51 protein-coding genes, 2 tRNA genes and 1 pseudogene (2 of these 54 running past the window's edge) are annotated in these 57671 nt (G+C 33.8%); 27 read left to right on the forward strand and 27 right to left on the reverse strand.

Going from position 1 to position 57671, the window contains the following annotated elements; genetic code table 11:
• Both scpA and BUR17_RS10930 read right to left on the reverse strand, forming a co-directional pair.
• Positions 1–314: the 5' end (the start) of a methylmalonyl-CoA mutase gene (gene scpA / locus BUR17_RS10925; RefSeq protein WP_074230423.1), read on the reverse strand. It extends 1804 nt beyond the left edge of the window; 314 of the gene's 2118 nt are visible here — the first part of the coding sequence; its start codon is at positions 312–314; its stop codon lies beyond the left edge, outside the window.
• Between the two features lie 365 nt (positions 315–679).
• On the reverse strand, positions 680–2791 hold the full coding sequence (locus BUR17_RS10930; protein ID WP_074230424.1) for a prolyl oligopeptidase family serine peptidase: 2112 nt from the start codon (positions 2789–2791) through the stop codon (positions 680–682).
• 205 nt (positions 2792–2996) lie between these two features.
• Here BUR17_RS10930 and BUR17_RS20655 point away from each other — a divergent pair, with 205 nt between their 5' ends.
• Complete coding sequence (locus tag BUR17_RS20655) at positions 2997–3176, forward strand: bacteriocin-like protein (protein ID WP_143747571.1); 180 nt, start codon at positions 2997–2999, stop codon at positions 3174–3176.
• Positions 3177–3261: 85 nt separating this feature from the next.
• On the opposite strand, the gene BUR17_RS10935 is transcribed toward BUR17_RS20655, so the two are convergent.
• On the reverse strand, positions 3262–4212 hold the full coding sequence (locus tag BUR17_RS10935; protein WP_074230425.1) for an isopenicillin N synthase family dioxygenase: 951 nt from the start codon (positions 4210–4212) through the stop codon (positions 3262–3264).
• Positions 4213–4387: 175 nt separating this feature from the next.
• Between BUR17_RS10935 and menD the strand changes: the two genes are divergently transcribed.
• Entirely contained in the window at positions 4388–6064 is a 1677-nt protein-coding gene (gene menD, locus BUR17_RS10940) for a 2-succinyl-5-enolpyruvyl-6-hydroxy-3-cyclohexene-1-carboxylic-acid synthase (RefSeq protein WP_074230426.1), read from the forward strand.
• Between the two features lie 206 nt (positions 6065–6270).
• Here the strand turns inward: menD and BUR17_RS10945 are convergent, their stop codons facing one another.
• Positions 6271–6897 (reverse strand): aminotransferase class IV, encoded by a 627-nt coding sequence (locus BUR17_RS10945; RefSeq protein WP_074230427.1) that lies wholly within the window; start codon positions 6895–6897, stop codon positions 6271–6273.
• Positions 6881–7858: an aminodeoxychorismate synthase component I gene (locus BUR17_RS10950; RefSeq protein WP_074231173.1), complete on the reverse strand. Its 978-nt coding sequence runs from the start codon at positions 7856–7858 to the stop codon at positions 6881–6883. Before BUR17_RS10950 ends, BUR17_RS10945 begins: the two co-directional genes overlap by 17 nt.
• Positions 7859–7905: 47 nt before the next feature.
• Here BUR17_RS10950 and BUR17_RS10955 point away from each other — a divergent pair, with 47 nt between their 5' ends.
• From BUR17_RS10955 to BUR17_RS10970, 4 genes are all read left to right on the forward strand, one after another.
• Entirely contained in the window at positions 7906–8640 is a 735-nt protein-coding gene (locus tag BUR17_RS10955; protein WP_074230428.1) for a hypothetical protein, read from the forward strand.
• 69 nt (positions 8641–8709) lie between these two features.
• Positions 8710–9444 (forward strand): beta-carotene 15,15'-monooxygenase, encoded by a 735-nt coding sequence (locus BUR17_RS10960; protein ID WP_074230429.1) that lies wholly within the window; start codon positions 8710–8712, stop codon positions 9442–9444.
• Positions 9445–10545, forward strand: a complete 1101-nt coding sequence (locus BUR17_RS10965; RefSeq protein ID WP_074230430.1) for an AI-2E family transporter — start codon at positions 9445–9447, stop codon at positions 10543–10545.
• Between the two features lie 14 nt (positions 10546–10559).
• Positions 10560–10814: a DUF3820 family protein gene (locus BUR17_RS10970; protein WP_074231175.1), complete on the forward strand. Its 255-nt coding sequence runs from the start codon at positions 10560–10562 to the stop codon at positions 10812–10814.
• Between the two features lie 53 nt (positions 10815–10867).
• Here the strand turns inward: BUR17_RS10970 and BUR17_RS10975 are convergent, their stop codons facing one another.
• The 4 genes from BUR17_RS10975 to BUR17_RS10990 all read right to left on the reverse strand — a co-directional run bounded on the left by BUR17_RS10975 (position 10868) and on the right by BUR17_RS10990 (position 15602).
• Positions 10868–11242 carry a VOC family protein gene (locus BUR17_RS10975; protein ID WP_074230431.1) on the reverse strand — a complete coding sequence of 125 codons (375 nt, stop codon included), beginning with the start codon at positions 11240–11242 and terminating at the stop codon, positions 10868–10870.
• Between the two features lie 26 nt (positions 11243–11268).
• Positions 11269–13260, reverse strand: coding sequence for an excinuclease ABC subunit UvrB (gene uvrB / locus BUR17_RS10980; RefSeq protein WP_074230432.1), 1992 nt, complete (start codon positions 13258–13260; stop codon positions 11269–11271).
• Positions 13261–13431: 171 nt separating this feature from the next.
• A complete protein-coding gene (locus BUR17_RS10985; RefSeq protein ID WP_074230433.1) occupies positions 13432–15228 on the reverse strand; it encodes a M56 family metallopeptidase in 1797 nt (598 codons plus the stop codon).
• 2 nt (positions 15229–15230) lie between these two features.
• On the reverse strand, positions 15231–15602 hold the full coding sequence (locus tag BUR17_RS10990; protein ID WP_074230434.1) for a BlaI/MecI/CopY family transcriptional regulator: 372 nt from the start codon (positions 15600–15602) through the stop codon (positions 15231–15233).
• A 111-nt stretch (positions 15603–15713) separates the two neighbouring features.
• On the opposite strand from BUR17_RS10990, the gene BUR17_RS10995 reads away from it, so the two are divergent.
• Positions 15714–16913, forward strand: a complete 1200-nt coding sequence (locus BUR17_RS10995; protein WP_074230435.1) for a PQQ-dependent sugar dehydrogenase — start codon at positions 15714–15716, stop codon at positions 16911–16913.
• Positions 16914–17048: 135 nt separating this feature from the next.
• On the opposite strand, the gene BUR17_RS11000 is transcribed toward BUR17_RS10995, so the two are convergent.
• The 5 genes from BUR17_RS11000 to BUR17_RS11020 form a co-directional block, all read right to left on the reverse strand.
• Positions 17049–18425 (reverse strand): tryptophanase, encoded by a 1377-nt coding sequence (locus BUR17_RS11000; protein WP_074230436.1) that lies wholly within the window; start codon positions 18423–18425, stop codon positions 17049–17051.
• A gap of 209 nt (positions 18426–18634) precedes the next feature.
• Positions 18635–19252 carry a DUF502 domain-containing protein gene (locus BUR17_RS11005; RefSeq protein ID WP_066675318.1) on the reverse strand — a complete coding sequence of 206 codons (618 nt, stop codon included), beginning with the start codon at positions 19250–19252 and terminating at the stop codon, positions 18635–18637.
• Between the two features lie 7 nt (positions 19253–19259).
• On the reverse strand, positions 19260–19841 hold the full coding sequence (gene miaE, locus BUR17_RS11010) for a tRNA-(ms[2]io[6]A)-hydroxylase (protein ID WP_074230437.1): 582 nt from the start codon (positions 19839–19841) through the stop codon (positions 19260–19262).
• A gap of 74 nt (positions 19842–19915) precedes the next feature.
• Entirely contained in the window at positions 19916–21010 is a 1095-nt protein-coding gene (locus BUR17_RS11015) for an acyltransferase family protein (protein WP_074230438.1), read from the reverse strand.
• Between the two features lie 112 nt (positions 21011–21122).
• Positions 21123–22007 carry a neutral zinc metallopeptidase gene (locus BUR17_RS11020; RefSeq protein ID WP_074230439.1) on the reverse strand — a complete coding sequence of 295 codons (885 nt, stop codon included), beginning with the start codon at positions 22005–22007 and terminating at the stop codon, positions 21123–21125.
• A gap of 191 nt (positions 22008–22198) precedes the next feature.
• Here BUR17_RS11020 and BUR17_RS11025 point away from each other — a divergent pair, with 191 nt between their 5' ends.
• From BUR17_RS11025 to rpmA, 3 genes and pseudogenes are all read left to right on the forward strand, one after another.
• Positions 22199–23092: a GLPGLI family protein gene (locus tag BUR17_RS11025; RefSeq protein WP_074230440.1), complete on the forward strand. Its 894-nt coding sequence runs from the start codon at positions 22199–22201 to the stop codon at positions 23090–23092.
• 79 nt (positions 23093–23171) lie between these two features.
• Positions 23172–23549: pseudogene (rplU, locus tag BUR17_RS11030) on the forward strand (50S ribosomal protein L21); the annotation flags it as partial.
• Positions 23550–23580: 31 nt separating this feature from the next.
• Entirely contained in the window at positions 23581–23838 is a 258-nt protein-coding gene (gene rpmA / locus BUR17_RS11035; protein WP_034677604.1) for a 50S ribosomal protein L27, read from the forward strand.
• A 421-nt stretch (positions 23839–24259) separates the two neighbouring features.
• On the opposite strand, the gene BUR17_RS11040 is transcribed toward rpmA, so the two are convergent.
• The 5 genes from BUR17_RS11040 to BUR17_RS11060 all read right to left on the reverse strand — a co-directional run bounded on the left by BUR17_RS11040 (position 24260) and on the right by BUR17_RS11060 (position 29323).
• Positions 24260–26785 carry a DUF5686 family protein gene (locus BUR17_RS11040; protein ID WP_084550573.1) on the reverse strand — a complete coding sequence of 842 codons (2526 nt, stop codon included), beginning with the start codon at positions 26783–26785 and terminating at the stop codon, positions 24260–24262.
• 233 nt (positions 26786–27018) lie between these two features.
• Positions 27019–27092: transfer RNA gene (locus BUR17_RS11045), tRNA-Asn, on the reverse strand.
• A gap of 181 nt (positions 27093–27273) precedes the next feature.
• Positions 27274–27347 (reverse strand) — tRNA-Asn (locus BUR17_RS11050).
• Positions 27348–27427: 80 nt separating this feature from the next.
• Positions 27428–28780, reverse strand: a complete 1353-nt coding sequence (rseP, locus tag BUR17_RS11055) for an RIP metalloprotease RseP (RefSeq protein ID WP_074230441.1) — start codon at positions 28778–28780, stop codon at positions 27428–27430.
• 105 nt (positions 28781–28885) lie between these two features.
• Entirely contained in the window at positions 28886–29323 is a 438-nt protein-coding gene (locus BUR17_RS11060) for a DUF6646 family protein (RefSeq protein ID WP_066675442.1), read from the reverse strand.
• A 99-nt stretch (positions 29324–29422) separates the two neighbouring features.
• Between BUR17_RS11060 and BUR17_RS11065 the strand changes: the two genes are divergently transcribed.
• Positions 29423–30172, forward strand: coding sequence for a nitrilase-related carbon-nitrogen hydrolase (locus tag BUR17_RS11065; protein WP_074230442.1), 750 nt, complete (start codon positions 29423–29425; stop codon positions 30170–30172).
• Between the two features lie 15 nt (positions 30173–30187).
• Here BUR17_RS11065 and BUR17_RS11070 read toward each other — a convergent pair whose 3' ends face one another.
• The 4 genes from BUR17_RS11070 to BUR17_RS11085 form a co-directional block, all read right to left on the reverse strand.
• The gene (locus BUR17_RS11070) at positions 30188–30793 is read right to left on the reverse strand and encodes a DUF4126 domain-containing protein (RefSeq protein ID WP_074230443.1); all 606 of its coding nucleotides are present in this window, start codon (positions 30791–30793) and stop codon (positions 30188–30190) included.
• Between the two features lie 193 nt (positions 30794–30986).
• Positions 30987–31361, reverse strand: coding sequence for a ribonuclease P protein component (gene rnpA / locus BUR17_RS11075; protein ID WP_074230444.1), 375 nt, complete (start codon positions 31359–31361; stop codon positions 30987–30989).
• Entirely contained in the window at positions 31361–32086 is a 726-nt protein-coding gene (locus tag BUR17_RS11080) for a tRNA threonylcarbamoyladenosine dehydratase (RefSeq protein ID WP_074230445.1), read from the reverse strand. The genes rnpA and BUR17_RS11080 overlap by 1 nt, the downstream gene beginning before the upstream one ends.
• Positions 32079–32705: a TatD family hydrolase gene (locus BUR17_RS11085; RefSeq protein ID WP_074231179.1), complete on the reverse strand. Its 627-nt coding sequence runs from the start codon at positions 32703–32705 to the stop codon at positions 32079–32081. The genes BUR17_RS11080 and BUR17_RS11085 overlap by 8 nt, the downstream gene beginning before the upstream one ends.
• Positions 32706–32799: 94 nt before the next feature.
• Here BUR17_RS11085 and BUR17_RS11090 point away from each other — a divergent pair, with 94 nt between their 5' ends.
• The 6 genes from BUR17_RS11090 to BUR17_RS11115 all read left to right on the forward strand — a co-directional run bounded on the left by BUR17_RS11090 (position 32800) and on the right by BUR17_RS11115 (position 38921).
• Entirely contained in the window at positions 32800–33429 is a 630-nt protein-coding gene (locus tag BUR17_RS11090; protein ID WP_074230446.1) for a TetR/AcrR family transcriptional regulator, read from the forward strand.
• Between the two features lie 97 nt (positions 33430–33526).
• Positions 33527–34522 carry an outer membrane protein assembly factor BamD gene (locus BUR17_RS11095; RefSeq protein WP_074231181.1) on the forward strand — a complete coding sequence of 332 codons (996 nt, stop codon included), beginning with the start codon at positions 33527–33529 and terminating at the stop codon, positions 34520–34522.
• Positions 34523–34564: 42 nt separating this feature from the next.
• Positions 34565–34888: a DNA-directed RNA polymerase subunit omega gene (locus tag BUR17_RS11100; protein WP_074230447.1), complete on the forward strand. Its 324-nt coding sequence runs from the start codon at positions 34565–34567 to the stop codon at positions 34886–34888.
• Positions 34889–35059: 171 nt separating this feature from the next.
• The gene (gene coaBC, locus BUR17_RS11105) at positions 35060–36262 is read left to right on the forward strand and encodes a bifunctional phosphopantothenoylcysteine decarboxylase/phosphopantothenate--cysteine ligase CoaBC (protein WP_074230448.1); all 1203 of its coding nucleotides are present in this window, start codon (positions 35060–35062) and stop codon (positions 36260–36262) included.
• A 38-nt stretch (positions 36263–36300) separates the two neighbouring features.
• Complete coding sequence (gene porD, locus BUR17_RS11110; protein WP_074230449.1) at positions 36301–37200, forward strand: type IX secretion system protein PorD; 900 nt, start codon at positions 36301–36303, stop codon at positions 37198–37200.
• Positions 37201–37271: 71 nt separating this feature from the next.
• Complete coding sequence (locus tag BUR17_RS11115) at positions 37272–38921, forward strand: DNA repair protein RecN (RefSeq protein WP_074230450.1); 1650 nt, start codon at positions 37272–37274, stop codon at positions 38919–38921.
• Between the two features lie 97 nt (positions 38922–39018).
• Here the strand turns inward: BUR17_RS11115 and BUR17_RS11120 are convergent, their stop codons facing one another.
• Positions 39019–40062 (reverse strand): PA0069 family radical SAM protein, encoded by a 1044-nt coding sequence (locus BUR17_RS11120; protein ID WP_074230451.1) that lies wholly within the window; start codon positions 40060–40062, stop codon positions 39019–39021.
• Between the two features lie 133 nt (positions 40063–40195).
• On the reverse strand, positions 40196–40387 hold the full coding sequence (locus tag BUR17_RS11125) for a hypothetical protein (RefSeq protein WP_074230452.1): 192 nt from the start codon (positions 40385–40387) through the stop codon (positions 40196–40198).
• A 161-nt stretch (positions 40388–40548) separates the two neighbouring features.
• Between BUR17_RS11125 and BUR17_RS11130 the strand changes: the two genes are divergently transcribed.
• On the forward strand, positions 40549–40893 hold the full coding sequence (locus tag BUR17_RS11130; protein WP_074230453.1) for a hypothetical protein: 345 nt from the start codon (positions 40549–40551) through the stop codon (positions 40891–40893).
• Positions 40894–40926: 33 nt separating this feature from the next.
• Here the strand turns inward: BUR17_RS11130 and BUR17_RS11135 are convergent, their stop codons facing one another.
• The gene (locus tag BUR17_RS11135) at positions 40927–43626 is read right to left on the reverse strand and encodes an AsmA family protein (RefSeq protein ID WP_074230454.1); all 2700 of its coding nucleotides are present in this window, start codon (positions 43624–43626) and stop codon (positions 40927–40929) included.
• 24 nt (positions 43627–43650) lie between these two features.
• Positions 43651–44448 (reverse strand): DUF2797 domain-containing protein, encoded by a 798-nt coding sequence (locus BUR17_RS11140; protein ID WP_074230455.1) that lies wholly within the window; start codon positions 44446–44448, stop codon positions 43651–43653.
• A gap of 169 nt (positions 44449–44617) precedes the next feature.
• Here BUR17_RS11140 and BUR17_RS11145 point away from each other — a divergent pair, with 169 nt between their 5' ends.
• The 9 genes from BUR17_RS11145 to msrA form a co-directional block, all read left to right on the forward strand.
• Entirely contained in the window at positions 44618–45640 is a 1023-nt protein-coding gene (locus tag BUR17_RS11145; RefSeq protein WP_074230456.1) for a GDP-mannose 4,6-dehydratase, read from the forward strand.
• Positions 45641–45779: 139 nt separating this feature from the next.
• Complete coding sequence (locus BUR17_RS11150) at positions 45780–46001, forward strand: DUF2795 domain-containing protein (RefSeq protein ID WP_027382805.1); 222 nt, start codon at positions 45780–45782, stop codon at positions 45999–46001.
• 118 nt (positions 46002–46119) lie between these two features.
• Complete coding sequence (gene secA / locus BUR17_RS11155; protein WP_074231183.1) at positions 46120–49194, forward strand: preprotein translocase subunit SecA; 3075 nt, start codon at positions 46120–46122, stop codon at positions 49192–49194.
• Between the two features lie 158 nt (positions 49195–49352).
• Positions 49353–51506: a TonB-dependent siderophore receptor gene (locus BUR17_RS11160; RefSeq protein WP_074230457.1), complete on the forward strand. Its 2154-nt coding sequence runs from the start codon at positions 49353–49355 to the stop codon at positions 51504–51506.
• A gap of 117 nt (positions 51507–51623) precedes the next feature.
• Entirely contained in the window at positions 51624–52829 is a 1206-nt protein-coding gene (locus BUR17_RS11165; protein WP_074230458.1) for a PepSY-associated TM helix domain-containing protein, read from the forward strand.
• Complete coding sequence (locus BUR17_RS11170; protein WP_074230459.1) at positions 52826–54943, forward strand: TonB-dependent receptor; 2118 nt, start codon at positions 52826–52828, stop codon at positions 54941–54943. The genes BUR17_RS11165 and BUR17_RS11170 overlap by 4 nt, the downstream gene beginning before the upstream one ends.
• A 45-nt stretch (positions 54944–54988) precedes the next feature.
• Positions 54989–56197, forward strand: a complete 1209-nt coding sequence (locus BUR17_RS11175; protein ID WP_074230460.1) for a PepSY-associated TM helix domain-containing protein — start codon at positions 54989–54991, stop codon at positions 56195–56197.
• Between the two features lie 80 nt (positions 56198–56277).
• Positions 56278–57243, forward strand: a complete 966-nt coding sequence (locus tag BUR17_RS11180; protein ID WP_074230461.1) for an ROK family protein — start codon at positions 56278–56280, stop codon at positions 57241–57243.
• A gap of 354 nt (positions 57244–57597) precedes the next feature.
• Positions 57598–57671, forward strand: the start of a protein-coding gene (gene msrA, locus BUR17_RS11185) for a peptide-methionine (S)-S-oxide reductase MsrA (RefSeq protein ID WP_074230462.1). The gene runs 487 nt beyond the window's last position; only the first 74 of its 561 coding nucleotides appear in the window; its start codon is at positions 57598–57600; its stop codon lies off the right edge, out of view.

The raw sequence follows: 57671 nt of genomic DNA on the forward strand, positions 1-57671 counted from the left end.
GCCAAATCGAAAGCTACGGAAAGTCCTTTTTGACCTGCTGCCAAGTTTCTTCTGTAAAAAGCATTAGATTCTTCGGCTGTAGAAAAACCTGCATATTGACGGATCGTCCAAGGTTTTTGAACATACATTGTAGAATAAGGACCTCTTAAGTAAGGGGCAATTCCCGGAGAAGCATCGCTGATGTCTTTATTTTTTACATCTTCTGCAGTGTATTTTGATTTCAGCTCAAGTCCATCCTTTTCAAATTGATAGATTTCCTGCTGATTTTCAGATATATTAAATTGAGGAATTTTGTTCTTTATTTCCCTTCTCATTTCTTCAGATTTAAGATTTTAAAAATAAGCATTTTTACGGGAATGTTTTGCGATTGATTTTCAGTAACATTGAATGTTTAAAAATAAAGGATCTTAACACATTAGCCACAGAGAGTTTTAATTATTATTCTGCTTAAAAGAGCACATTAGTTTTTTGAAGATCTTTGATTTTCTTTAATGTGATTTAAATGTTTTTAAATTCAACTGAAAAATATGTTATTGCTAATATGTATGAATTAATAGGATTCCATCCTATTCTTCGTTAAATCATTCCTTCAGGACTTCTTAACAACATAAAATACAAAAGCGAGACTGTAATATTACAATCTCGCTTTTTATTTTAAACTCTTTAATGGTGTTTAAAATTATTTTCCAAGTTTTTTTATTCCCATTTCATACAAAGCAAAAGAAATTAAATCTGCATTTTCGCTGATTACCTGATCTGTTGCTCTTCCTGCTCCATGACCTGCATTTTTCTCAATTCTTAACAAAATCGGATTTGCACATTTTTGTTTTTCCTGCAATTCTGCACCAAATTTGAATGAATGCGCCGGAACTACTCTATCGTCGTGATCACTTGTAATAATCATTGTTGAAGGATAACAAGTTCCTGCTTTTACGTTATGAACCGGTGAATATGATTTCAAATAATCAAACATTTCTTTATTGTCTTCGGCAGTTCCGTAATCATAAGACCAACCTGCTCCAGCGGTAAATTTGTTGTATCTCAGCATATCTAAAACTCCAACTCCCGGGAAGGCAACTTTAGCCAAATCAGGGCGCATCGTCATTGTTGCTCCAACTAACAAACCTCCGTTTGATCTTCCAGAAAGCGCCATATATTCTTTTGAAGTATAACCTTTCGATTGTAAATATTCTCCAGCTGCGATGAAGTCTTCAAACACATTTTTCTTCTGCATTTTTGTTCCTGCATCATGCCATTTTTTACCGTATTCACCACCACCACGAATGTTTGGAACGGCGTAAATTCCACCATTTTCCATCCAGATTGCATTAACTACGGAAAAAGAAGGCTGCAAACTAACGTTGAAACCACCGTAAGAATAAAGAATTGTAGGGTTTTTACCATTCAGCTTTATTCCTTTTTTATAATTAATCATCATCGGAACTTTGGTTCCATCTTTTGATGTATAAAATACCTGCTCAGAAACATAATCTTCAGGATTAAATTTCACTTTCGGCTTTTGATAAACTTCAGATTTTCCGGTATCTGCATTGAATTTATATGTTGTTCCCGGAGTAATATAATTGCTGAAAGAATAATACAACTCTTTTTCAGTTTCTTTACCACCAAAACCACCTACATTTCCTTTTCCTGGCAACGAAATTTCTCTAATTAGTTTTCCGGTTTTGTCAAACTGCTTTACCTGATCAATTGCGTCAATCATGTATGTCGCAAAGAAATAACCGCCACCTCCGGAAATTCCTAACACATTTTCTGTTTCTGGGATAACATCTTTCCAGGTTTCAGGAGACGGATTTTGAATGGTTGTTTTTACCAAACGCATATTTGGCGCATCTTTATCAGTAAAAATGAAAAGATTATCACCTTCTGTGTCAACAATATTTACATTGATATCAAAACCTTTGTTTATCTGAACGAAATCACCGCCTTTTTTTAGGTCTTTCACGTACAATTCGTTTCCGTTGGTTGCATTTGCAGCAGAAATAATCAGATATCTCTGATCTTCAGAAACTCCTGCTCCCAAATATCTTCTTGGGGTTTTATCTCCACCAAAAATCAATTGATCAGCAGATTGCTTTGTTCCTAATTTATGAAAATAAACTTTGTGTTTATCGGTCATTCCGGAAAGTACAGTTCCTTCTTTAGGCTTGTCGTAGCTTGAATAATAGAAACCTTCATCACCCTGCCAAGAAATTCCACTGAACTTTACATCAACAATTGTTTCGTCAATTTGCTTTTTGGTAAGGGCATCGATGATGATAATTTTATTCCAGTCGCTACCTCCTTCAGAAATAGAGTACGCTGCCAAATTCCCTTTTTTGTTGAAAGACAAGCTCGAAAGCGAAGTCGTTCCTTTATCTGAAAATTTATTAGGATCTAAAAATACCTCTGTGGTTTTTGTCTTATTATTGGTTCTGTACAAAACAGCTTGTGCCTGTAAACCATCGTTTTTATAATAATACGTAAAATCTCCCTCTTTGAAAGGTGCACCTATTTTTTCGTAGTTCCAAATATCTGTTAACTGCTTTTTAATCTGCTCTCTAAATGGAATCTGTGATAAATATTTTTGACTGTAAGCAACTTCTTCATCTACCCATTTTTTGGTAGGTTCTGAATCATTTTCCAGATCTCTGTAAGGATCTGCAACGGCTGTTCCGAAATAAGTATCAGTTTGATTTCCTTTGATCGCTTTAGGATAAGTCATTTTTTGAGCATAAACTGTAGCCGAGAATAATACTCCGGCTGTTAATAACATAGGTTTAAAATTCATTGTGAAGGATTTTCTCAAAAATACGCAAAGTTGTGGGAATACAAAAGCCTACATTGTGTGACTTTTTTCGTGTCTTTTTGAATATAAATTTTAATTACACTCTGTGTGAAATAAATTGTAATTATAGGTAAAAATTTTATATTTTTACGAAAATAGAGCGGAATCCGAAAAGCTAATTAGAGTAGGAAAATCAAATTAAAACAATATGAAAAATTTAAAAAAAATCGACAGAAAAGAGTTGAAAAACATTCAAGGAGGAGATAGGAAATGTTACGACTTGAGAGATTCTCCAACAGATCCTTGTGAGGAACTCAATAATCAAGGAACAGGATGTTATAGATTTAATAACTGTTCAATGATTTGTACATTGGGACCATGCAGGTAAATTTAGTACATTAAATAAAAGTCAATAATTAAATATCTTAAAGTTATAAATAACAGCAAGAATTTAATTATTGACTTCTTTAATTTTATTTCTTGATTAATCCCAATTCAATTAATCTTTCGTGTAAAAATTCTCCGGCAGTTGTATCATCATATAACTTTGGGTTGTTTTCGTCAACACAGTTTTCTAAAGCATTCAGCGACATTTCGCTTACCGGATGCATAAAGAAAGGGATAGAATATCTTGAAGTTCCCCACAACTCTCTCGGCGGGTTTACCACTCTGTGAATCGTAGATTTCAACTTGTTGTTGGTGTGTCTCGAAAGCATATCTCCAACATTAATCATCAATTCGTCTGGTTGTGCGATCGCATCGATCCATTCTCCTTTGTGATTTTGTACCTGAAGACCTTTTCCCTGAGAACCCATCAAAAGGGTAATCAAGTTGATGTCTCCGTGAGCTGCAGCTCTTACTGCATCATCCGGTTCCTGAGTAATTGGAGGATAGTGAATTGGTCTCAAAATAGAGTTTCCTTCTGCAATTTTATCGTCAAAATAAAATTCATCAAGACCAAGATACAATGCTAAAGCTCTCAAAACATATTTTCCTGTTTTTTCAAGCATCTGGTAAGTTTCTTTACCTACCTCATTAAATTGTGGAAGCTCGTCTACGATTACATTGTCGGGATATTCGCTTTTGTATTTTGAGTCATCCGAAACATATTGTCCGAAATGCCAAAATTCTTTCAAATCACCTTTTTTAAAACCTTTAGCCGTTTCTTTACCAAAGCCAACATAACCTCTTTGTCCTCCAATTCCTGGGATCTCATACTTTTGCTTGGTTTCTGTTGGGAGTTCAAAGAAGTTTTTCACTTCTCCATAAAGATTGTCTACGAGTTTGTCATCAAGGAAATGTCCTTTTAAGGCTACAAAACCAATTTCTTCGTAAGCTTTTCCGATTTCATTTACAAATTTCTGTTTGCGTTCCGGGTTGTCCGAAAGGAAATCACGCAGGTCTACACTAGGTATTTTATCCATTTTATAGAAATTTTACGTGGGGCTAATTTACAGATTTTTTGAATTAAATGATTTTAGAATTCATTATTTATAAACTAAATTTGCTTTATGAAATTGCAAAAGGCTCAATTAGTAAATAAATACGAGAAAATTAAAGCGATTACATTTGACTTAAAAAAACAATAGAAATTTTCAAATGAAAAAATATTCTTCTAAGAGAAGTATTCAGGTACTTGCTAATATTCTTCACCAATACGGAATTTTAGACGTTGTAATATCTCCGGGATCCAGAAATGCTCCTTTGGCGATTCATTTTTCAGAGATGGATGATTTCAACTGTTTCAGCATTGTTGATGAAAGAAGTGCAGCTTTTGTTGCTCTCGGAATGGCAATGAGCGAGAAAAAACCTGTTGCAATTACCTGCACAAGTGGTTCTGCAGCGGCAAATTATTATCCTGCAGTTACCGAAGCTTTTTATCAGAATATTCCATTGTTGATTTTAACGGCAGACCGACCGACTGATTATGTTGATCTTTTTGACGGACAGACAATCAGACAAAATAATCTTTTTCATCAGCATTCTTACGGAGATTTTCAGCTAGTTGAAGACAGCAAAGACGATGCAGAAAGCATTAATTCAGACCTTATAAAAAAGGCAGTCGAACTTTGTTTTGAAAAACAAGGTCCGGTTCATATCAATATTCCTTTAGAAGAACCTTTGTATGATTTGGTTTCAGAACTTCCAACTTTTCCGGAAGTTGAGAAAACGATTAAAAAGAAAGAGTACGAAATCCCTTCCAATTTAGTAGCAGACTGGAATACTTCACAGAGAATTATGATTCTGGTTGGAACAAAAGGTTACAGTCCTGAATTGGAAAACCAGCTTACCCAATTAGTTAAAAATCATTCAGTTGTTGTTTTAAGCGAAGCAAATTCAAATTTATATCATGAGAAGTTTTTTAGACACATCGACCGATATATTTTTGCATTTACAGAAGATGATTTTAAAACTTACGCTCCAGATTTATTGATTACCGTTGGACAAAATGTGGTTTCAAAAAAAGTAAAACAGTTTTTAAGAAATGCACATCCGAAGCAACATTGGCATTTGGATGAAGTTTGGCAACCCGACACTTATTTTTCTCTCACTCAAAAAATAGAAATAAAGCCAGAGGTTTTCTTTTCTAAATTATTAAATTTCATCAACTTAGAACCTAGACCTTATTACAATCTTTGGGATGTTTTAAGAGATAAAAAAGATAAAAAACATAACGATTTCTTAAACTTAGCAGAGTTTTCAGATTTCTATTTCTTTAATAAAGCTTCACAGAGCATTCCTGAGAATTACAATATACATTTCAGCAATTCATCAGCAATTCGTTATGCACAGTTATTTGATTTTGGAAAGAGAAAAATGTACTGCAACCGCGGAACAAGCGGAATCGACGGTTCTACTTCCACCGCAATGGGTTTTGCCATCAAAAACAAAAACCCTACCCTATTGATTACAGGAGATTTAAGCTTTTTCTATGACATCAATGGTTTGTGGAATCAATATATCCCACCGTTTACAAGAATTATCATTTTTAATAATGGTGAAGGAAATATTTTTAAAATAATTCCGGGTCCTGGAAATGCCAACTCAAATACGGTTGATGAATTTATTTCTACAAAGCATCATAAAAATGCAGAGTTTATGGCTAAACATTTTGGCTTTTCTTATGTAAAAGTTGAAGATGACGGAACTTTAGACCGCGTTTTTGAGAATTTCTTCAAACCAGATTCGCTTCCTAAAATAATGGAAGTCAATACACAAGGTAAAAATAATGCAGATACGCAGAAAGCCTATTTTAATTTTTTAAAGGAAAGCTAAGAAATACTAAACCATTAAGGAAAGTTAAGCAGTTAAGATAGGTTAAGAAATCTATAGATTTTTTAAGCATGAATTCTTACAGCGAAGCCAAATCTTAATGTTCTAAACTTCTTAAAAAATCTTAATGGTAAAAAAAGCAGATTTATTTAATTATAAATCTGCTTTTCTATTTAATCTGCGAGAGAAAAATATTTTAAAGAAATTATTTAAATATCCAAATAATCATCATTCCCCGGAAGATTGGTGATTTTATGAATCGGATAAATAAACATATCATCAAAATCATTCATTGCATTAATCAATTGAAAATGTGAGAATTCCTTGATATTCTGCAAAGTAATTTCGGCTTCTTTTATTTTCTTTTTCTTCAAAAGATATTGTCTTTGCACCCCGTTTAAAAGATAAGTGGATGGCGTAAACCAATCTTTTCCTTTTTGGAATAATATATTTGAAAATGAAGTATCTGTGATGTGATTATTTTTTACGATAATAATTTCCTCAGCTTTAGACTTCATCTTCATTTTTTCAAGCTCTTTGCGATCTTCAAACTTAAAAGAATAGTCATAACTGTTATTTTCAACCAACTGAAAATCCTGAATTTCAGGAATCGCATAAGGCATCATCATCGTTCTGAATTTTTTATCAAGGTCATAAACAAGTCGCAGTTTGTATAAACCGTCTTCGTCGTGTTGAAGATCTTTAAAAATCTTCTCCAAATCAATAGAACCTTCTTTCCCAAAATGGGCGAAAGTCTCGTTCACGCGTTTCTGGTGAAACTCCAACAGGAACAATTCCTGATCTTCTACTTTAATACTTTCAATGAATTGGGACATAAATTTTGTTTTTCATTTCCTGATACTCGTCTTCTAACTTGCTCATGTGCGTAATTCCGCCACCGCTTTTGAAATACAGCTGATCGCCTTCTTTTTCGATAAAACGAATCATTACACAACTGTCTAGATCTTTTCCATCAAACCAACCGCAAACTCCGGTATAAAAACCTCTGTCGAAACCTTCCGCTTCAAGGATAATTTCTAAAGTTTTAGGTTTTGGCGCTCCTAAAATAGAACCTGCAGGTAAAAGTTTTTTCATGATACTTCCTACTTTTCCTTTAAACTCAGGTTTTAAATTTCCTGAAATTTCAGAACTCATCGCATACAGATCTTTCTGTTTTGTTTTCAGAAAATCAATATACTGGAATTTATCAACTTTCACATCATCTGCAACCATACTTAAATCATTTCTAAGCAAATCGACCACAGTATAATGTTCTGCCTTTTCTTTTTTATCATTTTTCAAAATTTCTGCAGCATTCTCTAAAGAAGCATCAATCGTACCTTTCATCGGATAGGTCTGAATTTTATCATCAACAATCTTTACGAAAGTTTCAGGAGAAAAAAATACGAAAAAATCTTTATATAAAACCTTGTATTTTGCAGAAGAATGATGAAAAATTTCTCCCAGGTTGAGATTTGTTTCAATTCTGGTTTTCCGGGTGTAGTTGGTAAGATAAGAATTTCCCTGACGAATATTTTTCTGAACGTGATCGAAACCTTTTTTAAAGCTTTCCAGTGATTCGGGAAATGATTTTAATTCTATTTTCTTATCTAAATTTTCCTGCTTTTCCACATTCGAAAAACTTTGAAAATCAATCAATAAACCTTCTTTTTCAATTTCATTCTCTGTGAAGATTTCTACCTGATCAACCAGGAAGTCTATAATAAAGAAAAAGGGAACTTTCTGATGTGAAAGTTCGTCCATTTCAATAAATTTTTGATGATTCGCTGAAAACATTCCGCAAAAGTAGTTATTGATGTTTACTTTTGCATAAAATTTTTTCAATGCAGGAGCAATATCCACAAAAACCGGGAATCGATTTTATTTTAAAACAAGCATTTTTTTACTGGAACAAAACGTTGGTTTACCAAATGATTTTTTCGGTTATTTATTTGGCTTTGTTTTCTACGGTTTTCTTATACTTTTCAGGTCGATACGGAATCATGGATCAGCTTTTGGGCGCCATGTCTGATTATATGAAAATAGGACCTGCAGGATTAGAAGCGTACAAAAATGATGTTTCTGCAATCATGATCAGTAAAGGATTCCAAAACTTTTATCTTGGTTTGGTAGGAACTCTGATTTTTCTTTATCCCTTAAATTTAGGATTTTTTCAAATCTTTAGAAAAATTGATCTTAAAGAAAATGTTGAGTTAAGAGATTTGTTTGCCGGATATAACGGTCTGAATTTCTTCAGATATGCAAGTTATTTTATATTCTGGTATTTCTTATACAGCTTTATTGCTCAAACCCTTATTCTTCCTGTTGTTTGGGTAATGATAACATTGTTTGTGGCGCCATTAATGTTTTTTCAGAACAAAACTATTTTTGAAGGAATTGCATTAAACTGGAAAGCTTTAAAAATGTATTTTATCGAAATATTAGTTTGTACAATGGTCGCTGTTTTATTTAAATACATCGGTTTCGGGATCTTTTTGATCGGTGGATTATTCACTTTCCCATTTTGGAATGCGATGATTTATTCTTTGTATACAACTATTTTCATCGAGAAAGTCTGATTTTGAAAGATGTGTGATGTTTTTGTTCTCAAAAAAAATTAAATTTGAGAAACATTAAAAACAAACACCATGTCCGAATTTAACGAATTTGATCAGCAAGGCTCTGCACCTGAAAGAAATACCGGATCTATTATTTCTCATGCTTTCGAAATGTATAAAGGCGTTTTTCTTTATGGTCTCATTATAATTGTTATTTATTTCATTGCAAATTTTGTAATTCAGAATATTAGCGGTTATAATCTACTGAACAATCTAAGAAGCTTTAGAGATTTAGATGGAGATTATTCAGATTACGCCTATTGGAATCGATCAGGGACATCATTGTATTATTCCGGATATAGTTTTTTAGGAATTCTAATGTCCCCACTTTATGTTGGGCTCATTTATATAACAAATAAATTCAATACTAAAGAACAGATAGAGTTTTCAGATCTTTTCATAGGCTATCGTCAAAATTTAGGAAATATTTTATTGTATAGTTTGATTATTACAATTATACTTTGGATCTCATTTTTAATGTGCTTTTTGCCTTTTTTCTTTGTATATCCTTTATTTTTTCTTGGTTATCCTATCTTATTGTTTGAGAATGCAAATGCAATGGATGCACTTAATAAAACTTATAATATTGTTAAAGAAAATTACAGTACTTTTTTAGGAACAGCACTTTTAGGTGGCATTATTAGTCTGTCAGGAATTATTTTATGTGGTGTTGGTATAATTTTTACTGCTTGCTTCATGGAGATAGCTATGTACTCAGCTTACTGCGCTTACCTTGGCAAACCCTTACAAATGAAAAAACAATAAATGATACCACAAAATAAAGACAAACAAATCAGCAGCACAGCGATAAAACAAGTTTCTTTGCTTGCAATTATTTTGGTTTTAGCAGGTTTAATCTGTTTTAATCTTGCGCTTTTTATCCCTTCAGTTTTGGGAGCCATAACGATTTATGTCGTCTGCAGAAAATATAATTTTTACCTGCAGGAAGAACGAAAATGGAAACCGTGGGCTTCTGCTTTAGTTCTCATGCTGGCAAGTTTAATTATTATTATTCTTCCGGTGTATTTTATTGCCGATTTATTGATTGAAAAGCTTGGAAATGCACAAGCTTATATGGATAAGTTTAACGTGTTTGTCGAAAAAATCCACTCTTTTATTTATAAAAAAACCAGCTTTGACATCATGAGTAAAGAGAACATGGTTAAGCTGAAAGAGTTTGCCGGAAAATATTCTACATCAGCATTAAGCGGAACATTTAATACTTTGACGGTAGTAATGTCGATGTATTTTATTCTTTACTTCATGTTTGAAAAGCCAAGATTCTTCGAAAGAATTTTAGCTTCAGCAGCTCCCTTGAAAAGATCTAATGTCTCTTTGATCGGTGAAAAAATGCGTAAACTTATTATGGCAAATGCAATCGGTCTTCCTGTTGTTGCTTTGGGACAGGGAATAATCGCACTAATTGGTTACTTTATCTTTGGTGCACCAAGTCCTATTTTGTTATTTGCATTAACCGCAGCGGCATCGATGATTCCCGTGGTGGGAGCGGCAATTATTTATGTTCCGATTTGTATTTTTATGATTGCAGAAGGTCAAACCGGGCCGGGAATCGGTCTTGCCCTTTATTGTGTAATTGTGGTTGGATTAACAGATAACGTACTTCGTTTTACTTTGCTAAAAAAACTGGAAGATATTCACCCTTTAAATACCGTTTTTGGAATTATTATGGGAATGAATCTTTTTGGATTTATGGGATTGATTTTCGGCCCTATTTTAGTGTCATTCACACTACTTCTTATTCAAGTGTACAGAAATGAATTTTCTGATGATGAAACGCCCGAGCTTCAACTTTCTGATAAAGACAAAAACGAAGATCTAGAAAATAAAATTGATTTAATAGTTTAAAAATGGAGCAAGGAATAAATCCTGAAATTTTACAGGAAATATGCGTGGTTAAAATGCCTTTCGGAAAATATAAAGACACTGTTTTAGCTGATCTTCCGATAAGTTATCTGGAATGGTTTCAGCGCCAAGGAATGCCCCCCGGAAAACTGGGAATGCAGCTTTCTACGATTTATGAAATAAAATTAAATGGTTTGATGGATCTGCTTACGCCTCTTCGTGGTGGAAAAGTGAGTTATGAAAAACCTAAAACTAAGATTTATAACTTATAAATCTTCGGCGGCACCAAAGGTGCCGCCGAAATTTTAATTTATATAACGCTAAACTATTTAGGCTCCCACAATTCAACTTTATTTCCTTCTAAATCGAGAATGTGAACGAATTTCCCAAAATCGTAAACTTCAACTTCATCAAGAATCGTTACACCCTCTTTTTTTAATTCTTCAACCAAAGCTTCTAAATCCTCAACGGTATAATTGATCATAAACTCTCTTTTTGAAGGTTCAAAATATTCTGTTGTTTCTTTAGTCGGGCTCCATGTAAGGGAACCTTTTGCATCAGAATCAGACATTTCTTTCCAGTCAAATGTTGCTCCGTAATCGTTGGTATCAATTCCAAGATGGGTTTTGTACCATTCTTTCATTTTGATTGGATCTTTACATTTGAAGAAAATTCCTCCAATTCCTGTTACTCTTTTCATTGTATCGTTTTAGTTTATTTAAATGATTATCCTTTTAAAGCTACAATTTCGTCTCTCAGTTTTGCGGCTTTTATAAAATCAAGATTTTTTGCGGCAGCTTCCATTTCTTTTTGCTTTTGAGCAATCATTTTTTCGATATCTTCAGTAGCATAAGTAGCTTTTACTTCGGCAACTTTTTGGGTAATTTCCTTTTGAGTATATTTTTCATCAGGGAAATCTTTACTTCTTCCGACAAGGTTTTCAGAGATTTTTTTATTTAATGCGGTCGGAACTTTTCCATGCTCTTCATTGTACTGCATTTGTTTTGCACGACGATATTCCGTTTCATCTAAAGCTGCCTGCATCGATTTGGTAATTTTATCGGCGTACATAATCGCTCTACCATTTACATTTCTTGCAGCACGACCAACCGTTTGAATCATTGATCTTCGACTTCTCAACATTCCTTCTTTATCGGCATCTAAAATGGCAACCAATGAAACTTCCGGTAAATCAAGACCTTCTCTCAATAAATTGACTCCAATTAAAACATCAAAAACACCGAGACGCAAATCCTGCATAATCTGAATACGCTCCAAAGTTTCAACATCAGAGTGAATATATCTCGTTCTGATTCCGAATTTTGTGAAATATTTTGTGAGCTCTTCCGCCATTTTTTTAGTTAAAGTAGTCACTAAAACTCTTTCGTCAATTTCAGCACGTTTATTTATTTCTTCCATTAGATCATCGATCTGATTTAAGGAAGGTCTTACTTCAATAATTGGATCTAAAAGTCCTGTGGGACGGATGATCTGTTCAATATATTCCCCTCCGGTTTTTTCCAGTTCATAATCTGCCGGAGTTGCCGAAACGTAAATGACTTGATTTTGAATGGCCTCAAATTCTTCAAACTTTAAAGGTCTGTTATCCATCGCTGCAGGAAGTCGGAAACCATACTCCACCAAAGCTTCTTTACGGCTTCTGTCGCCGCCATACATCGCATGAACCTGCGGAACCGTAACATGGCTTTCATCGATAACCATTAAGAAATCTTTTGGGAAGTAATCTAAAAGACAGAAAGGTCGAGATCCAGGAAGTCTTCCGTCAAGATAACGCGAATAATTTTCGATTCCTGAACAATAACCAAGCTCTTTGATCATCTCAAGGTCCAATTCTGTTCTTTCCTGCAGTCTTTTTGATTCTAAAGGCTTGCCGATTTCTGCGAAAAAGTCAACCTGTTTTACCATATCATCCTGGATATTTTTTATCGCACCATTCAATGTCTCTTTTGTGGTTACAAAAAGATTAGCAGGATAAATCTGAATTTGATCAAAATTGGAAGTTACATTTCCGGACACAGGATCAAAGCTTTGAATTTTTTCAATTTCATCACCAAAAAACTGAATTCTTATTCCGTTATCTGCATACGCAGGAAATACATCGATCACGTCTCCTTTTACACGAAACGTACCGCGTTGAAAGTCAGCCAATGTTCTTGAATACAACGCATTAACTAAAGAATGAAGCAATGCGGTTCGGGTTGTTTTTTCACCAATCTCAAGAGAGATTAATGATTTATGAAATTCAGCAGGATTTCCAACACCATAAATACATGATACTGAGGCAACAATCAAAATATCTCTCCTTCCTGAAAGCAAACTTGCAATCGCAGAAAGACGTAATTTCTCTACCTCTTCATTGATGCTTAAATCTTTTTCTATATAAGTTCCTGAGCTTGCAATATAAGCTTCGGGTTGATAGTAATCATAGTAACTCACGAAATATTCAACAGCATTTTCGGGATAGAATTCTTTAAATTCCATAAAAAGCTGAGCCGCCAAAGTTTTGTTGTGCGCCAAAACCAAAGTTGGTTTCTGAACGTTATTCACAACATTGGCAACAGTAAACGTTTTCCCGGAACCCGTTACCCCAAGCAAAGTTTGATATTTTTCGCCGATCTCTATTCCGGCGGTCAATTTTTCAATTGCTTTAGGCTGATCTCCTGTAGGTTGATATTCTGATTGTAGATTGAATTTCATACTTCAAATTTAGGAAATAAAAAAATGCAACAATGAAGAGTGAAGTCATAAATTGTAATTTCTCATTTGAATATTTTTATTAAAAAATTATCTGATAAAATCATCATTAAAAAAACCGCAAAGCATTACACTTTACGGTTGAAATTGATATCGCTGAAAACGCTATTATATTTATTGTGTTTTTTTGTAGGCAGCAAATTGCATTGCTATAGGAAGGTTATACCGATACGCTACTGGCTCTCCATCTTTTGTTGCAGGTTTCCAAGTGATATTTTCATTAGCTTCTTTTGTAACCCTGAAAACTTCATTATTAAATTTCTCGTTCTCTCCTTCTGCTTTTAAATCTCTTATACTTCCATTCTTATCAACAACAAACGTTATCGTTGATCTTACTAAACCACTAGTCTCACCAAAAATGGCAGAATTAAAATTTTTAGATACTTTCTTTCTTAATTCATTAACTCCTCCAGGATATTCTGCAGGCACCAAGTCTGCAGCAACTCCTTTTACTGCTGTAGAAATATCTTGAAAAGTTTTTTTCTCTACTCTTTCTTCAGTATTTCTTTTAACAGGAATTGTATCTTTTCCTTTGATGAAAGCCTTTATTTTAAAACTCATATGTACAGCTTCATCTTTCTTCAGATATTCTTCGAAATATTTATTTGTCATCATATTAAGCTGGAAAGGCTCTGGATTTTGCTTGCTAATGGCATTTGGATATCTTTTACTTACAAAATGATTAGAGAAATCTTCAGGCGTAAAGTTTTTAAGTTCCTTATTTTTGGTTTTCTTCCCATCAATCCACAAACCGTATTTTTTAGAATCCATAAAGTTGTTAATATCGCTTTGTGTTACTTTCGTTCTTGCAAGTTTTTTAGGAGTATTCATAAAAAACAGAGGGGTTGCCGCTCTTTGTTCTTTTGTAAGTTGAAAGTATAGGTCGTGAAGTTTAGCCCGATCAGATAAGCTTACTGCTTTGTGAAATTCAGCATATTTTTTTTGCTCCAAAAGATTTCCGTATTTTTTAATGACTTGATTGTATTCTGAAAGAGGATCATTTGAAAACACTTTAGAAATTACATTTTCTTTTTCCTGATTTAGATTTTCAATACTTTCTTTAGCATATGTTTTTTCTGCAAAAATTATCGCTAAAACAGCAAATGCGGGAACAGCAAGATAGTTTTTTACTTTGGCAAATTTTGAATTTTTATTGTTCATCATAGTAAATCTTTTTTTGGTGTTATTAAAATTAAACTGATGTATTAAAGGAAGATTCTGTTGTTTTACAATTTCCTGCAGAATTAGTTCCTGATAACTTTTTATGTTTTTATTCTTATTAATTACACTTTCATCAGCAATGAACTCATGATTATCGACCATCGCTTTTTTATAGAAATAGATAAATGGATTGATCCAGAAAACAGCTTTTAAAACTTCCACAAAAAGTATATCTAAAGAATGCTTTTGTTTTACATGAATTTCTTCATGTAGAAATACAGAGTTTTCAATTTTAGAATCTTTAAAATAAGTTTCTGAAAGGTAAATAGTATTCCAAAAACTGAAAGGAGCTAGGTCTTGTTTCAGAAGAAAAACACTTCTGTTTTGATACTTAATTTTTCTTCCTTTTAATTTTTTAATCTTTATAATAGAATATCCAATTTTTAAAATTAAAATCCCTGAAACGATACAATAACCAATTAAAAGAGCTTTTGTATAATCAAAACTTTCCTGTGGTGTTACAATTTGTGCTTCTATAGGTTGTTCATTTCCTTCTACAAAAACGGTTGCAGGAATTTCTTTTACAGCCTCTTTCGTTTCTATCGTCGCAAATGGAATGCATAATGAAAACAGCAAAGCTGCAATAAGATAAAACCTATTGAATGTAAAAGTTTTTTCTTTTGCTAAAAACAAATGATACAAACCGAGCAAAATTCCCGAACACAGAATTATTTTTAAAACGATTAACATAATTATTCTTTTATCTGTTGATCAATAATATCCCGAAGTTCTTTCAATTGTTTCTGTGACAGTTTAGAATTGGATGTAAAAAACGAAGCAAACTGCGTTACTGAGCTGTTGAAAAAACGGTCAATCATAGAAGTCATTTCATCATTGAAATATTCTCCTTTTGCCACTTTTGGAAAGTATTCACGAGAGTTTCCAAAAAGTTTGAAGCCTACCAAATCTTTATTCTGCATTCTTTTAAGCACTGTTGCCACGGTAGTTGTTGCCGGTTTAGGATCAGGATATGATTCTAAAATATCTTTCAAAAATGCTTTTTCTTTTTCCCAAAGAATATCCATTAATATTTTTTCGGAATTTGTGAGTTTTATTTCATTCATATTCTACAAAATTAAATCTTACTCTACAAATGTAGAATAAATTTTTAATTACACAACTTTTTTATGGCATTATTTTTCCTTTCATTTCAGAAACCAATCTAAATTTTAAATATGAAAAAACTTCTCTTACCCATTCTAATGGCTTCAGCAACCACAATCGTTTCTTGTCAGGGAAAAGGAAAACCAAGCGAGCCTTCTGCAAAAGAAGAAAAAGCCAATACCAATTACAAGCCCGCTTTTGAAGGGCAAACCCGTATTGCTCCGGTAAAAACTACAACCCCTTATAATGTAGAAGTTCTAACTAAAGATTTAGGCAGACCATGGGGAATCATTAATTTACCTGACGGAAAATTCTTGATCACAGAAAAAACAGGCTTCATGAATGTTGTTTCAACCGATGGAAAGCAAATTTCTAAAATTGAAGGATTCCCGAAAGTAGACTCAAAAGGGCAGGGCGGAATGCTCGATGTCGCACTCGATCCTGATTTTAAAATCAATAATATTATTTATTTCTGCTATTCTGAACCTTATGAAGGCGGAAATCATACTGCCGTTGCAAAAGGAAAACTTTCTTCAGATTTAAAAAACATTTCTGACGTAAAAGTCATTTTTCGCGCGACACCAACTTATGATGGTGATAAACATTACGGAAGCCGATTGGTTTTTGATAAAGACGGAAATCTTTTTGTGAGCACAGGTGAAAGATCAGATAAAGAAACTCGTGTTTACGCTCAGAAAACCGATAATTATTTAGGAAAAATCTTAAAAATAACCAAGGATGGAAAACCCGCTACTGGAAATCCTTTTATCGGAAAAACCGGCTATAAACCTGAAATTTATGCGTTCGGAATCAGAAGCCCGCAAGGTTTGGCTTTAGATGAAAAAGGTCAGCTTTGGGATATTGAAATGGGACCGAGAGGAGGAGATGAAATTAATTTAATTCAACCCGGAAAAAATTACGGTTGGGGTGATGTAACGTATGGAATTGAATATTCAGGTGAGAAAATCAACAACGGAACCACCCAAAAAGAAGGAACCGAACAGCCTGTTTATTATTGGGATCCTGTAGTTTCCCCAAGTGGTGTTACTTTCTACACCGGAAATATTGATGAATGGAAAAACAATTTATTCATCGCCTGTTTGAGCGGCCAACACATCAACAGGATTGTTTTAAAAGACAATAAAGTGGTTGGTGAAGAACGTCTTCTTTTAGATCAAAAAGAAAGATTCAGAGACGTTCTGAACGGTTCTGACGGAAATCTTTACGGAATTACCGACAGTGGAAAACTGTATAAAATCTCTAAGAAATAAATCTAAAAAGAGAGTCCCAAAGGGACGATTTAACAAAGGATAGGATAAAATCCTATCAAAAAAAGATATTAAAAAAAGTTCGGGCGCAAAATCTTAGATTTTGCGCCCGAACTTTTATCAATTATTATAATGAATTTAAGCTTCTTCCAAATGCACCGTAAAATGTCTTAAAATTTCAGGCTCCCAAGTAATATTATAACCTTTTGAGATTTCATTTCTTCTTTCATATACATTTTTTACTGCTGCTGCGATGTAATCCATGTGATTATTGGTGTACGTTCTTCTAGGAATTGCCAAACGAACCAATTCCAATTTCGGATAACGATTTTCTCTGGTTTCAGGATCCCTGTCTGCTAACAAAGTTCCGATTTCAACCGTTCTGATTCCTGCTTCTTTATAGATTTCTAAACCTAAAGTTTGAGCCGGATATTCTGCACGAGAAACATTTGGTAAGAAATTTAATGAATCAATGAAAACAGCATGTCCGCCAATCGGTTTCTGTACAGGAATTCCGTATTCGATCAATTTGTTTCCAAGATATTCAACCTGAGAAATTCTGCTTTCCAAATAAGCAAATTCTGTTGCCTCATCAAGACCAACTGCCAAAGCAGCCATATCTCTTCCCGCCATTCCACCGTAAGTGATGAAACCTTCATAAATAATCGTAAAGTTTGATGCTTTTCTGAAAACGTCTTCATTATTTAAAGCAATAAATCCTCCGATGTTTACCAGACCGTCTTTTTTAGAACTCATCGTCATTCCTTCTCCGTAAGAAAACATTTCTTTACAGATATCTTTAATGCTTCTGTTTTCCTGACCTGCTTCTCTTTTTTTGATGAAATAAGCATTCTCAGCAAATCTTGCAGAGTCAAAAAATACAGGAATTCCATATTTATCTGAAAGTTCTTTTACCGCTTTCATATTTTCAAGAGAAACAGGCTGTCCTCCTGAAGAATTACAGGTAATGGTAACCAAACAGAAAGGAATCTGCTCTTTTGGATGAGACTGATAAACAGCTTCCAGTTTTTCAAGATTAATATTTCCTTTAAAAGGATGAAGATCATTAATATCAAAAGCCTCATCAATCGTACAGTCGATTGCGTGTGCTTTTCTGATTTCGATGTGACCTTTTGTCGTATCAAAATGCGAGTTCCCCGGAACTACATCTCCATCTTTTACCAAAACTGAGAACAGAACGTTTTCAGCAGCTCTTCCTTGGTGTGTTGGTAATAAATATTTAAACCCTGTAATACTTTGTACAGTATTGTGTAATTGTTCGAACGAACGAGAACCTGCATAACTTTCGTCACCAGTCATTAAAGCTCCCCATTGTCTGTCTGACATCGCTCCGGTTCCTGAGTCTGTCAAAAGATCGATGTAAACCTGCGAAGATTTTAGATTAAATAAATTGAACTTAGCGTCTTTCAGCCATTGTTCTCTTTCTTCTCTTGTAGATTGACGGATCTCTTCCACCATTTTAATACGAAACGGTTCTGCGTATGGTAATTCCATGTGATATATTTTTTAGATTTTATTAAAGAAAAATTTGTTTGAAATTAATTTCAAAACATCAGATGTATTTTTTGATACTGTTTTAATTTTAAATAGTAAGAAAATCAATGCTTTAAGATTGATTAAGAAAACATCAAAGATGTTCTTATAAAATACAATGCTTAAATATTCTTATTAAACCAAACAGTTTTAAAGTGAGTAAAAGAAATCTACTCAGGAGCTTTAAATATATTTTCATCTGAATGAAAACCTGCTACACCACCGCTTACCGCAAATTTCATTGCCGTAGCTGCAGACATTCCTACAACAGGTTTAATATTTTTTTCTTCAGTCACAATCACCCAACCAGAAATTGCATAAGAGTGTGGAAGGTAAACTGCTACAAAATTGTGCTTGTGTACATCGGCCATTTCCCTTTGAGTAAGAAACCCTATTCTCCAGATTTCAGGATTTTCGTTGGTTTTCACCCAAACCGGATCGCTAAATTTTTTCTTATCACCTACAAACGAAGACATCACATCTTTGGTAGGCGAATAAATATGTTTGATACCCGGAGTTTTTTCTAAAAGTCTGTCAACCGCATCTACAAAAAATCTTCCAACAACAAATTTGTTTCCTAAATAACCCAACAAAGCAGTAATTAGCAAAGTAGAAACAAAAACCAACCCCGGAATTTCACTTGCAACAGACGGAATGATATTGTCGATCGACGTTATCACATACCAAATTACAAAAATGGTCAATCCGATAGGACCAATTATCAACAATCCCTGAAAGAAGTTTTTCAGAAAAAAATTAGTCAGGTTTTCAAAAGTCGGCTTTTTCAATTTGCTTTTATCCGTGTATAGTTTCTTTGTTTCCGTAAGATTTTATGATACCTGCTTCATATTCCAGCCATTCTTCCCATCTTTTATTCACTTTTTCAGGGTCACCAAGCTGTCTTGCAAAACCGATAAATGTAGTATAATGATTCGCTTCAGAGATCATTAATTCTTTATAGAAAGTTTTTAGTTCTTCGTCTTTTATATTTTCTGTTAAAACTTTAAATCTTTCGCAACTTCTCGCTTCAATCATTGCTGCAAAAAGTATTTTATCAACAATTAAAGTATCTCTGTGACCTCCTTTTTGGATGAAATTGACCAATTCATTGACGTAATCATCTTTTCTTGTACGCCCAAAAGTGTAGCCTCGTTTTGTAATGATCTCCAGAACCTGTCCAAAATGCTCCAGTTCTTCCTGAGCAATTGCCAAAAGCTCCTTCACGATATCCGGACGTTCCGGAAGCATTGTGATCAGCCCGATCGCATTGGTAGCAGCTTTTTGTTCGCACCACGCATGATCGGTTAAAATTTCTTGAATGTTATCCTCCGCAATATTTGCCCACCTTGGATCGGTAGGAAGTTTCAACTTAAACATAATTTAAAAATTTCTGTAAATTTAAAATAAATTGCGATAAGAATTATTGTTTTGTTTCAAATTCGATAGCAGATTTAGTTTTGAGCAGCTGTTTTCTTTCTTAAAAATTCTAAAATCTTCCAGCCAAAATCATCAAATTTCTTCAAACCAGCCGCAATGATAAACGCTAAGGCAACATTTATGATGTAAATAATGACCATTAAAATCCACCAAGGCATCAATTCTTTCATCGGAACGACCAGAAAATAAACCAACGACGAGCTGATTCCCTGACCGAAATAAAAGAAAATTGCGTTTTTACCGATATAAGTGACGAAATTTTCTTTGGTAATCTTTAATCTGTTGTACAAGACAAATAAAGTCGTCAGTGAAAACAAAGTCCAGATAATGTATGGCGTTTGCGGCGGAAATTTTTGCTTGTTAATTTTAAAAAATATTTCGTTTCCGAAGTACCAAAACATCCAAACCAAAGCTAGGGCAACCAATCCGTAAAGAACAGGAATCATTTTTGTCGGTATTTTTTTACCTCTCATTCGGTTTCCAACAAGGAAAACCGTCATGTAAAAAGCAACATATCCTACTTGTCCGCTCGGATAAATTTCCGGGAAAATATTAAACAATAAAGTTAAAGCAACACAAATTCCGATAAACCAATTGACGTGTTTCGGGAAAAATTTTAAAATTAAAACTCCGAAAACCGTTAAAATAAAGTAAACTTTAAGATACCAAAAGCTTCCCATTACAACAGGAAAAGTATCTGCATTTCTGTATTCGTGAAGGTACCAATTGCCTAAATTCTGCCATTGTGGAGCTGTAGAAATACTCGTTGCTGAATATTTTGAGCCAAATGTAGAATAGAAGCTCTGTAGCCATTCAAGTGAGAAAAAGGTGAGCCCAAATATTTTAAAGAAATAATCTAAAAAGAACAGAAGCGTAACAAAAATCATGTACGTTATCTGCAGTTTTAGTAAACGGTAAAGTGTTTTCTCAATATTGTTTCCTGAAGTGATCCCGCTTAAAGCATAAAAAATTGCGACATCAAAAACCAAAGAAAAAACCCGTATTTCCGGAATAATGTAAAACTGCCCCGACCAAAATGCGGTGTGAATAAATATAATGGAAAGTGTGGCTAAACCTTTCGCAAAATCAATGTAGAGATCTCTGTTCATCTAAATGTGGAATATTTTCCAAAAGTAATTAAACTTTGCGAATATTGTACACAAAGAAAAAGAGGTAAGAATAATGTCTTACCTCTCTACTAAAAGATATTAAAATGAATGTTTATTTAAGGTTTTTAAACTCTTCTGCAGAAATTTCGCCTGACTGAATCTGTTTCAACTCATCAAGATACTGACTCATATAAGCATCTAACTCAGGAAACTTTGAGTTTTTTGCCATTTTGTAAGTTCCGTTTAAAACTCCCTGATAATAATAAAAGAAGTTGTAATCAAAATCTGCAGCAGAAAGGTCGTACTGCCCTAAAAGAAAACCTAAACGCACTGCAGATCTTCTCTGAGGCGGCGTTCCGTGGTGTCCTGCACTGGTTGTCTGATAATCGCCAATACTTTGGGCAAATTCATATGCTGCTGCAATCTGGGCAAATGATGTCTGATTGTAACCATTGGGTCTTCTTAAATAATATCCTGCAAAACCGTCTGCTTCCAGTTCATTTGGTCTCGCTGTGGATTCACTTACAGACGGAAGTCCAAAAATATACTGCAACTGATGACCGTATTCATGAGCGAGGATCATTGCATTAACGATGTTTCCGCCTTTGTTTTTTGCATCGGCATAAATTGCGTAGCCATAGTAGATCTTTCCGGTAGAATACGAAATCGCATTATACGTAGAATTGGGATTAGACGGATCATTTACGAAACGTAATGTTGGATTACTTCTTCCCCATAGACTGGCAATTTTTGTCATCTGAGCATTCATAAAACTCGTGTCTGTAGAGTTCGGCAATGATGTTGTCAATACGGCATTTGAGCTCCAGTACTGGTCTACATAATAGCAGATCTTTTCGAGCTCGCCTGGCTGTTCAGGTTTTAAATTTTCTGTTTGAGATTCAGATACAGGCGTTTCCATTGTATCGTCGTTACATGCTGATAATGAGAATACAGCAAATGCTCCTGCTAATAAGCAGAAATTAAAGTTTCTTTTCATATTGAAATATTTTGGTGAAAGCGAAGATATACAATAATGTGAAATAATTCACTAATTCATACTGAAAAAAAACTATGCTATGCAGGTAAAAAATTATTGTTTAATATTTGATTTTGATATGATTTAAAATCAATAACAAATAAGAGAGAAGCAATTTAATTTCTATATTTGGAGAATCAATCACAAAAAATATGAAGTTTATATACAGCCTTATTTTGGCAATATTTGCCGTTGTCAATTTATCTGCGCAGGGAAATCGCTTTATTTACGAATATCAGTTTAGAATTGATTCCACAAAAACAGACAGCCTGAAAAAAGAGTTTGTGAATCTTGATATTTTCCCGACCAAATCTTACTTTTATGGACAGGCAAAATTTGCAAGTGATTCTATCACGAACAATTCCATCATTGAACAGAGAAAGTCTACGCCGAATAGTTTAAGTTATTCTTCCACCACCGAAGAGTGGAATATTTCTTATTTAATAGAAAAGTCATATCCGAGTTTTAAAACTACTTGGTTTACAAATATTGAGCAGACCAATATGATCGTAGAGGAAACTCCTGTGATAAAATGGCAGATTCTTCCTGAAACACAAAAAATTGAAAACTATAATTGCCAAAAAGCAACAGCGAATTTTGGAGGAAGAATCTGGGAAGCTTGGTTTTCTAAAGACCTGCCTTTTCCGGATGGTCCGTACAAGTTTCACGGTTTGCCTGGTTTGATTGTGAAATTAGAAGATAAAACCAAATCGCATCAGTTTTTATTAAAAGGAAGTAAAAAACTGAAAGCTGAAAACCATTCCTGGGATTATATTTCAGCATTGGAGAAGGAAGCTAAACATGAATTTGAGGGAGTAAAAGTAAATCCGACTCAATACAAAAAGTTATTTATGACTTATAAAAATGATCCTGCAAAAGACATTAAACTAGATTTGGCTAATCCCAATAATTCTATGACTGTAACTACGGGAGATGGAAAAAAAATAACCAATAATGCAGAAATTATTAAATTCTTTGAAGAATCAATGGCTAAAAAATATAAATCAATTAATAATCAGCTGGAAATAAATCTACACAGAAAGTAGAAAATTTCTCAAAATCATATTGTTACTAAAAAAATAATCAGTACATTTGCACCTCGAATTAACTAAAAATTTATAGACAATGTTTGCAATTGTAGAAATAGCAGGGCTTCAATACAAAGTTGAGCAAGACCAGAAGTTGTTTGTGAACCGTTTGAAAGGAGATAAAGGAGGAAAAGTATCTTTCGATAAAATCTTACTTACTGTAAACGGAGCAATCACTGTAGGCGCCCCAGCTGTAAGCGGTATCACTGTAGAGGCAGAGATCCTTGATCACGTAAAAGCTGATAAAGTAATCATCTTCAAAAAGAAAAGAAGAAAAGGTTATGAAGTTAAAAACGGTCACAGACAATCTTTAACTCAAATCAAAATCACTGGTATTACAGGATTTGAAGGAAAAAAAGCAGAGAAGCCTGCTAAAAAAACAACTAAAAAAGCTGACGCTGCTGAAAGCGCAGAATAATTGTTAAACCAAAAAACCTTAGAATAAAATGGCACACAAGAAAGGAGTTGGTAGTTCCAAAAACGGTAGAGAATCTCATTCTAAAAGATTAGGTGTGAAGATTTTCGGTGGACAAGACGCTATTGCTGGTAACATTATTATCAGACAAAGAGGTACTCAACATCACCCAGGTGAAAATGTTGGTATGGGTAAAGATCACACTTTGCACGCTCTTGTTGACGGTAAAGTAGTTTTCAGAAAGAAAGCAAACAACAGATCATACGTATCTATTGAGCCGAACGCATAATTAAATTAGCGTTTTATAAAAATAAAATCCTCAACATTTTTGTTGAGGATTTTTTGTGGTTTTAATAATTAGTTTATTCAGAATAAATTTTAAATGATTTAGAATAACAGCAGCAAATCCCTTTTGGACAACCATAATTACATTCTCCAAAAACTCTATTTTTGAACTCTTTAAAATGTTTAAGCCTACAGCTTAAAGGACATTTAAAAACTTGGAAAACAAAATTGTAATGGTGATAAGTGTTCATGCTTTCTTTAAATCTAAACATAAAATAACCATCTGATTTTGTAATTTCCGCCAAATAGCTTTGATCTTTAAATTTAATTGGTAATATCATTGTAAATATTTTCTTACAATAATACATCAAGAACTAATCAAAAAAGAGTTTGCTAAACATGAAGATAGTTTGCTATAACATGATCTAAAATCCGAACTGAAATCCCGCTTTAATTCCAAATTTAGAAACATCAGGTCTGTTAAGATAATTTCCTCTCCAGTTGAAGTCTACACGGAAGATTCTTATGTTTCCGAAACCTATATTTTCAATACCAAATCCGTATTCATAATACACTTGCTGATCTGGCGCAGAATATTTTAAATTATCAACATTTATATTTTTTGACGCGTCACTCAAAGATCCGTAAGCACCTCTGATGAATGCAACTTCTCTTAACTTCAGTTTCTTAATTAAAGGGATATATGAAAGTATTTTACCATTAAAATGATGCTCTATGTGAAGCGTAGAATAGGTGTCGGCTACAAATTCATAATAATTTAACTGAGCAAATGTATTCGGAACAATTCCATACGATTGGTTTCCTGGAATGATATTCTGCAATGCTAAAGGAACAGTATCAAAGTTTTTCCCAGCTTCAAAATTCAGCAATGTTTTTCCCCAACTACCCAAAAGAATAGGCTTGTAAAACATAAACTGCAATTTGTTATAATTAAAATCAGCATTAAACAAACCTTCAATACCTCTCGTGTATTTTAAAACAATGGTCGGAGCCAAGGTTCCATGCTCATATCGGTCAACTCCGGTTTGAGAAAAAGTAGCTCCCGGTCTTGCTATTAAACTGATTGTAACATGCGAATCATTGGTGGTTTTTCTTAAATCACCATTTCTGAAATACATCAAGCTAAAACCTGAAGGATTGGCAGATTTAATACTTTGCATCGTTCCGTCAACTCTTACCTGAAAGTTTTTCCAAGGTTCAATAGAAGTGAAAAAACTCGTTTGGTTTACCGAACTTAAAGAAGCATTTTCTCCTCTCGCAAAAACGGTTGAAGAAGCAAATGAACGTGATAAAATCCCATCTTCAGTCGTTAATTGTACTCCAAGTTGTGTAATGTCTCTTTTTGTTCCTCCTCCAATCATAAAACGATTGACTCTATTGAACATATATCGACCCTCTACTCCGTATTTGAATTGTTGATCTTTAAAACCATAAGCATTATAAAACTCAATTCTCCAAGGATCATTTTGCGTAAAATACGTTCTTGCTCCTAATCTTATTCTATCACCTTCTACTTCATTCTTCCCATAAATAGAGGTTATAGGACCCAAATCAATTCCTTTGGTCACATTATAATATCGAGAAGCAAGCGTTTCTGTAAGTTTAATAATTCTATTGAATTTTGGGGTCTGTTGTAATCGATCAAGCATTTCGTACACCCCTTTTTCTTCTTTAGATAAAGAATCCGGTCTTGCATTCACCCAAAAAGCATCGTCCTTATCTACAAATCGATCGTCGTATTCTTCTTTTTTTCTTGTGAAAACAGTATCAGCTAACGGTTTATTAAAATCATAATCAGAATAGTCTACAGATCTTTTGGCAATAATACTTTTTGCGGTCTTCTTTTTAGAAAAAGGAGTCATTTCAATTTCTGTAACATATTTTTTAGGCAAAAATGTTTCATCGTCAGGATTATCATATTCCAATTCCGTAGAAATGGAGTTGATGAAATTGACATTTATTTTATTTGTTGATTTTAAAGTAGCTTCCAAAACCGCATAAGAATCGGTGTCAATATAAAGATATCCCTGAAAAGCTAAAACCTCCGTTCTTCTCGGCTGATAACGTATTTTATATGCTTGTTCTCCTCGGATAGAAACTGTATCTGTCAAATTATAATCATACGTGCTAAAACCATCAGTTCCCACCGGACTAGGAAATCCTATATCGAAATAATTTAAAGTATTATCATAAATATTGATGTCACGATACAGGTTTTTAGCTGTAATTGCAATCACCTGATTATCCTGAAAACCTGAAGTTTTCTGGGCAACCAATAGTTTTTTAGTCTTTTTATTAGGTTTATTTTGTCCGAAATGATTATAAATAGATTCGTTTAAGAAGATTGGTAATGCCATTTTTCCTCTTGCGGTAGAATCGGCATAATCAAAGATGAAATCCAACTTATTAAAGATTTTTCTGTGCATAAATGCACTGTCGAGATTATTGGCATCAAACTGAATCTTTTCGTATTCTTTGTATGTGTAAGTATCAAATTTATCAAGACCGTTATTTCTCTTGCGCTTCCAGACTTCCTGCATAATTCGGTATGCCGGATTTTCTTTTTTATTTTTAAATTTCGTTTTCTCATTGTGAATAACAACTTCTTCAATACTGCTTACTTTTTCAGAAGAAAGCGTTATTATAAGATTATTGCTATTATCCGGAGTAATTTCTACACTTTCTAAAGCATAGTTTTTTTTCTGAAACTTTAATTTGTAAATAATACTATCAGACTTCACACTGAAGCTTCCGGAAGTGGTTGTAAGAACAGGCGTATTGTTATCATTAATAAAAACCTCAACAGCGCTAATCTCTTTGCTGGTTTTAGCGTCTACAATCTTCCCGCTTGCCGAGTTTTGGGCATGAAAAAGACTGGCTATAAAAAGGGATATATAAAGGAAACCGTATTTAAATTGATTGGTTGACATCATTCGTATCTTCGAGCAATTAGCTAAACAAAAACTATGCTGTTTTATTATTAAATTTTAAAAGTTTTTTAAAGACTTTTGTGTTTATCTGTAAAACTGCAAATGTAACGAAAATAAAGCTATGAATATTGTGCCTGAATAAAGCTTAAAGCTGATATTTGATAAAAAAAGCGAAGTTATATTTTGGGAAGAAAATAAAACAAAAAAGACTTACAATAATGTAAGTCTTTTTGCTCCTCCTCTTGGGCTCGAACCAAGGACCCTCTGATTAACAGTCAGATGCTCTAACCAACTGAGCTAAGGAGGAATGTTCCTCTTTTAAGGTGGTGCAAAGATAATATGAAAAATAATATCAAGCAAATTTTTTTTAACCAAAATCACCTGAAAAGTGCTATCAGATTATATTTCAGTAAATTAAATTTTAAAATAATTTGAAACAGGAAAGTATTAAAATCAAAAAAGACCTACAGTAATGTAAGTCTTTTTTGCTCCTCCTCTTGGGCTCGAACCAAGGACCCTCTGATTAACAGTCAGATGCTCTAACCAACTGAGCTAAGGAGGAATGTTCCTCTTTTAGAGTGGTGCAAATATAGTACTGATATTTAAACCACGCAAGTTTTTTATTTATTTTTTTAAATAATTTTAAAGATTTCCTGTAACCCATTTAAAAATGTCACTTCCAAAAATCAGTAACATTAAGCCTAACAGGAAGATAACACCCACCATTTGAGCATTTTCCAATATCTTTTGTGGAACAGGTTTACCAACAATCATTTCATATAAAGTAAAAATAACGTGACCACCATCTAATCCAGGAATCGGAATTAAGTTTAAGAACGCCAACCAAACAGAGAACATTGCTGTAAAACCCCAGAAAGCAGTCCAGTCGATTGATACACTTCCATCTTTTGCTTTATCAACAGGCATATTTTTGATTATAGCTAATGGACCACCAACTTTTTTATAACCCTGAACCTTTTTGTTGAAGATTAATTTAAACTGTTTTACCTGATACGTTAAGCTTTCAATACTTCTCGTGAAGCCTCTTCCGATAGATTCTCCAAAAGTAAAATGCTTAGTTATATAATATGTTTTTAATCTTTTGTCTATATAAGAAGCCAATCCTAAAGTACCTTCTTTAGATACCGACAAAACCAGCGGTTGAATTGCTCCACCTCTCATTACATCTACTTTAAGGTCTTTCCCTGGATTATTTCTTACAGTTTCCTGAAATTCATCATAATAAGAAATTTTCTTTCCATCTACTGCAACAACTTGGTCACCAATTTTTAATCCAGCTTGTAGCGTTTTAGGATTGTAGATAGAATCGATTACCGCAGGAAATCTTGGCGTAAGAAATGCTCTAGGATTTTCATCTTTGAAAGCCATCGCTTTACCATCGTCATTCGTTGGGAATGTAACTTCTTTTCCGCTTCTTAAAACAGTAATCTCATCGCTTAATAAAACATCCAAAGCCAATTTATCAAAATTATTCTGAGTTTTTCCGTCTACTTTTAAGATTTTATCTCCATCCTGGAAACCCATTCCTTTAGCAACACTTGTATAATTCATCGGAGCATCAACTTTCGCTGTATCAAAAGAAGTTTCACCATTGAAAAACGAAAGACATCCGTAAATCAACCAAGCAAGGAAGAAATTTACCGTAACTCCACCCAACATGATGATCAATCTCTGCCAAGCTGGTTTTGCTCTGAATTCCCACGGTTGTGCAGGCTGCTTCAATTGCTCAGTATCCATACTTTCGTCAACCATTCCGGCAATTTTCACATAACCTCCGAAAGGAAGCCATCCGATACCGTATTCAGTTTCACCAATTTTCTTTTTAACCAGAGAAAAATAAGGGTCGAAGAAAAGATAAAACTTTTCTACTTTGGTTTTAAAATACTTTGCGGGTAAGAAATGCCCAAGCTCGTGAAGAATTACTAAGATAGAGATGCTTAATATAAATTGAAAGATCTTAATTGCTAATTCCATTAATTGTTTTTAGATTTTAATTTGCAAAGGTAACAATTATCAAAAGGATGCCAAACAAAAAAGCTCCTCTAAATGAGAAGCTTTGTCATATATTGTGGCTGATTTTTAAAAATTGAAAGAAACTCCTAAACTTCCGTTATTCCCAACTTCTGCAAAAACACCAACTTTTTCTGTAAAGAAATATCTTGCGCCAATGTGAGCTCCAATACCGAAATCTCTGCCAAGAACTCCAAGATCAACTCCCGGATAAATATCAAGCTTTTCAGGCAATTCTAAAGCTTCCTTTAAATGGAAATTAACTCTTCCAAATATAAAAACCCTGTTATCGTCGTTATTATCTTTATATCCGTCAAAATAAGCATTTGCTCCGGCTCCGACAGATATTAACTGGTTTAAACCATAGTCGTAAGTCGCGGTAATTCCCGTTCCATAACCCCATGCATTGAATCCCAAATTAACTTTCTGATCCCCTTTTCCGGTGTAGGCTTGTGCGCTGACTGCCACTCCGGCAAAAACCATCAACATAAAAACCAATTTCTTCATAGATTTTAATTTTAAATTATTACTAATCACAATTTGCAGCAAATATAAAACCGAAACCATTTAAAAACTGTAATTTTATGCAAGTTTTGAATTTGAAATATGAAAATTACAGGATTGAATCAGGATATTATCTGGAAAAATAAAATCGAGAACTTTCAGTTGATTGAAAATCAGCTACAAAATCAAGAGGCAGATTTATTTCTTTTGCCGGAAATGTTTTCTACAGGTTTTTGTATGGATGCTGCTGAAGTTTCAGATAAAAATGAAGAATCGCTGGAATTTTTAAAGAAAATTTCAAAAGAGAAAAATACAGCATTTTCAGGAAGTGCTTCTATAAAAGTTAATGATCAGTTTTTTAACAGAATGTATTTTGTGAAGCCAGATTCTGAAATAATATTTTACGATAAAAGACATTTGTTTTCCTTTTCTGGCGAAGATAAAATCTATACTCCAGGAAAGAACAGAGTCATCGTAGAATATCTTGGAATTCGTTTTCTGTTACAGGTTTGTTATGATTTGAGATTTCCTGTTTTTGCAAGAAATAACGACGATTATGATGCTATTTTATACGTTGCCAATTGGCCGGAAAAAAGAGTCGGAGCATGGGAACATTTATTGAAAGCTCGAGCAATTGAAAATCTATCGTATGTTTTTGGTTTAAACAGAATAGGACCCGATGGAAATGATCTTTTTTACCAGGAAAGTTCACATTGTTTTTTTGCTGATGGTAAAGAAATTTCTCAGAAAAAAGGAAATTTAGTTTCTGCCGAATTAAACTTAGAAGAGCTTAACGATTTCAGAAATCATTTTCAGTTTTTGAACGATCGGGATATTTTTGAAATAAAATAAAATCTTTTTTTAACTTTAATTATTCAAAACTTCTTTTCGCTTTCTTAATTTCCTCAAAGCTTTTCTACCTAAAATCACGACAGCGATCACCGTAATAATTGCCAGAAAAGCTGCGATTACCGGAGCAACCATTGCTAAAGTTGCCATAATTCCTGCTCCTGCAGTTTCTGTAGTTCCCACAACAGGATTTCCAATTCCACCCGTTGTCGCTGTGGAAGCCGCGCGAATTCCTGCAAATCCGGAACTGATTGTCGCCGCAGTACCTCCACCTGCAATTAAAGCCAATCCCCACTGTGGAAATGTCCCTAAATCTGCAAACTGACTTGCAAAAAGTACAGAACCCGCAATCGTCGCCATCGGAACAGAAACAGTATCGAGTAAATGATCTACAATCGGAATATAATAAGCTAAAATTTCTGCTAAAGTAGCAATTCCTGTAGTAATTAATGCAGGAAGACCAGAAAGCCATTCAAAACTTTCATGAGTAGGAATCCATTGAAAATAAGATGCTAAACTCACCGCAAACATAGGTAAGAAAACTCTGAAACCTGTTGCTGCAGCAAGTCCAATACCAATAAATGCACTCAAAACATACGGAAGATAGGGAATTTGATCTAACATAAGTCATCAATTGTTTGCTTAAAGCTACAAAAAATATAAACACCTAAAGTTCAAATTTTTAAGTGTGATTTTTGATAATTGAAAATGATTTAGTTTCGGCTCCTTCGGAGCCGAAACTTTGTAGAAAAGAATGAAAAACGAAAGGTTGCGCTCCTACGGAGCGCAACCTTTTATAGTTGATAAGTTGTAATCTTTATGATTTTTTCTGAGACTGACATAATTTAATAAACTCTGCCTCCACATCCTGAAATTTCTCAGGAAGTTCATTCGATACCCAAAACAGCATAGCAATTGTTTTATCTCCAAAACTCGTTTTAAAAAGATCTTTATTTAAGCGGTAACATTCTCTTAAAAGCCTTTTCACCCGGTTTCTGTACACTGCTTTTTTAAAATACCTTTTAGAAACCGAAACTCCTAGTTTTACATTTTCACTTTGTAGATCCGGATTATTTTTAAGAATGATAATGCGCAAATTTCCACAACTCCTCCACTTACCTTTTGCAAAAAGTAAAGTGATCTCATTCTCTTTTTTGAGTTTTTCTTCTTTCGGATATTTAAATTCAGACATTAATCTTTCTTCAGTAAGTGATTGATAACCTCCGAAGCTGCGTACAAACCAAAAATTGCAGGAAGAAAACTGATGGTTCCATAAAAAGATCTTTTATAATTGCTTCCGTCAGTCATTTTCAAGCTATCTTCATCCTGAATTTCATCTGAAAACACACAACGAATTCCTTTATCTATTTTTTCTTTTTTCAGCCTTTTTCTTACTTCTCTCGCAAGATGACAATGCTGTGTTTTGCTGATATCACGAACGATAACCTTAGACGGGTCAGATTTTCCGCCCGCTCCCATCGAGCTTACAATTTTTATTTTTCTGCGTCTTGCAGCAATAATCAATGATACTTTCGGACTAACGCTATCAATACAATCTAATATGTAATCAAAATTTCCACCATCTAGAATTTCTGCCATTCTTTCAGGGTTCAAAAACTCATTGACTTTTATAAGGTCAAGATTCGGATTAATATCCATCAATCTTTCTGAAACAACATCTACTTTATGTTTTCCAACAGTAGAGTGCAGAGCAGGAAGCTGTCTGTTAATATTTGTAATATCTACAGTATCTCCATCTACAATCGTCATCTTTCCGACACCGGCTCTCGCTAAAAACTCAGCAGCAAAAGAACCTACTCCACCTAAACCTACAACCAGAACAGCGGCTTTGTTTAATTTTTCAACACCTGCTTCTTTTATCAATAATTCTGTTCTTTCAAGCCAAACTTTATCCATGCTGAATCGTTTCTAAATTTTCTGAAATTTGTTCGTTAAGTCTTTCTAAAGAAATCCCTTTTAATTCTGAAACCTTTATATATAATTCTTCGATATTAAAATCTTCATTATCAGTTTCCAAAAATATTTTGTCTAATGGAATTGTCTTTAAAACATTCTGCAAAGATAGATTATACAAAACAGCTTTTCCAAAACTCAAATAAAATTTATTTTTAAGTAGACCATCAGCAATACTCTGTTTTTTATTAAAACCATGAATAATCATCGACTGATTTGCAATCTTCTTGAAAGAAATCACTTCGTAGAACTTTCTTACACAATGAATAATTAAAGGTTTTTGAAACTCATTAGAAATTTCAATTTGCCTTTTAAAAACTTGTTCCTGTATTTTTTGTTCGATAGAAATCAATCCGTCGAGTCCACATTCACCAATCGCAAAACAATTTTCAGTAATATTAGAATTTAACCAATCATATTGATATTCAATATTTTCCAATTGAATATCTTGAGGATGAATTCCTATTGAATATGGAAATTCCGGTGGAGCTTCACCATATTCCAGATTGTAAATCCCTTTACTTATGTTTTTCTTATGATGATGAAAATCAAAAAATTCCATATTCAAAAATACTACAATTACCGTAAGATTGAAAATTATTAAACATCTGTTTACAGATATGTTAAAAAGTCTTAACTTTACTAAAAACCTAGTCATGGGAAAAAAGTTTTCTGAGAAGCAAATTCACATTCTTGATATTGCCGAAGAACTCATCGCTAAGAAAGGATATGAGGGAACATCTGTACGAGATATTAGCACAAAAGCCAATATCAATGTCGCAATGATTTCGTATTATTTTGGCTCTAAAGAAAAGATGATGTCTTATCTATATCAGTATAGAGTATTAAAAACAAGAGAGAATTTTTCTGAATTTGCAGACACCATAAAAGATGGCAGACCCGAAATGCAGATGAAGGAAATGATCAAATATATTGTCAGCCAGCTTTTCAGATATAACTATTTTCATGGTTTTGTCACTCAGGAACTTCGTCATACAGAGAATCTTAAAGACGAGTTACTTGATTTTTATCAGCTTTTTGTAAGAAAATTAGATGAAGTCATCAAAAAAGGGGTTACTTCAGGAGCTTTCACATTTACACCAAAACCCGAGGATATCCTTACCACAATACTTGGTTCTACCTTGTTTGTCATCAGAAATAAAAACTTCTACGAGCTGTATGTTCCTCACAAAGATGATGAATCTTACACCAAAGAAGCCGAAAAAAAGGTGAGAATGAATCTCTTAATGAATGTTTTTGCTATTTTGGGATACGCAGCAGACTAATTTTACGTTAAATAATCATAAAAAAAAATCTTTTAGCAAAAAAGTTATATTTTTGCAAATTAATAGGTCGGTAAACCCGAAAACTGTTACATTTTATATGAAAAAGTATATTTTAGGTATTTTCGCCATTGCTGTTTTGGCATCGTGCAAAAGTCAGCAGGAAAAAGCGTTGAGAAGTGCAGACAAAAACTTTATTCTTAAAGCTGCAAACGAAAATTTTGCTAAAAAGAAGTGGAAAAATGCATTGGCACTTTATGACAGACTTCCAAATTTGGTTGCAGGTACAGATGATGCACCGAATGTGGTTTTCAATTCTGCCTATGCTAATTATTACGATAAAAACTACAGACTGGCTGGAAATCAGTTTAAAAACTTCTCAGTAAGTTTCCCTCAGGATAACAGAAAAGAAGAAGCGGCATACATGTCTGCATTGTGTTACTACAATGGTTCTATGGATTATAACTTAGATCAGTCTAGTACAGAATTGGCAATTAATGAACTTCAGGAGTTTTTGAATGCATATCCTAATTCTGAAAGATCAAAAAACATCAATACAATGATTGATGAGCTTTCATATAAATTAGAATTCAAAGCTTACGAAAATGCCAAACAATATTTCAAAATGGCAGACTACAAAGCTTCAGTTACTACTTTTGAAAACGTTTTAGATGATTTTCCAAGTACAAAGCTTCGTCCGAAAATCTATGATTATATGATGAAGGCGCGTTATTCTTTAGCTTTAGGTTCAAATTATGACTTAAAAGGTGAGCGTATTGAAAGCGCTTTAGCTTTTACAAGACAGGTTGAAAAAGAACTTCCCGATACAGAATATTCTAAAACAGCTTTAGATTTAAGACAAAAGCTTGAAAAAGAAAAGAAAGATTTTGTTGTCGCTAAAAAACAAATGGACGAAAAAATTGCAGTACTAACCGCAAAACAGAAAAAGATTGCGGATAAGCTTGCAGAACAGAATAAAACAGAACAGCAAATAAAAGAACAAATTGCTAACGAGAAGAAAGCAATGCAGATTCAGAGGGATAGTGCAGCGTTACAGACACCTCCTCCTGCGGCGACTTTCAAAATCCAAAGATAATTCGTAAATTTGCCACCTTATAAATAAAATAATTTTCTCAAAATGAGCGTAAAAGATACAAAAGCAGAAGTAAATACTATTACTTACGATAAAGATAAGATTGAAGATAAAGTAGGTTCAATCTATGAAGCTATTGTGATCATGGGGAAAAGAGCAGAGCAGATCAATGCAGAAATCCGTACTGAATTACACAATAAATTAGACGAATTTGCTGTTCACAACTCTACTTTGGAAGAAGTTTTTGAAAACAGAGAGCAGATCGAAATTTCAAAACATTACGAAAAACTTCCAAAACCAACATCTATCGCTATCCAAGAATGGTTAGACGATGATGTATATTTCAGAAAGACTGAAGAAAGAAAATAATAAATTTTATTTTTATAAAATATAAAATCATAGAAGATTCGTTTCTTCTATGATTTTTGTTGTTTGTATATATCAATTCTGTTTAAATTCTCAATTGCAGATAAAATGCTGACCATTAAGATAAAGACATTCTTGAAAAAATCAGTAAATTAGTCCTTTAAAAAAATCTACATGAGTATTTCCGGGAAAAAGATTCTCATTGCCGTTTCTGGTGGAATAGCTGCCTACAAAATTCATTTCCTCATTAGAGATTTGGTAAAAAAAGGCGCCGAAGTTCAGGTAATTATGTCTCCTGATGCAGAACATTTTGTGACCAAGCTGAGTCTTTCCACGCTTTCAAAAAATCCTGTTTATACAGAGTTTTACAGCGACAACGGAACCTGGAACAGTCATGTTGAAATGGCACTTTGGGCAGATGTAATGATTGTTGCGCCTTGTACAGCAAATACTTTGGCAAAAATGATTCACGGGATTTGTGATAATTTGTTGATTGCAACATATATGTCTGCAAAATGCCCAGTTTTCATTGCTCCTGCGATGGATTTGGATATGTATCAACATCCTTCAACTAAAAACAATCTGAAACTTGCCGAAGAATTTGGTCACACTGTAATTCCTGCAGAAAGTGGTGAACTGGCAAGTGGTTTAGTCGGTCAGGGAAGAATGGCAGAACCGGAAACGATTGTAAAAACTATTGAAGAATTTTTTAATTCAGATCAAAAAAAATATTTGCAAGGAAAAACGGTTTTAATTACAGCCGGACCAACCTACGAAGCCATTGACCCTGTTCGTTTTATAGGGAATCATTCTTCAGGAAAAATGGGTTTTTCTTTAGCTGAAGAAGCTGCAAAAAGAGGAGCAAAAGTAATTTTGATTTCAGGACCGAGCTCTTTGAATCCAAAACATGAAAATATCGATTTACACAGAATTACATCAGCAAAAGAAATGCTCGATAAAGTTTTCGAATATTATGATACCATCGATATAGGAATCGCAAGTGCGGCTGTCGCAGACTACGCCCCGAAAGTAGTAGCTTCAGAAAAAATTAAAAAAAACGAAGATACTTTTTCAATAGAACTCATTAAAAATCCGGATATTCTGAAAACGATGGGTGATAAAAAAGCGCACCAGTTTTTAGTTGGATTTGCTTTGGAAACTCAGAACGAAGAAGAAAATGCAAAAGGAAAACTGGTGAAGAAAAATTTAGATATGATTGTTCTGAATTCACTTCGTGACGAAGGTGCCGGTTTTAAAAATGACACCAATAAAATAAAGATATTTACCAAAACAGAGAAAATGGAATTTGATTTAAAATCAAAAGAAAATGTCGCTAAAGATATTCTCGATTGTATTGAAGCTCAGTTTTTAAAATAAATGTTATAAATTTCCGTTTTCAACTTTTAATTTGTCAAATGAAAAAAATAATCATACTCTTTTTTCTGATTGTATTCAATTTTGGGTTTTCTCAGGAACTTCTGGCTACAGTTAATGTAAATTCTCAGCAATTGGGCGGAAGTAACACACAGGCTTACAAAGCTTTGGAGAAAAGCCTCAGAGATTTCATCAACAACACAAGCTGGACAGGGAAAAGACTTCAGAATTTTGAAAAAATAAAATCAAATTTTTCAATTGTTCTCAGCGAGAGAGATGGAAACAGATTTAAAGGAATTTTAGTTGTTCAGGCGGTTCGTCCTGTATTTAGCAGCTCATACGAATCTCCACTTTTAAATCTTCAGGACACCAGATTTGCTTTCGAATATGCTGAAAACGAAAATCTTATCTTCAACGAAAGACAGTTTTCGGGAAAAAACTTAATCGATGTGATCAGCTTTTATGTTTACCTTATTTTAGGCTACGATGCAGACAGTTTTCAGTCGATGGGTGGAACTCAGTGGTTTTCAAAAGCGCAACAGATTGCCCAAAACTCACAAAATAGAAATTATGAAGGCTGGAATCAGATCAATGAGCCTAAGAGCCGTTCTATCTTAATTGGTGAGATTCTTAATCCGAATATGAGTCAATTGCGTTCTACAATTTACACTTATCACAGAGCTGGTTTAGACGGATTGTTTAATCAGGACCAAACACAGGCAAAGAAGATTATTTTTGATGCTTTAATGCAGCTTAAAACCTACGAAAACTCTTTCCAGCAAAATTATTTCTTCAATCTTTTTATGGATAATAAAGCAGATGAGATATTCAATATTTTCAATTCCGGAAATAACGGAGCTGTAAACATCGGTACGTTGAAGCAACAGATGATTATTTTCTCTCCAAAGAACACAGAATCCAGATGGAATAAGTGGAAGTAACAGGCATAATTCTTGAATTCTGACTTGTAAATTTTATATTTGCACTAATAAACGTAATCTGATTCTGATCTATGCTTTCAAGAATTTACATTAAAAATTTCGCCCTTATTGATGCTCTCGAAGTATCTTTAAAAAATGGTTTACAGGTAATTACCGGTGAAACTGGTGCGGGTAAATCGATTATTCTCGGTGCTCTTCGATTGGTTTTAGGAGAAAGAGCAGATATAAAATCAATTTCAAAAACTGAAGAAAAAAGTATCGTTGAGACAGAATTTGAACTGAACAATCAGTTTAAAAAATTCTTTATTGAAAATGATCTCGATTATGAGCATCAGACAATTATCAGACGAGAAATTTTGCCTTCAGGAAAATCAAGAGCGTTCATCAATGATGTTCCGGTAACTTTGGATATCTTGAAAGAACTGACTTCTCAGTTGATTGATATTCATTCTCAGTTTGAAACCTCAAATCTTTTTACGTCAGAATATCAGTTTAAAATCATCGACGGACTTTCGGATAATAAAAACCTGATTGAAAATTACCAACAGGATTTTTATGAATTCCAGACTTTAAAAACTCAGCTTAAAAAATTTCAGACTCAGCTATCAGAAAATACCAAAGAAAGTGATTATAAGCAATTTCTTTTGAGCGAGCTGGAAGATATGAAAATGGATGATGTAAATTATCCAGACCTGCAAAATCAGCTTTCTATGCAGGAAAATGCAGGAATGATTTCAGAAAATTTAGGACAGCTTTTATCCAGATTTCATCAGGAAGAAATAGGAATTCTTTCTTTTTTTAATGAAGCTAAATCTAAACTTTCTAAAATTGCAGAAGTTTCGACCAACTTTGCAGAGCTTAACGAAAGATTTGAAACGTCTTTTGTAGAAATCAAGGATATCCTTTCGGAATTGGAAGACGAAGCCGACAGAATTGAAATTAATCCCGAAACTTTAGCCCAACTTTTAGAATTCAACAATAAAATAAATACCCTTTTTTTAAAACATAATGTTTCTGATATTGAAGATTTAAAAGAAATCAGAGATCAGCTTTCAGGCGAACAGAAAGGAACTGCAGAAATTGAAGCGTACATCGCACAAATTCTTGAAAACATTTCTAAAAAAGAAAAATCTCTGGAATCTTTAAGCCAGAAACTTTCGAAAAACAGAAAAAAAAGCATTCCTGTTTTCATTAAAAAAGCAGAAGATTTACTTAAAAAACTCGGACTTGAAAAAGCAAAAGTTGATATTGAAATCAGTGATGCTTCAGAATACAACCAGTTCGGAAAAGAAAATATTCAATTGTTATTTCAGGCAAATTCAGGGTTTCCTTTAAAGCCTATTCAGACAGCCATTTCAGGTGGTGAAAGATCCCGTGTAATGCTTGCCGTGAAAAAAATCATTGCTGAAAGCGACGAGCTTCCAACTTTGATTTTAGACGAAATCGACACCGGAGTTTCAGGAAAAGTAGCCGAAGAAATCGGAAATCTGATGCGCGAAATGTCTGAAGATATGCAGCTGATCGTTATTTCTCATTTAGCACAGGTTGCTGCAAAAGGAAATGACAATTACAAAGTTGTAAAACAGGATATTAACGGAAAAACTCAGTCAACGATTATTCCGCTCAACGATGAAGAGAAACTGAACGAAATTGCGCAGCTTATTTCCGGAAGTAAAATCACCGAAGCCGCATTAACGCAAGCAAAAGAATTAATTGGATAAGAAATTGTTGATGGTTTGATAGTTGTCAGTTGATGGTTTAAATTTAAAATATTAAGACTTTTGTTTTCTCGAAAGTCTTTTTTTGCTTTAAATAAAATTAAAACAATCTCAGTTGCTGTTCTTTAGTTCCTGTAAAACCTTCGGTAGAAAGTTTCGGAAATTCTTTCCCGTCGAAAAACTTTTTCCTTCCGATTTTGAAAGTATTATGAATCATTTCCGCAATATTTCCACTGCCTCTTTGTCTTTCAAAATATCTTTTATCTCCTAAATTTCCGCCACGCATAGAACGGATTAAATTTAAAACCTTCTGCGCTCTGTCCGGAAACTGAGTTTCAATCCATTTTACAAAAACAGGTTCTACCGTATCATTCAGTCTTACCAAAGTATAACCAAAACTCTGAGCTCCTGCTTCAGAAATTGTTTTTAAAATATTCAAAGGTTCATCACTATTCAGCCCCGGAATAATAGGAGCAACCATAACATTAACCGGAATATTATTTTCAGAAAGTAATTCTATCGCTTTCAGTTTATTATTTGTCGAACTAGTTCGAGGCTCCATTTTCCTGCGCAAATCTTCATTGATTGTCGGAATGCTCAATGATACAGAAACTAAATTTTGCTCAGCCATTGGTTTCAGAATATCTATATCACGAAGAACCAATGCATTTTTTGTCAAAACATTTACGGGATGCCTGTAATCAAGACAAACCTGCAGAAGTTTTCTGGTAATTTCAAATTGTCTTTCGGCGGGTTGATAACAATCGGTATTTCCCGACATTAAAATGGGTGCCGGTTTATAACCTCTTTTTTTGAAAAATTTTTCTAATAATTCCGGAGCGTTTTTCTTGACCATTATTTTTCTTTCAAAATCAATTCCGGCGCTGTAACCCCAATATTCGTGTGTTGGTCTAGCAAAACAATAAGAACATCCATGTTCACAACCCTGATAAGGATTCATGGAATATTCCATCGGTAAATCTTCGCTTTTCACCTGATTGACAATTGTTTTAGGAAAAACCTCTGTAAAAGACGTTTTAACTAATTCGAAATCTTCATCTTCAGGCTCAAAAGTAAATCTGTCGAAACGGTTGATTACATTTCGCTGAGCTCCTTGTCCTTTTATGATATTTTCGTTCTGCATTTCTGATGTAAAATTATAAACCTTTCATTCTAAAATAATAAATTTTAACATTAAAGTTTTCCACAAAAAAAAATCCAACACCAATAAAATTGGATGCTGGATTTTAAAAAAATCTATATCTATTTACTACTTCTTACTTTAATGCGAAAAACTCGATACCATGATCGTCTTCAACATTTTTTTTATCAAAATGTCTGTGATGATCTGAATAGTACTCGTTATATTTTTTATGTTTTTTACTTAAAATTTTCTTTACGCTTAAAAAACTTAATACTGCCAAAAGACCTACTCCTCCTGCCAGTAAAACTCCTACTTCTTTTTTCATGTTTTTTACGATTTTGTATTGTGTTATATCAAATAGTGTACCTTTTTATATTTCTGAAACAACAAATTTTGTTAATATCTAAAGGAATTTGTTAAAGCTGAATTAAAATAAACCTGTGCAATTATGGTTTAATAATTGTAGTAATTAACTAAAATATTATTATGGAAAGATCAGAAAACAATGACCAAATGACAACCCTGAGTCAGGTCATGGAAACCTTGAGAAAAAGGGGAATTCACAAAGAATTCAGAATGAACGAGCAATGCCAAATGAAATATGACAACTCTGAAAAAAATTATCTTCCGGAAGAATTATCAATTCTGAAAACTTACCGCTTTGAAGGCGACAGTAATCCGGATGATAATGTTGCTTTGTATGTATTGCAGGATAATGAGCAAAATCTAGGAATTATCATTGATTCTTATGGTGCAGAAAGTAATTATCCAGGAGAGGAATTTGACACCTTCCTTCGTGCTATTCCGATTCAGGAGAGCGACGAATATTAAATCAAACTCAATCAATATATAAAAATCCCGAAATTATTCAGTTTCGGGATTCTCTTTTTTCTTAAATATTTTTTTGAACAAGCCTTTCTTTTCTTTTGGCTTTTCAGATTTCTTTTCCTCTTTTGGTATATTGGTTTTAGGTGAAGCTAGTTCTTTAGAAATATCTTCCTTTGCCTGTTTCACAGAGTTTTTCACGTCTTTCACGCTACTCTTCACATCTTTCACTGTATTTACAGCTCCTTCAACGGTCTTTTTAGTTTTGTCAATGTTTATTCCGATTAACGTTTTCTTTAAACCATCTTCAATACCTTTCCAGAACATATTGAAAAATGATTTTGTAGGATCTCTTTCTACACCTTCTACCACAACCGATTCCGGAAACTTGCCCGAATCTGTTTTAATGAAAATATTGGCAACCGCACTCAAAACTCCTTTTTTCTCTTTGCTGTTTTTATCTAAAATCGAAATTTTAAGATCTTTATGTTTAATATTAAATGTTCCTCCAATTCCTTTCGGATTTCCTTTAAAATTAAAAAGCATCTGCTGAATTGTTCCCGTTGCCGAAACACTTAGATAAGGCACGACAAATGAGTTTAAAGCCGTCGCAGGAATATTGTCTAAATTACCCGCAATTGTAAAACGATCTCCCTGATCAGCCGTATTGAAACCCCAATTCACGGAGAGTGGTGAAGATTTCATAAACATACAGTCGATCTTGATTTGTACATTAGTGGGTTTTCCTTTCATTTTAGCAGAGTTCAGGTTTTTTACATTCATATTAAAATTACTGAATGTCAGTTTTCCTGGTCCGCTGCTTTTTGGGGTATCTTCTTCGTATTCTAAAATCGAATTTTTTAGATTTAAATTATTGATATACATCGGAACTTTAATCGATCTCAACATTCTAGAGTACAAAGGTTTTATTTTCGGATCATCTGCCGGAATTTTACTTCTGAAAATATTGGCATTGGCAGAATTTACCGTAACATTGGTCGCATTAATAAATTTATTTTCAGAGAATAAATCCCAATTTCCTTGTGCCGAAATACTATTTACTTTAATATCATACAAATCACTTTCCACAGGAATCATTCTGATAAACTGGGCTCTGGAAACCAATGGCGTCATGGTAAATTGATTGACATCAATTTTATTTTTACTTAAAGCTAAAGCAGCAACGTTCATTTTATAGAACTTTGTTTTGTACACAAAATTTCTGGTTGAGAGTGAATAATCTTTCACTTTTACCGCCATTCCGTTTTTGGCTGTATTTTCTACCAACTCAAGCTGATTAACAGTTGCATTGAGATCGTTAAAAGTTAAAGGCTGATTTTTGCTTTCGTAAGTAATATTTGAATTTTTAACTGAAATTTTTCTTACCACAATCGGAAACTGAATTCCTGTGACTGCTTCTTTTTTCTTCGGAACAGCATTTCCTGCAGTAATTTTACCGTTAATTCCATCAATCAGAACATCTTTAACGTCGAGATTTAATTTCCTATCAACAAATTTGAAATCATTGATGGCAAACTGAACCAGATTTGTTTTAAAATCCATTCCCATTTTGGATGAACTGGTATGTTTTGCGACAATGTTTCGGATTTGCCCGCCTTTCGGATTTAGAATAAAACTTTCAACAGAAATATTTTGCTGATCATTGTAATGAATTCCTTTTCCTGCAATTTTAAAATCTTTGTAAAGTACAGGGATCACTTCTTTCGAACTTTCTTTGGTAAGCTCTAATTTATTGATATTAACATTTAAATCTTCCACAAAAAACAAATCAGATTCATCAGCTTTTACAACCTGAACTTTAGCATGATTCAATTGAATATCATCTAAATTAAGCTCAAAATTCCGTTTCTTTTCAACTTTTTTAACAGCAGAAACTCCTGTTTTATAAACTTTTATAAAAGGATTTTGAAAGTCTGCATTTGCTAATGAAACTTTATTTTTTTTCAGAACAATATCCTTAAAATTCATTTTAGGAATACTGAACTGAAACATTTGCGTTTTTTTAGGATAAGTTTTTTTAAACTGTTCAAATGAAATAATCGGTGTCAACTGAAGGTTTTCAACAGACATTTGCCCATTTGCAGTAGCAATTTTATCAATTTTTAAAGTATAAATATCATTCGGCTGGAAGAAAAAATCTTTCCCGCGAATACTGTAGCGATCAAAAACAACAGGAAGTTTATTTTCTACAGATTCTTCTGTCATCTGAAGATTTTCAACAAACAAATCAAGCTCATCTACACCTACGAACTTCTGTTTGGTATATTTAAAAACATTGATTGTTCCTTTATTAATTCTGATATTTTCAAAATTGACAGGATTTCTTTTTTTACCCGTTTTTTTGTCGACGGGTTTTGCCAAAATAATATTGAGATTCGGTTTTGAAAGCAGTAAATCTGATGAGCTTATTGTTTTATTAAACAATGCATCATAAATTCCAAAACGACTGATTTTTAAAGTATCAATTGTTCCCTGAAGTCCAATAACATTAGTGTTTTTCGGATCTTTATTGTTGACAGTGATTCCGGTTGCAAAAATATTTCCGGTTCCCAAATCTACATCCAGCGATTTGTACGAAACCTTGTAAGCTGTATTTTTTTTGATATAATCAGGAAGTTGGGTTTTCAGCCAGATATTAAGTCCGAAATTGGCAATCAGAACAAGCCCGAAAACAATTCCCAGACCTATCAAAAGCTTTTTAACCCAAGGTTTCTTCATTATTATACATTTAAATACAGTCGATTAATTTTTCACAGTCAACTCAATCACATATCCTTCATGTCCTCTTACGTTCATAAAGTTTCCACCTTCAAAACTCAGATATTGTCCTTTAATACCGTTTAATACCGCTGTAAACTCAGGCTTTTTATCTAAAGTGAATGAAGCAACTTTTTCAGGTTTTGAAAATGGATAATCAAACTTCCACATTTCTTCACCTTCAGAATAGAATTTCTGAAAATCATCAGGAAAATATTCTCTTATTTTCTGCTGAAAATCTATCAAATCTATCTCGTCCTCAAAATCATCCTGCAGCATCTTTCTCCAGTTGGTTTTATCGGCAAGATGTTCCTTCAGGGCAACTTCTATCATCCCGGCTTCGTATCGGTTTTCTGTTCTCGCAATCGGTAAAGCAAATGTTGCGCCTTGGTCGATCCATCGTGTCGGAATTTGTGTATTTCTTGTCACGCCCACTTTTACATCTCCTGTATAAGCTAAATATACGGTATGTGGCTGCAATTGGATTTGTTTTTCTACTTCCAAATCTCTTTCGCCAATTCCCAAATGCGCTGTAGAAAGTTCCGGACGAATAATTGTGTCACTCGCATAAGGACTTTCAAAAAAGCAACTTTTACAAAATCCCATTCTGTAGATGGTCTTATCTAATCCACAATTTACACATTGGAAACCTGTATGTTTTATCGTTAATTCTTTACCAAACAATTCATTCATATGAATAAGATCACATGAAAGATTAAGATAATATTGGATAGGTTGATCATTGAAAGTTGTCATTTTTAAAATTTGCCCTTGAAACTGCATGTTAAATAATTTAAAAGTAAAAGTACAAAAACAAGAAACATTCACATCATCGTTTTTTAAATGCTTTTCTTTAAATTTTGATCCCCATTTTATTTAGCTTTAAATATTATCAATTTATTAAAGGAAAGAAATTCTTAAATTTATACTTTTGTGTAACTAAAACACTCAGATGACATATCTCGTAACAGGAGGAAGCGGATTTATTGGTTCTCATTTAATAGAAAAATTATTGAAAGAAGGACATTCTGTCATAAACATTGACAATTTTGATGATTTTTATGATTATAAGATAAAAATTAAAAATACTTTAGCTTCTCTTGAAAAAAATCTTGATTTTGAATTTTCTGAAAAAGAAAATGATATTCAAAATTTAATTTCTATTTCAAAATCAGAATCTTACACTTTATATTTCCAGGATATCCGAGACAAAAATGGTTTAGAGAAAATATTTCAAAATCATCCGATTGATTTAATCATCCATTTGGCAGCTCTTGCCGGAGTACGTCCTTCAATTGAAAGACCTTTAGAATATGAAGAGGTCAATGTTCGCGGAACAATGAATCTTTGGGAACTGTGCAATCAATTTAATATTAAAAAGTTTGTTTGCGCTTCATCGTCAAGTGTTTATGGCAATAATGAAAAAACTCCGTTCTCTGAAACTGATAATGTAGACCAACCCATTTCACCGTATGCGGCAACAAAAAAAAGCGGAGAAGTTTTAGGACATGTTTATCACAGTTTATATGGAATAGACATCATTCAGCTTAGGTTTTTTACGGTTTACGGACCAAGACAAAGACCTGATTTGGCGATTCACAAATTCACAAAACTCATTTCAGAAAACAAAGAAATCCCTTTCTACGGAGATGGAAACACAGCAAGAGATTACACTTATATAGACGACATCATTGATGGAATCTTAAAATCAGTCAATTATTTAGAGAAAAATTACGACATCTATGAAATTATCAATTTAGGTGAGAGCGAAGTTGTCACTTTATCTGAAATGTTGTCAGAAATTGAAAAAAATCTTAATAAAACTGCCATCAAAAAAATACTGCCATTACAGCCGGGTGATGTGCAGAAAACCAGCGCAGACATTACAAAAGCTAAAAATCTGATTGGTTATAATCCCACCACAAACTTCCAAAATGGCACAAAAAAATTTGTGGAATGGTTTTTGAGAAAATGACATCAACCTACTGCGATTGCACTCATAAAAGCATTTGCAGTAAAATATAGACAAAAATTAACAAAAGAATTGAAAATCAAGTCATAAAAAAAGTTTATAATATAAGCTATTTTTATACTTTTGCAAAAAATAATAAATTATGTACTGGACATTAGAATTAGCTTCATATTTAAGCGACGCACCTTGGCCGATGACAAAAGCAGAACTTATCGACTATGCAATAAGAACTGGTGCACCAATGGAAGTGGTAGAAAACCTTCAGGCAATCGAAGATGAAGGAGAAATTTATGATGCTATCGATGAAATTTGGAGCGACTATCCAACAGATGAAGATTATCTTTGGAACGAAGACGAATATTAATGAAAAGCATTTAAGCTTTAGGTGGTATACTTAAAGCTTTTTTAAATATATAATACACACCAAAGCGTGTAATTTTAATATGCTTAAAGCAATAAGCTTTGAGCTTAAATCAAATTCTATGAGTTTTTTAAATAAAGTTCTTAAAGGGTTTTTGGGAGACAAAAAAGCGCAGGACCTAAAGGAAGTAAAAAAAGTTGTAACAAAAATCAAAGCTGTTGAGCCAAGTGTCGGAGAATTATCTGATGATGGTTTGAGAGAAAAAACTGCCGAGTTTAAATCTAAAATAAAAGAAGCGACAGCAAGTATCACAGCGCAGATAGAACAAATTAAAGAGCAAATAAAAAACTCTACCAATGTTGACGAGAAAGAAGCGCTTTTTTCTAGAATAGAAGCTTTGAAAAAAGATTCTTACGAGATTGAAGAAAAAGTTCTTTTGCAGGTTCTTCCTGAAGCTTTCGCCTTGATTAAAGAAACATCAAGAAGATGGGCTCAAAACGGGGAAATTCGTGTAACTGCAACAGATTGGGACAAAGAATTGGCTGCTGCCGGAAAAGATTTCATTGAAATCCAGGGAGATCAGGCAGTTTGGAAAAACTCATGGAACGCAGCGGGAACACCTGTGCTTTGGGATATGGTACATTACGATACACAGTTTATCGGTGGTATTATCCTTCACAGCGGAAAAATCGCTGAGATGGCAACCGGTGAAGGTAAAACTTTGGTGGGAACACTTCCTATTTACTTAAATGCTCTTCCTGAAAGAGGAGTTCACGTTGTAACAGTCAATGACTATCTTGCAAAAAGAGACTCGGCTTGGATGGGACCATTGTACCAATTCCACGGGATGTCTATCGACTGTATCGATAATCACCAACCGAACTCAGACGGAAGAAGAAAAGCATACAACTCAGATATTACTTATGGAACCAACAACGAATTTGGTTTTGATTACCTGAGAGACAACATGGTGACTTCTCCTACAGAACTGGTACAAAGAGAACTAAACTTTGCCATTGTGGATGAGGTTGACTCGGTATTGGTAGATGACGCAAGAACTCCATTAATTATTTCTGGTCCGGTTCCTCAAGGAGACAGACAAGAATTTGATCTTTTAAAACCTTCTATCGACAGAATCGTTGAAGTACAGAAAAAAACTGTTTCTGCAATTTTTAATGAAGCTAAAAAATTAATCGCTGCAGGAAATACTAAAGAAGGAGGATTCAAATTACTTCAGGCTTACAGAGGCCTTCCTAAAAATAGACAATTAATTAAATTCTTATCGGAAAGCGGAAACCGTGCATTGCTTCAAAAAACTGAAGCACAATACATGCAGGATAACAACCGTGACATGCCGATTGTAGATAAAGACTTATACTTCGTCATTGAGGAAAAGAACAATCAGGTTGATTTGACAGACAAAGGTGTTGAATACATGTCTCAAGGAAATTCTGATGCTAACTTTTTCGTTCTTCCGGATATCGGAACTGAAATCGCTGAAGTAGAAGCTAAAAATTTATCTAAAGAAGAAGAATTTGAAGCTAAAGAAAAGCTTTTCAGTGATTTTGCTGAAAAATCTGAGCGAGTTCATACCATGAGCCAGTTATTGAAAGCGTATACATTATTCGAAAAAGATGATGAATATGTTGTAATTGACGGTGAAGTAAAAATCGTTGACGAACAGACCGGTCGTATTATGGAAGGTCGTCGTTATTCAGATGGTTTACACCAGGCAATTGAAGCTAAAGAAAGTGTAAAAATCGAAGCAGCAACTCAGACTTTTGCGACAGTTACCCTTCAGAACTATTTCCGTATGTACAACAAACTTGCGGGGATGACAGGTACAGCAGAAACTGAAGCTGGAGAACTTTGGCAGATTTATAAATTAGACGTAGTGGTAATTCCTACCAATCGTCCGATCCAGAGACACGACAAACAAGATTTGGTTTTCAAAACCAACAGAGAAAAATATAACGCAGTAATTGAAGAAATTGAAAACCTAACTTCAGCCGGAAGACCGGTATTGGTAGGTACAACTTCTGTTGAAATTTCACAATTACTTTCAAAAGCACTTCAGCTAAGAAAAATTCAACACCAGGTGTTGAATGCAAAACTTCACAAAAAAGAAGCAGAAATCGTTGCCGGAGCAGGTCAGCCAGGAGTTGTAACAATTGCAACAAACATGGCAGGTCGTGGTACCGACATTAAGCTTTCTAAAGAAGTAAAAGAAGCGGGTGGTTTAGCAATTATTGGAACAGAAAGACACGATTCTAGACGTGTTGACAGACAGTTGAGAGGTAGAGCGGGACGTCAGGGAGATCCGGGAAGTTCGCAATTCTATGTTTCTTTGGAAGACAATTTGATGCGTTTATTCGGTTCTGAGAGAATCGCTAAAATGATGGACAGAATGGGTCATAAAGAAGGTGAAGTAATTCAGCATTCTATGATCAGTAAATCTATCGAAAGAGCTCAGAAAAAAGTAGAAGAAAACAACTTCGGAACAAGAAAGAGACTTTTGGAATACGATGACGTAATGAATAAGCAACGTGACGTAATCTACAAAAGAAGAAAGAATGCTTTGTTTGGAGATCACCTGAAGTATGACATTACAAATATGATCTTTGATGTTTCAAACTCTATTGTAAGCAAAGCTAAAGCAACTGGAAATTACAAAGATTTTGAATTTGAAATAATTAAAAACTTCACGATGGAATCTCCGGTTTCTGAAAATGATTTTAAATCAAAACAAGTTCCGGAACTTACCAATATTCTATTCAAAGCGGCTCAGGATGATTATAACATGAAACTGAACTTATTGAAAGAAAAATCGTTCCCGATTATTGAGAATGTATATCAGAACCAAGGTTCTATGTTTAAAATGATTCAGGTTCCTTTTACAGATGGAGTAAAAACTTTAACCATCGTTACAGATCTTAAAGAGGCTCACGATACAAATTGTGACAGTTTAATTAATGATTTTGAAAAGAATATCACTTTATCAATCATTGATGAAAATTGGAAACTTCACCTTCGTGAAATGGATGATTTGAGAAGATCTTCTCAAGGAGCTGTTTACGAACAGAAAGATCCTTTGGTAATTTACAAGCAAGAATCTTTCCACCTTTTCAGTGAAATGGTAGACAAGATGAACAAAGAAATTATTTCATTCTTATACAGAGGAGAAATTCCCGCATAAGAGATAAATTATAGATTTCACAAAAACCCGCCTCATTTGAAGCGGGTTTTTGCTATTTATAGAACAATACTTATTAAATAAATATGACAAATATCAATTCATTATCTTATTTAGAATAATTAAAAAGAATATATTTGCAAAAAAAAATTAGGTATTACATGAATAAATTATTGATCTCTGCTTCGTTATTGGCATCTGTATTTGCTTTTGCTCAAGAGAAAAAAGATTCTACAAATTCTAAAAATATAGAAGAAGTTATCATCAATAGAATGGTGAAAAAGCTTGATACTGAATCTTCCAATAAAATGCCAATAAAATTTATCGAAAATCCGCAAGTCTATTCTTCTATCGATAAAGGGATTTTGGAAAATGAAAATATTTTCACCGTTGATGATGCCTACAGAAATGTAACTGGTTTGCAGAAAATGTGGAACCCAACAGGAAGAGCAGGAGATGGTGGCTCGTTCTTCGTTTTGAGAGGTTTTCCTTCACAAGCTTCTACCAGAAATGGTGTAGTTGCACCTGTTACATCTACAATCGATGCAATAAATGTAGAAACATTAGAATTTCTGAAAGGTCCTGTAGGAACACTTTACGGAAGTACAGTAGCTTCTTACGGTGGTCTAATAAATAGAGTTACCAAAAAACCTCAGCAAAATTTCTTTGGTGCTGTCTCAGCTTCTGCAGGAACTTATAATACTTACAGAGCAACTGCAGATATTAATGCTCCGATTACAAAAGACTTGCTTTTCCGTGTAAATACAGCTTATACAAATGAAGGAAACTTCACAAAAACTGACGCAAAAAATCAATATACAACATTTGCCCCGAGTTTGACTTGGAATGTTTCCGACAAACTTCAGTTGAATGTAGACTATGAGTTATTCAGAAACCGAGTAACGGCAAATCCTTATTTCTTCTATCTTTCGCCGAAAACTTTGAACGGAATCGATAATATGAAAGATTTGGAAAAAGTGGCAGGTTTAGATTATAAAGAATCTTACACTGGAAAAGATTTGTATATGACGGCAAGAAATTCCAATGTTTTCGGAAACGTGAAATGGAAAATCAACGATAATATTACGTCAAATACCTATATCAATAATTCTGATTCGTATTCAGATGGTTACAATCCTTATTTTTCGATTGGTTATGATAATGCATCTTCTTCTTATAGCGTTGCCAGAGCAGACCAATCTACAAACGGTAGTAAAAAAGCTTGGTTCCAGATTCAGCAAAACTTCAACTTCAATTATGATTTTTCAAACGGAATGAAAAACAGAACGGTTGTGGGTTTTGATTACATGAGAACAACAGAAAGATTACGTTATAAATATTTGAATTCAAATTTTGATACTGTACCTGTTTCGGGGGCAGATTATTCTGGAATGAACGCCGATGCTTTGTCTGCACTTTATGCAAATTCTGCAAATTTTTCAACTTGGGACTATTTAAGAGATTTGAATACTTATTCAGGATATATTTCCAATTTATTTACTCCTATTGCAAACTTGCATATTATGGCAGGACTTCGTTATGAAAACAACGATTATTTAGGCGGAATGAATGGAACAAATGTAGAGAAAGCATTCAATCAATCAGCATTTTCTCCAAAGGCAGGAATTGTTTATGAAATTGTAAAGGAGAAATTCTCGGTTTTCGGAAATTACCAAAACTCGTTCAAGTCTAATGGTTATTATACTTCTGATATAGCCGGAAGTACAGCTTTATCAGACCCTGAAACAGGAAATCAGTTTGAAGGGGGTTTCAAAGCAAGTTTGTTTAATAATAGATTTAATGCAACGGTTTCTTATTATAACATCCAAGTGAAAAACCAATTGCTTTACACGGGAGAATATGCTCCAAATTTTGTTTCTGTACAAAAACAAGCAGCTTCTACACTTAGTAAAGGGTTTGAGTTGGAGGTTAACGCATACCTTGTAAAAGGTTTCTCTTTAGTCGGGGGTCTCGCTTATAACGATACAGTAGATGAATCCACAGATTTAAGACCGACAACAGCGGGTTCTTTTTGGAATGCAAATTTCAACTTGGCTTATCAATTTGTTGACGGAAAAGTAAAAGGTCTAGGTTTCGGATTTGGTGGAAATTATGCTAGTGACAACAATGTAACAGGAGATTTTATTTTACCAAAATATTTTGTTTTGAATGCTAATGCATTTTATGATGCCAAGAAATTCAGAATCGGAGTTAAAGTTGATAATTTCACGAATGAACATTATTGGACTGGATATTCGACAGCAAATCCTCAAAAATTGGCAAATTTCTTAGGAACAATCGCTTATAAATTTTAAAAAAACACTGCCAAACTGCACCCGTAGTTTGGCAGATTTATTTAGATCAAAAACCCTTTTTATAATTAATCTAAATAAAAACAGAAAGACTTATCTTTGCGCATCCTTAAAAATTTCATGAAAAAAAAGCATCATCATAAAAAGAAACCGAGCGTCTATAAAAAATGGGCGGGTAAACTGCACCTTTGGTTTGGCTTATCTGTAGGGCTCATTGTTTTCATTGTTTCTTTATCGGGAACAATGTATGTTTTTAAAGATGAAATTCAAAATCAGTTAAGAAAAGATGCTCAATATGTAAAAGCTGAAACGGTTACGCAACAACCTTTATCTATTGAAGTTTTAAAAGAAAAAATCACTTTAGAACTCAATGAAAAATATCCGGTAAGTTCGGTTGAAATTCCTTTAGATAAAAGTAAATCTTACAAATTTCTTTTTTATGAAAAAGACAAAAAGGCGTGGAATTATTTTGATGAAGTAAAGATCAACAAACTTATTTATGTCAATCAGTACAATGGTAATATTTTAGGAATTTATAACGAAAAGTACGACCTTTTCCCTATCCTGAAATCCATCCATTGGAGTTTACTTTTAAAATCAGACTGGGGAAAATATGTGGTCGGAATTCCGGTTGTCTTATTTATCATTATGCTCATCACAGGAATTATTCTTTGGTGGCCCAAAAACAAAAAAATGCGAAAAGGTCGTTTTTCATTCGATTGGAAAAACGTAAAAACCTGGAAACGAAAAAACTATGACCTTCACAATGTCTTAGGGTTTTATGCTTCGTTTATTGCCTTATTACTCAGTCTTTCAGGATTATATTTTGCTTATCCGTGGGTGAAAAACGCATTTAATTTTGCATTATCCGGTTCATTAGAACTTCCAAAAGAAAAGACAATTAAATCACCAGATTCGCTTTTAGCAAAAAACAAGTCGGTTTTTGATCTTACGATTCTTCAAACTCAAAAATTATATTCAAAATCATCAAGTTTCCGAATTCCTTTAAACGGAAAAAACAAAAAAGGAAAAGAACTTGAAAATATTCCCGTTACCACATATGGTAAAGACGGTAGATATAGCGAAAGAAACCAGCTGTTCTACGATAAATATTCGGGGAAACTATTATCAAATAAACCTCATCAGAAATTAACAAACGCTGAAAAATATGCCAATGCCAATTATGACATACATGTTGGGTCATACTTCGGGATCTTCGGAAAGATCTTATGGTTTGTAACAGGATTGGTTTGTACCTCATTACCGGTAACCGGTTTTTTGGTATGGTGGGGAAAACGTAAAAAACAAGGAAAGAAAACATTATGAAAAAGGCTCTTTTATCAGTAGCTTGCCTTAGCACAATTGCTGTTTTTGCACAGGAAAAAGACAGTTTAAAAGTAAAAAATGTAGATGAAGTAGTGCTTACAGCTTCCCGAAAAAAGGAAAGCATCAAAGAAATACCAAGTTCTATTACGATTGTTAGCGAAAAACAAATTCAGTCGCAGTTGACTGTTAATTCAGACATTTCTAATATTCTTCAATATACTGTCCCGAGTTTAGGACCGAGTTCAGGACAGACTTCTAATTCGGGACAAACTTTAAGAGGCCGACAGGTTTTGGTACTTATTGACGGAATTCCACAGTCTACTCCACTAAGAAACGGTGCAAGAGACATCAGATCGATCGATCCTTCAGCTATAGAAAGAGTTGAAGTAATAAAAGGAGCTTCATCGATTTACGGAAATGGTGCAGATGGTGGTATCATCAATTATATTACTAAAAGGAACAAAACAGATAAAAAAATATCAGGTACTTCTCAGGTAGGTATTACCGGACAACCTTATGGCGGAACTTTAGGTTTCAGAGCCAGTCAGCTTTTATCAGGTAAAATAAAAAAATTCGACTACGTGGCGTCTTTGGCTTATGAAAGAACCGGTGATGCAAAAGATGGCGATGGCGTAATGCTAAGCCCAACTTACAGCACAGCACAAATGAACAATTACAATGGATTGTTGAAGCTGGGTTACGATATTAATGATGACCAAAGAATCGAGGTTTCTTACATGGGTTATGCATCAAAATCTGATTTAAATTTAGGTATAAAAACCGGAAAATATGGCGTTACTCCTACCATTGGTGAAGGTGAAGGCAAAAGTCTAGAAACCACTCCACAAGGAACTCCACGTAACCATAATTACAGAATAAATTACGACAACAAAAATCTTTTCTGGGGTTCTACAGCATTGAATGTTAATGCTTATATGCAAGACTTCAGAACAGTTTACGGATATAGCGATACGTTTTTTGGAGGCGGACAGTCGAATATTATTTCTAAAAAAATGGGAGCCAGAATCAATTTTGACACCCAACTTTGGTCTGCCAACAATTCTCAGGCAGAAGTGATCTACGGTCTAGATTTACTCAACGATAAAACCGTACAAAAACTTGAAGACGGAAGATACTGGACTCCGGATATGGATATGATCAACACTGCTCCTTTCCTTTTATTAAAAATTGATTTACTGAAAAAATTAACGATTAAAGGAGGTCTGAGATACGAAAATATGACGGTAAATGTGGGTGATTTCAACACACTTTCTTCAGTAAAAAGTGACGGAACCTTCACTAAAAGTATTTTTGTAACCGGAGGAGACTTAAAATATAATGCTTTGGTAGGGAATATTGGTCTTCGTTATAATATCAATAACCAGATTAATCTTTTCGGAAGCTTCTCTCAGTCGTATTCTATCAACGAAATCGGAAGAATTTTAAGAACATCTACACAAAGTAACCTTGCCCAAATAGAAGCCAAACCAATTATCGTCAACAATTATGAATTGGGCGCTACCGGACAAATTTCTAATTGGTTAAACTATGAAGTAACATCTTATGTAAGCACCTCAAAACTGGGAGCATCTTTTGTACAGGGTGCAGACAGAGCTTTTACCATTCAAAGATCTCCTGAAGTAGTGTATGGTGTTGAAGGTTTCTTGCATTTCACACCTGCAAAATGGATTAATTTCGGTGGAAGTTATAGCTGGTTAGAAGGGATTACTTCGCTTAAAGATGACGGTGATTATTCCGCAAAAGTAAACAACAGCAGAATTTCCGCACCAAAAATTTTGGCTTACGTTCAGGTAAAACCAACAGAATCGCTTTCTTTAGGTCTTGATATGCTTCATTCTTTTGAGCAAGACAGATTCAGTCCCAATGCAAGCACAGGTTTGTATGCTTATGGTGAAGGAAGAGTTCCGGAATACACGATAATTAATTTTAAATCTAATTACGAAATCAATCAAAACTGGAAACTTTCTTTAGGAGTAGAAAACCTCTTCAATACTACTTATCAACCAGCAATCGCATGGTGGAACGCCAGAGATTCTGAATTTGTAAATGCTTTGGGAATGAGAGGAACCTTCATGATTGAATATAGATTTTAATTAATCTAAATAAACTTATTTTATATTTGCACATTGCAATTTTCTATGAAGAAAAAACATCACCATAAAAAGAAACCAAGTCTTTTCAAAAAATGGACAGGCAAACTGCATCTGTGGCTTGGTCTGTCCATCGGTTTAATTATATTTATTGTTTCCATCACCGGAACTTTGTTTGTATTCAAAGACGAGGTTGAGAATTTCACCCGTAAAGATGTTATCTATCACAACGAGCAAAACATTGCACAAAAGCAGATTCTGCCAATTCGTGTTTTAGAAAAAATGGTCGACGATCAGCTTAAGGAAAAATATAAAATCCATTGGGTGAATGTTCCTATAGACAAAAAATTGTCTTATCAGTTTTACTGGTACGAACACAACACCGCAGCCTGGAATTATTTTGACGAATTTCCTATCTATAAAGTAGCGTATGTAAATCCTTATACAGGAAAAGTTCTGAAAACTTATGATGAGAAAAATGGTTTTTTCAGCATTGTAAAATCTATTCACTGGAGCTTTTTATTAAAACAGGACTGGGGAAAATATGTGGTGGGAATTCCGGTAATTATCTTCATCATTATGTTGATTTCAGGAATTATTTTGTGGTGGCCTAAAAATAAAGCCGCCAGAAAACAACGCTTTTCATTCAAATGGAAAAATATCAAAAGTTGGAAAAGAAAGAATTACGACCTTCATAATGTTTTAGGGTTTTATGCTTCTATTTTTGCTTTAATATTTTCGATTACAGGTTTGTTTTATGCTTTCTTTGTGGTTCAGGCGATGATCTATTTTGTTTTTTCTGGAGGAAGTACGGTTTATCCTGACTTTTCGCACATCACAACCAAAGCACCAATAGAACTTAGAAACGAAACTACTTTAGATAAGGTTATTCATACCGTTCAGGCAAAATATCCAGACTCTTACGGATTTGCAATCGATTTGGGACATCCACACATGGATGATCATGAGCATCCTAATTTCTCTGTTTTCGTAAAGCATCTTTCTTATTCTTATCATAAAAACAGCAGTTTGATCTTTGATGAAAATTCGGGTGAACTTTTGCACACCTACAATCATGAAGATAAAAACTTTGGTGAAAAAACAGTGGCCGCCAATTATGATATTCACGTAGGATCTATTTTAGGACTACCAACCAAAATCATTGCATTTATTGTAAGCTTAATTTGTGCTTCACTTCCCGTAACCGGATTTTTAATATGGTGGGGAAGAAGAAAAAAAACCAAAAAAGCGGTCTGAATTCCAAATAAGTTAGGTTTAATAACTATTAATACAATCTTTTTTATAAATTTATTGCCTCGAAATTATACAATAAGAAAATGTCAGTAGTAGATTTGTCAAAAGAGGTTGCATTAGGTATCGATATCGGTGGAACCAATACTAAGTTTGGTCTTGTAAATCACAGAGGTCAGATTTTAACCAAAGGTTCTTTGCCAACCGATCAATACAGCACGCCTGAAGCATTTGTAGATGCTCTTCACGAGCAGATTCAGCCATTGATTGATGAACATTGCGAAGGTGGAATTGAAGGTATCGGTGTAGGAGCTCCCAACGCAAACTACTACAGAGGAACAATAGAACTCGCTCCCAATCTTCCTTGGAAAGGGATCATCAATTTTGCAGACTTAATGACTGCTAAATTCAACAGTCCTTGTAAAATGACCAACGATGCCAATGCAGCAGCTTTAGGTGAAATGATGTACGGTGCAGCAAGAGGAATGAAAGATTTTATCATGATTACTTTGGGAACCGGCGTAGGAAGCGGAATTGTTTCTGGCGGAAATTTAATTTACGGTCACGACGGTTTTGCCGGAGAATTGGGCCACACGATTGTAAAACCAGGCGGTAGAAAACATTGGAGTACCGGTTCTGAAGGAAGCTTAGAAGCTTATGCTTCGGCGACAGGTATTGCCATTACTGCAAAAAAAATGAGAGCAGAATTCCCGGATTCTATGCTTAATCAATATCCGGAAGAAGCAATTAATTCTAAAACTGTACACGAATGTGCATTAAAAGAAGATCCCGTTGCGGTTGAGGTTTTCAGATATACCGGTCAGAAATTAGGTGAGGCATTAGCTAATTTTGTTATGTTTTCTTCACCGGAAGCTATTTTATTATTCGGAGGAGTAATTAAAGCCGGGGATTTTATTTTAAAACCTGCCAAACTTCATATGGAAAGAAACCTTCTTCCTATTTTCAGAAGCAAAGTAAGATTGGTTTTCAGTGAACTGGATGAAGCAGATGCAGCTATTCTTGGCGCAAGTGCTTTGGTTTGGGAAAAATAATCTGAATTAAATTTAAAATATTGAGCATCCTTTTTAGGGTGCTTTTTTTGTTTTATTTCCCACAAATTACACTGTTTTTTACAGATTTTTTATTATTCTGAAAAATATTTTTTGCCACGAATTCACGAATGTTTTTTATATCTACTTAAAATATTCGTGCATTCGTGGCAAATAGATTTGTTGATTTTTCTTGACTTAAACATTCTAATAATTTGTGAAATCTATTGTTATCATTTATTCTTAAAGGCTAAAATCTTATTTAAATGAGAAACTTTTTCATAATTTTGATTTCGTTTTTCAAAGCTTATAAAAGTTTTAAAAGAAGAATATTTAAACAAAACAATCAATTTAAAAATGGATAAAAATAATTTTCAGCAGATCACTTTTGGTGGCGGATGTTTTTGGTGTGTAGAAAGCTGTTTTAATAT

This window comes from Chryseobacterium scophthalmum, assembly GCF_900143185.1.
Taxonomy (GTDB): domain Bacteria; phylum Bacteroidota; class Bacteroidia; order Flavobacteriales; family Weeksellaceae; genus Chryseobacterium; species Chryseobacterium scophthalmum.

Coding starts and splice junctions, on each gene's coding strand:
- BUR17_RS10930 (WP_074230424.1), bottom strand. CDS start 2,791: ATGAATTTTAAACCTATGTTATTAACAGCCGGAGTATTATTCTCGGCT.
- BUR17_RS20655 (WP_143747571.1), top strand. CDS start 2,997: ATGAAAAATTTAAAAAAAATCGACAGAAAAGAGTTGAAAAACATTCAA.
- BUR17_RS10935 (WP_074230425.1), bottom strand. CDS start 4,212: ATGGATAAAATACCTAGTGTAGACCTGCGTGATTTCCTTTCGGACAAC.
- menD (WP_074230426.1), top strand. CDS start 4,388: ATGAAAAAATATTCTTCTAAGAGAAGTATTCAGGTACTTGCTAATATT.
- BUR17_RS10945 (WP_074230427.1), bottom strand. CDS start 6,897: ATGTCCCAATTCATTGAAAGTATTAAAGTAGAAGATCAGGAATTGTTC.
- BUR17_RS10950 (WP_074231173.1), bottom strand. CDS start 7,858: ATGTTTTCAGCGAATCATCAAAAATTTATTGAAATGGACGAACTTTCA.
- BUR17_RS10955 (WP_074230428.1), top strand. CDS start 7,906: ATGCAGGAGCAATATCCACAAAAACCGGGAATCGATTTTATTTTAAAA.
- BUR17_RS10960 (WP_074230429.1), top strand. CDS start 8,710: ATGTCCGAATTTAACGAATTTGATCAGCAAGGCTCTGCACCTGAAAGA.
- BUR17_RS10965 (WP_074230430.1), top strand. CDS start 9,445: ATGATACCACAAAATAAAGACAAACAAATCAGCAGCACAGCGATAAAA.
- BUR17_RS10975 (WP_074230431.1), bottom strand. CDS start 11,242: ATGAAAAGAGTAACAGGAATTGGAGGAATTTTCTTCAAATGTAAAGAT.
- uvrB (WP_074230432.1), bottom strand. CDS start 13,260: ATGAAATTCAATCTACAATCAGAATATCAACCTACAGGAGATCAGCCT.
- BUR17_RS10985 (WP_074230433.1), bottom strand. CDS start 15,228: ATGTTAATCGTTTTAAAAATAATTCTGTGTTCGGGAATTTTGCTCGGT.
- BUR17_RS10990 (WP_074230434.1), bottom strand. CDS start 15,602: ATGAATGAAATAAAACTCACAAATTCCGAAAAAATATTAATGGATATT.
- BUR17_RS10995 (WP_074230435.1), top strand. CDS start 15,714: ATGAAAAAACTTCTCTTACCCATTCTAATGGCTTCAGCAACCACAATC.
- BUR17_RS11000 (WP_074230436.1), bottom strand. CDS start 18,425: ATGGAATTACCATACGCAGAACCGTTTCGTATTAAAATGGTGGAAGAG.
- miaE (WP_074230437.1), bottom strand. CDS start 19,841: ATGTTTAAGTTGAAACTTCCTACCGATCCAAGGTGGGCAAATATTGCG.
- BUR17_RS11015 (WP_074230438.1), bottom strand. CDS start 21,010: ATGAACAGAGATCTCTACATTGATTTTGCGAAAGGTTTAGCCACACTT.
- BUR17_RS11020 (WP_074230439.1), bottom strand. CDS start 22,007: ATGAAAAGAAACTTTAATTTCTGCTTATTAGCAGGAGCATTTGCTGTA.
- BUR17_RS11025 (WP_074230440.1), top strand. CDS start 22,199: ATGAAGTTTATATACAGCCTTATTTTGGCAATATTTGCCGTTGTCAAT.
- rpmA (WP_034677604.1), top strand. CDS start 23,581: ATGGCACACAAGAAAGGAGTTGGTAGTTCCAAAAACGGTAGAGAATCT.
- BUR17_RS11040 (WP_084550573.1), bottom strand. CDS start 26,785: ATGTCAACCAATCAATTTAAATACGGTTTCCTTTATATATCCCTTTTT.
- rseP (WP_074230441.1), bottom strand. CDS start 28,780: ATGGAATTAGCAATTAAGATCTTTCAATTTATATTAAGCATCTCTATC.
- BUR17_RS11060 (WP_066675442.1), bottom strand. CDS start 29,323: ATGAAGAAATTGGTTTTTATGTTGATGGTTTTTGCCGGAGTGGCAGTC.
- BUR17_RS11065 (WP_074230442.1), top strand. CDS start 29,423: ATGAAAATTACAGGATTGAATCAGGATATTATCTGGAAAAATAAAATC.
- BUR17_RS11070 (WP_074230443.1), bottom strand. CDS start 30,793: ATGTTAGATCAAATTCCCTATCTTCCGTATGTTTTGAGTGCATTTATT.
- rnpA (WP_074230444.1), bottom strand. CDS start 31,361: ATGTCTGAATTTAAATATCCGAAAGAAGAAAAACTCAAAAAAGAGAAT.
- BUR17_RS11080 (WP_074230445.1), bottom strand. CDS start 32,086: ATGGATAAAGTTTGGCTTGAAAGAACAGAATTATTGATAAAAGAAGCA.
- BUR17_RS11085 (WP_074231179.1), bottom strand. CDS start 32,705: ATGGAATTTTTTGATTTTCATCATCATAAGAAAAACATAAGTAAAGGG.
- BUR17_RS11090 (WP_074230446.1), top strand. CDS start 32,800: ATGGGAAAAAAGTTTTCTGAGAAGCAAATTCACATTCTTGATATTGCC.
- BUR17_RS11095 (WP_074231181.1), top strand. CDS start 33,527: ATGAAAAAGTATATTTTAGGTATTTTCGCCATTGCTGTTTTGGCATCG.
- BUR17_RS11100 (WP_074230447.1), top strand. CDS start 34,565: ATGAGCGTAAAAGATACAAAAGCAGAAGTAAATACTATTACTTACGAT.
- coaBC (WP_074230448.1), top strand. CDS start 35,060: ATGAGTATTTCCGGGAAAAAGATTCTCATTGCCGTTTCTGGTGGAATA.
- porD (WP_074230449.1), top strand. CDS start 36,301: ATGAAAAAAATAATCATACTCTTTTTTCTGATTGTATTCAATTTTGGG.
- BUR17_RS11115 (WP_074230450.1), top strand. CDS start 37,272: ATGCTTTCAAGAATTTACATTAAAAATTTCGCCCTTATTGATGCTCTC.
- BUR17_RS11120 (WP_074230451.1), bottom strand. CDS start 40,062: ATGCAGAACGAAAATATCATAAAAGGACAAGGAGCTCAGCGAAATGTA.
- BUR17_RS11125 (WP_074230452.1), bottom strand. CDS start 40,387: ATGAAAAAAGAAGTAGGAGTTTTACTGGCAGGAGGAGTAGGTCTTTTG.
- BUR17_RS11130 (WP_074230453.1), top strand. CDS start 40,549: ATGGAAAGATCAGAAAACAATGACCAAATGACAACCCTGAGTCAGGTC.
- BUR17_RS11135 (WP_074230454.1), bottom strand. CDS start 43,626: ATGAAGAAACCTTGGGTTAAAAAGCTTTTGATAGGTCTGGGAATTGTT.
- BUR17_RS11140 (WP_074230455.1), bottom strand. CDS start 44,448: ATGCAGTTTCAAGGGCAAATTTTAAAAATGACAACTTTCAATGATCAA.
- BUR17_RS11145 (WP_074230456.1), top strand. CDS start 44,618: ATGACATATCTCGTAACAGGAGGAAGCGGATTTATTGGTTCTCATTTA.
- BUR17_RS11150 (WP_027382805.1), top strand. CDS start 45,780: ATGTACTGGACATTAGAATTAGCTTCATATTTAAGCGACGCACCTTGG.
- secA (WP_074231183.1), top strand. CDS start 46,120: ATGAGTTTTTTAAATAAAGTTCTTAAAGGGTTTTTGGGAGACAAAAAA.
- BUR17_RS11160 (WP_074230457.1), top strand. CDS start 49,353: ATGAATAAATTATTGATCTCTGCTTCGTTATTGGCATCTGTATTTGCT.
- BUR17_RS11165 (WP_074230458.1), top strand. CDS start 51,624: ATGAAAAAAAAGCATCATCATAAAAAGAAACCGAGCGTCTATAAAAAA.
- BUR17_RS11170 (WP_074230459.1), top strand. CDS start 52,826: ATGAAAAAGGCTCTTTTATCAGTAGCTTGCCTTAGCACAATTGCTGTT.
- BUR17_RS11175 (WP_074230460.1), top strand. CDS start 54,989: ATGAAGAAAAAACATCACCATAAAAAGAAACCAAGTCTTTTCAAAAAA.
- BUR17_RS11180 (WP_074230461.1), top strand. CDS start 56,278: ATGTCAGTAGTAGATTTGTCAAAAGAGGTTGCATTAGGTATCGATATC.